The sequence below is a fragment of the Candidatus Poribacteria bacterium genome (assembly GCA_021295715.1).
GTDB lineage: Bacteria > Poribacteria > WGA-4E > WGA-4E > WGA-3G > WGA-3G.
In genome coordinates this window covers 13,640-56,323 of sequence record JAGWBV010000014.1, presented here as the reverse complement: position 1 = coordinate 56,323, position 42,684 = coordinate 13,640, and the positions used below count along the sequence as shown (strand labels likewise).

Sequence of the window (42,684 nt, the reverse complement as noted above, 5' to 3'; positions counted from 1 at the left end):
GACGGCAACCGGCATGCTGTCACTCGATACTTGGAAGTGCTTCAGGGACATGACGTTGACACAACGGATGCCCACCCATGCTTAGAATTGACACAAGCGGAACGGACTGCTGCGCATAATTTTCTTACCAAGGCTGACCTTAAGTCAGAACGACTGTTAATCGGGATCCATCCCGGCGGGAACTGGGAATATAAGTTGTGGGACGGAAAGAACTATGCGGATGTCGCGAGTATTTTAGCAGAAAAACGAAACGCAACGATTTTACTCTTTGCCGGTCCGAACGAACGGCACCTCCAAACGCAGGTTGCAGAAATGATGGAAGTCCCACCGATGCTCGTCAAAACGGGCGATCTTCGGCACCTCGCGGCGTTAATCTCCGCATGCGATGTGTATATTGGAAATGACACGGGACCGATGCATATTGCAGCAGCTGTGGGAACTCCTGTCGTCGCGCTTTTCGGTTCAACGAACCATATGCGGAGCGGTCCCTACGGGGACCCACATACAGTTTTGCAGAGCGGGATAAATTTAGGATGCAATCCTTGCCATCCGGGGCGGCATCCAGGGGGGTGTGACGTTGGTAGTTGTGCAGTGATTGCGGGGATTACAACGGAGCAAGTATTAGCAGCAGTAGAACGTTATATTTCTGTTGCTTGAGATACTGGACCTCTGTGTCAGACATCTGTATCTTCTTGAAGACGTTTAAGCGCAGCTAAAGCCTTAGCGAGTTCTGCTTCAGCGCGTTGTCGTGCCTCCACTTCTTGTTTAACTTGTTGTTCCAGTGGTTGCAACCAAACTGAACGCGTCGGATCATAGAGTCCGAAAACACCCTCACGCTCACCTAATTCCAAACCCAAAACAACCGATGGCATACGACCATTCACAATTTCTATCTCTTGGTATATCCCGTCTACAAGACGGTATCCGAGGAAATAGGGATTGACTTCGTGATACGGATCGTAGATATAATACTCGCGGACACCGAGAACCGACGCATACAGGTCCTTTTTACGTGTTAGATCGTGCCTGTATGTGCTTGGACTCGCGACTTCCAACACAAAATCGGGAGCCTGTCCTTCTTCCCATATTTTATAGGTGCGTCGCCGTTTTTTACTGACCCCGAAGGCGACGAACACATCTGGAGAAACCGATTTCCTTGGGTTGCCTTCTTCCATGCACATCGTTAACATTACGAAAATAGTGTTTGAGCATCTGAATGAAATCTATCATGATGTCTCGATGGTATTCGGTCTCTGCCATAGGTTTCCCGTCCGACTCAGGATAGATGACCGTCGGTGCAGCTTTTACGTTTTCCTGCATCGTCTTACCTCCCGTCCCTATCATAACATCAATTTGTGAGATGATTATATCACAAGAACCATGAGATAGCAAGGGGTTTTGGAACATCCTTAACTACATTTTGATTAAAAATGAGAATTTTGTCGCCATTGCAGACGCAGGCTGTTTAGCACAACAGATACACTGCTAAATGCCATAGCGAACGCCGCAAGCATCGGGTGTAACTCCCGAAACATCATCGGCACGAAAGGTAGTGGATACAGCGCGCCCGCGGCGACAGGAATGAGAAGGACATTGTAGAAGAACGCCCAGAAAAGGTTCTGTTTAATCGTGCGCATCGTCGAGCGGCTGAGTCGAATTGCATCGGCGAGTCCACGCAAATCGCTGTGCATGAGGGTCACGTGTGCTGTTTCCCTGGCAATATCGGTGCCGGTGCCGAGTGAGATTCCGATATCGGCTTGTGCCAATGCGGGGGTATCGTTGATACCGTCGCCTACCATCGCGACAAGTCCACTATTTTCCGACTGTAGCTTTTTAACGGCTGCTGCTTTATCCTCGGGTTTGAGTTCTGCCATGACATCGCTAATCCGGACAGCCTTGGCGATTGCATCAGCCGTAACGCGGTTATCCCCTGTCATCATTGATACCGTACATCCAAGTTCGTAGAGTTCCGAGACTGCAGCCTGCGCTTCGGATTTCAAGGTGTCGGCGACCGCGAGAAGTCCTACAACGTCTCCATTAACGGCAATCCATAGGACTGTTTTTGCCTCGGTCTGTAGACGTTCTGCGTCTTCTTCAAATCTCCTTGTCGGAATGTTGTGTTGTTGAATTAAGGGTAAATTGCCGATGATGACACTATTTTCACCGACCTGTGCGGCGATACCGTGTCCAGTGACGGCTTCAAACTGACTCGGTGTAGCGATATCCAGTCCACGTTCCTTAGCCGCTTGGACAACTGCTTTTCCGATGGGATGTTCACTGCCACGTTCTGCAGCGGCAGAGAGTTGTAGGAGTTCCGATTCGTCTCTATCCGTGAGAATATCCGTAAGTGTGAGTTTCCCCTCTGTCAAGGTGCCTGTTTTATCGAGGACAATTGTGGTTAACTCTCCAGCGCGCTCAAGTGCTTCGCCGTTTCGGAAGAGGATGCCGCGCTGCGCACCAATACCGGTTCCCATCATAACGGCAGTTGGCGTGGCAAGTCCCAACGCACACGGGCAGGCTGTGACGAGGATAGCAACTAAGCGGAGCATTGCCGGGGTGAAACCTGCTCCGATAAGGAACCACCATACGAGAAACGTCACAATGGCGATCCCGCTGACGACAGGCACAAACACATTTGTGACCGCATCGGCAGCGCGTTGGATAGGAGGTTTGCTCTGTTGTGTTGTATGTACCAATTGGACAAGACGGGCAAGTGCCGTTTCCGCCCCGATATGCGTGGCTTCCATTGTGAGCATTCCACTCTGGTTCATCGTCGCTACGGTCACAAGGTCGCCGGGTCCCTTATCTACGGGCAGGCTTTCTCCGGTAAAAACGCTTTCATCGATGGCACTTTTGCCGCTCCGCACCACACCGTCAACAGGAATACTTTCGCCGGGACGCACCAGAAGGACATCTCCTACGCCGACCTGTTCGATAGGGATGTGCTGTTCTTCGCCGTTTTCTAAACGGCACGCTATTTTAGGGGAAAGTTGAGGAAGTTTTTTGAGGGCTGCGTTTATTTTACCTTTGGCACGTGCTTCAAGAAGTTTCCCTAACTTAATCAATGTAATGATAACAGCGGCAGTCTCAAAATAGACGTGAGTCCCGAAGCGCGCTCCCTCGCCCCCTAATGCGATCGTTACAGTGAGGCTATAGAGAAACGCCACAGATGAACCCATAGCGACAAGGACATCCATATTGGCAGATCGGTTGCGTAAGGCTTTAAATCCGCCAATGTAATAGTCCCAAGCAACATAACCCTGCACAGGTAACGCTAAACCAAACATGAGCCAGTTAACCCAGTTTGCTGCTGCCCACGCGCCTAACAGGTTCATATCTCTACCCATGCTGATCAGGAAAAGTGGGAGCGTGAAGATGATCCCGACGATGAATTGCATCTTTTGCCGTCGGAACTCCTCAGCGCGAGCTGCGTCTTCTTCGTCCGCATCAACTACGTCAAAGCCGAGATCTCGGATCTTATCGACGATGGCTTCCTCGCTGAGTGTGGATGCTTCAAAGGTAACCGCGGCATATTCAGTCGCGAGGCTGACCTCTGCGGCAAGGATACCCTCCATTTTTTTTAGATGTCGTGTGATAGTGCTTGCACAGTTTTCGCAGTGCATCCCAGTGATGGGGAGGTTAAGTTGATATTCCATTTTTTTTCGTTGTTAGTTCGGATTTTCTCCGAAAATCCATTCGGTTTTCAGTTATCAGTTAAGAGGTGTGTTTTGCTTGGGTATTTCTGCGTATTGCTTGGGTGTTTCCCTCATTTAACAAACATCTCTTCACCGACAACCGATAACTGATTGCTAATAGCCTTTTTACCAATATTTTAGCACATCGCGGACAAGGGATGCAAGGATTGGATATAATAATGCGAAAATCTCTGGGTTAGCCTAAATGGACAGGTAGACCCGTTTCAAGAGATTCATTGGCAGCGATTGACAAAATAGCGGTTTTAGCGGCATCCGAATACGGGGATCGGATCGCGCTGCCATCGCCTGTGCGGACTGCTTCAATGAAAGTGCTATCCATTTCAATTGTGCAATTGTTTTGAGGATTCCACGTAGTCGTCTCATCAGCAGTAGAGAGCACAAGCGCACTGCGGAGATGGTATTCAAGTGAACCGTCCTCACAGAAAATGTCTAAGCCGGAACGCCGCAACCCATTCGTTGTGAAGCAGGCGGAGAACATAATACCAAAGACACCACTCTCAAATTGTAACGAGACAGCAGAAGCTTCCTCAATATCGTAATCGGTATTCGGGATCATATCGTTGCGTGCGACAGCATAGACGGTTTTGACTTCACCAAAGAGGTATCTCGCCATATCAAATTCGTGCGTCGTCTGCTCCATAAGCTGCCCGCCGGATTTCGCCTTCTCGCGCCACCATCCACCGGGCATGCCACCCATCCAGTAGCCCATAAAGAACCCAACGCGACGAGAAGCAAGAAGTTCCTGCGCCTTGTCGATAATATCAAGATAACGTTCCTGATACCCAGTAGCGGTGATAATCCCTTTATCTTCGACTTCAGCGGCGATTTCTTTTGCTTCGTCGGCATCCATGTGCACCGGTTTCTCTACAAACATCGGCAGTCCGGCAGCAATGACAGCGCGCTCGGGGGCACCATGTGCAAACGGCGGAATCGAAATATAAACGGCATCCAATTCCTCGCTCGCGAGCATCTGATTATAGTCTGCATAGGCTTTACCACCATATTGGGTGACAGCCTGATCCGCTTTGTCGATGACAATATCACAGAAGGCGACGAATTTTGTGCCGCCGATCTCGGTTAATTCACGCAAATGGCGATTCATATTGCCACCCGTGCCGATAAAACCTAACCTAACATCTGACATAACGTCCTCTTTTTCGTTTTTCTTAAGACTTATGCAAAATCCCTTGCTTTGTATTTCGGCAAGAGAAAAACAAAAGTGTGGAAGACAGAGGAATCCACCTTCCATCCTTCCACACTTCAATAATTTAAACCCTATTTTTAATGAAAGGATTTTTTCGTGAGAAAAAATCCGAACTGAAAACTATTAAAAAACTGAATTCTGTGCCGGAGCGAGCATGAGCGATGGCAGGACCCCTATGAGCAATACACCGATCGCCGCGAGAACCAATCCCACAACAAGCGTGCTCGGATACGACGCGAATGGCAACTCCTCTTCCGGTTCACGCATATACATCGTCACAACAACACGGAGATAGTAGAACGCCGATATTGCTGTATTGATGGCACCAATAATGACAAGCCAGATATGTCCTGCTTGGACTGCTGATTTGAAAACATAGAATTTTCCGACGAAACCAGCAGTCGGTGGAAAACCGGCGAGTGATAAAAGCATTATCGTCATAAACATAGCAAGTAACGGTTTACGAAGACCGAGTCCAGCGTAATCGGAAATCATGAGACTCTCGCCGTCCTCTGTTTTCGCCAAGATGACCGCACCGAACGCGCCGATGTTCATTACACAATAAACGAGCAGATAAAGCATCGCACTCGAAATTCCGTCATTATTTGCCGCCGCTAAACCTATGAGTACGTAACCCGCGTGGGCGATACTTGAATACGCGAGCATCCGCTTGATGCTCGTCTGCGCAATCGCAATGACATTTCCGACAGTCATCGTTAACATCGCCAATACAATGACAACGCCACTCCATTCGACTTGTAGGCTTGGGAGTGCTTCCATAAAAATTCTGAGGAATGCTGCGAACCCAGCCGCCTTTGGTCCAGCAGAGATAAACGCGGCTATTGTTGTAGGCGCGCCTTCGTAAACATCCGGTGCCCATTGATGGAACGGAACAATAGCGACCTTAAATCCAAATCCAACAATAAGAAGGAACATGCCTGCTAACAACAGTGGTGATTTATTTGGAGCAGTAATCGCCTCAGCGATCGCAGGGACATTCGTCGTTCCCGCACCCCCGTAAATCAGAGCGATTCCGTAAAGGAAGAACGCGCTGGCAAACGCACCGAGCAATAGGTATTTCATGCCCGCCTCACTTGAAGCAGGATTATCTCGAAAATAGCCTGCCAATACATACAACGATAATGACATCAGTTCTAAGCCGAGGAAGACAATAATCAACTCATTGCCTGCGGCCATCAACATCATACCGAGGGTCGCCAGCAGAATAAGTAGGTAGTAAGGTCCCTGTTTCCTGTCGTCCCTGTCCAAATAACTCATCGAAATCAAAGCGACCAAAATCGTCGAAACGAGGAAAATAATGTTGAAGAAGAGGGAGAAATTATCCACCTTGAACATATCGTTGAACTGGGTGCCAACTGTGCCTGCTTGATGCATCTGGATAGAGACCCATAGCGCGATTCCAGCCCCAACGATCGTCATCCAGCCGAGAATCGATTTTGAAATGGAGTCAAACAGATCAAAAACGAGGACGATGAGCAACGTTAAAGCAATGATCAGCTCCGGCATCAGTAACTGCCAGTTAATCTCTATTGGCATTTAAAACCTCCTTTTGTAGTCTTAAGTGCGTTAGCGCAGGAACACAAGCGTCACAATCACAAAGAGCGGGACTAAAATTACCACCGACCAGAGCATATATCCGAAGAAACTCGGCATGCGGATACCGCTTTGTTCCGCGATTGCCTTCACCATGAAATTGGGTGCATTGCCGATGTATGTATTTGCACCCATAAACACTGCTCCAACAGAAATAGCCGTTAGCAATTTGACGAACTCTAAGTGTTCGGGACCCGTTAATTGTCCAGACAAAATTTCCGGTATTACGGCTTCAGTGAGGTGCAATTTTCCGAGTGCTGTGTTGAAAAAGGTCAGATAAGTCGGGGCATTATCTAAGAAACTTGACAGAATACCCGTTATCCAGAAATAGTGCATCGGTTCTTTTATCGCCCCAATTAACCCACGTAACGCGCCGTTTTCACCGGCTTTTAGAATCGCTAACGCCGGAATAATGGTCATAAAAATGCCAGCGAACACCTTTGCTACCTCTTCAATCGGCTCCCACGAAAACTCGTTCGCCTGACGTAACTCACCACTAAAGGGTGTGAATCTGAGGGATAGCAGCCCCATGACAACAATCAACACGTCGCGTGCAATATTCTGCCAGTATACATGCACACCAAAGATATTGACTTCTCCCCACTTGAAACTGCCGCTCATTAAGACAGCAACGACGATGCCGAGGAGGAAGACGAGATTGAAAAGTCCGTCAACGCCGATGGGTTCGTTAGTCCCGTCGTCTGGCACGACACCGCCTTCCCGTTTAAACATGAATGTGTCTATCACAAAGAAAAGCGCAATTAAGATCACACTAATAAACAGCATGTGTGGAAAGAGAGCTGTCGTCGTCCAGAAGAAAGGGACGTTGTGCAGGAATCCCAAAAACAGCGGCGGATCGCCCAACGGTGTTAAAGAACCACCGATGTTACTCACGAGAAAGATGAAGAAGATAACCAGATGAATCTTGTTCTGCCGATATGCATTTGCTCGGATTAGCGGGCGGATGAGGAGCATTGATGCGCCAGTTGTCCCTACCCATGAGGCGATAGCAGTGCCGATAAGTAGTAAGAGTGTGTTAACTATCGGTGTGCCACGCAATGTCCCACGCACGAGAATCCCACCCGCAACCGTGAACAATCCCCATAACAGAATAATGAAGGGGATATAGTCTATCAGATAGATATGCAGAATGTCGTAAAACGCTTCTCCTTGAAACGCTATGAGATACGGAATAGCGAAGGCTAACGCCCAAACCAATGACATTTTTCCGCCGTGGTGGACCAGAAAATGGGAATCCAACACGAGTGGGAAAATTGCAATAGAGAGGAGTATACCAACGAACGGAATGATACTCCAAATAGGCAATTTCGCACCGTCAACTCCATGACCGTGATGCGCATCGCCGCCATGTGCGTCATCTGCGCCGAAGGCTTCCATTGAAACCGACAGCATAAGTCCCAAAATCACACAAAGAATAAGCCCTGATGCAAGTTTAAACTTCACTTACTTCGTCTCTGCCTCCTTTTCAATCTTTTCATTTTCTGCACGCTGTGTTCCGTGTAGAGCGAGTTCGGTGCCTTGTAGTGTCTGTTCTCCGGCGCGTCCCACAGCAGATTCGGTTTGCACCTGCGTCACGACAAGTCCCACTGATTTTTCCATCTTACTCAGGAAAGGTTTTGGATAAACGCCGATCCAGACGATAAACAGCAGTATCGGCAGCATCACAACGATCTCGCGTGCGTTCAGATCTGGTAAGGCTTCATTTGTCTTATCCAGTGTCCCAAACATCACCCGTTGGAACATCCACAGCATATACACAGCTGCCAGAATGACACCTGCTGTTGCTATCACTACATATGTCTTTGAGAAAGCTCCCTGAACAAAACTGCCGAACAGTATCATATATTCGCCAACGAATCCATTCAGACCCGGTAGCCCGATTGACGATAGCGTCACCACCATAAAAATCGTAGCAAAGATCGGCATACCCTTCGCCAAGCCCCCGAAATCCACAATCATTCTGCTGTGTCGTCGTTCATAAATCATTCCAACCAAAAGGAACAACGCACCCGTGCTCAAGCCATGGTTTATCATTTGTAAGACACTTCCTTGAATAGCGGCGGGATTTTTAGAGAACAACCCCAACACAACAAATCCAAGATGGCTTACGCTGGAATATGCGACCAGTTTTTTCAGGTCCGGTTGAACCATCGCCACCAATGCGCCGTAAATGATGCCAATTACAGCGAGCGGCACAATCAAGGGCGTGAATTCAGTCGCTGCATCGGGAAAAAGTGGCAGACAAAATCGGATGATCCCATAGGTCCCCATTTTCAGTAGCACCCCGGCAAGGATTACACTTCCCACCGTGGGGGCTTCAACGTGGGCATCCGGTAGCCACGTATGGAAGGGAAAGAGCGGAACCTTAATGGCAAATGCAATGAAAAACGCAAGGAACAATAGATTTGAATGTTCAAATGGACCGCTGAGCGTCGTGAGGTCGAAACTATTGTTGTTTTGGAAGTAGAGTGCTAAGATGCCAACCAGCATGAGCGCACTGCCTGCCATTGTATAAAGCACGAACTTCACAGTAGCATAAATTCGACGTTCTCCGCCCCAAATACCGATGAGGAAGTACATCGGAATCAGCATCGACTCCCAAAATACAAAGAAGAGGAACAGATCCAAAGCACAGAAGACACCCAACATCCCGGTCTCAAGAGCGAGGAGCGACATCATAAAACCGCTTAGCCCTTTCTCGATTGAGTTCCATGCCGCAAGGATACACACCGGTGTCAGGAAAGTTGTAAGCAACACTAACCATAGTGAAATGCCATCGATGCCGATGTGGTAACTTGTACCTAAACCGGGAATCCATGCCTGCTGTGTGACGTTTTGGAACGTTGCCGTCGTTGCGTCAAACCCGGTGTATAGTCCTAACGAGACAATAAACGTCAGGAGTCCAATGACAAGTGCAATGCCTTTGACAGCGGACGCACCGAGTCCTCTGAGCAACGCGATCGCTATCACGCCGAGCAGTGGTAAAAAGATGACTATCGAAAGTAACAAGGAAACCTCCTTTAGGGTATCTTAACTTCCGTCGATAGGCACAACCTACCGATCGCGATTTCCTCTCTTAAAGGAATAAATCACCGCCAGAACCAAGGGTAAAGCCAATACCGCATCCTATTTTCTTCTTGCTGCCCCAATTCGCGGCGGCGTTTCGAGAAACTGTCTGCAGGTATTTTATTTTTCCACCAAGTTCTTAACTTACGGTTGAAGGTGGAAATATCTTTATCTGATCTTCCACAGTTGTCCAGAATCCACGCACCCAATTTGACATCATTGTCGATTTGCACAGCAACTTCCTGAAAAGCCTCCGCTGAGATATTGAGAAAGGATAAAATCGCAGTATCTTGTTTGGAATCAGCACCGTATTTATAACGTCCGATTTCTCCAGCGTGGGCAGCTCGTGCTTTATCTGTCAACCTGGCGACCCCACAGATCACGGCAACTTCTTTGTTGAGCATATCCCGTGGTCGAAAAGTTTTCTGTTTCATTTTCTTCCTCCATCAGTGTTCCTCAAAGAAGGAGGGTTCACATTTAAAATACAAACGGGCTACGTAAAAAACAGATAGTATGCGAGGAATAACACTATTCCGAGAACCATTGATACAATATACGCTTGGACAATTCCTGTCTGGAGGCGGCGCAACGTTCCACCAATAAATCGGATAATAGATCCTACACCGTTGACAATCCCATCAATAATGCCGTTATCGACAATTCGCCAGAGCAGATAATGAGAACCGTTTTTAATCGGTTGCACAATGAGCGCGTTGTATACCTCGTCTACATAGTACTTGTTCACAAGAAGTTTGTGTAGCGCATTGGTAGGCGCCTCAGATGGCGTTCTTTCACGATAGCGCGACCAAGCAAACGCAATTCCCGCCAAACCGACCACAGATGAAATCACCATAAATAAGATGACATTACCCGATGCCTCATGGTGCGCCTCTGGAAAAACACTCTTCGTGAAGTGGTGGAACCAACTTTCATGTCCACCCCAACCCAAAAGTAAGCCAATCAAGGCAGAAGGAATCGCCAGAATTGCGAGCGGTACCCACATGACGGGTGGTGACTCGTGCAGATGCGAAGCGACTTCAGGTTCAACACGAGATTCACCATAAAACGTCACAAAGATTAGACGGAACATATAAAACGCCGTCAAGAATGCCGTGACTAAGCCGATGACGTAAATAAGTGGCGAACTCCCCCATGCACTGTGTAAGATTTCATCCTTGCTCCAGAAACCGCTCAGAAACGGAAACCCCGCAATAGCAAGAGCACCGACTAAAAAAGTCCAATGCGTTATCGGCATCTTTGCCTTTAAGCCGCCCATCCTTCGCATATCCAATTCATTCGCCATCGCGTGCATCACACTACCAGCGGTGAGGAACATCAACCCTTTAAAGAAGGCATGTGTCACTAAGTGGAAAACACCAGATGCATAAGCACCAACACCAACACCAAGGAACATATAACCGAGTTGACTCACAGTAGAATAGGCGAGGATACGTTTTATATCGTTCTGGGTAAGTGCGATCGTTGCGGCGAAGAAGGCAGTTAAAACACCGACCCACGCGACCACTTCGCCGGTATGTGCGATATTATAAAGCACAGCCGAGCGTGCTATCATATATACACCCGCTGTCACCATTGTAGCAGCGTGAATCAAAGCACTGACAGGTGTGGGACCTTCCATTGCGTCGGGGAGCCATACATAGAGCGGAATCTGCGCCGATTTACCTATCGCGCCAACGAAGAGTAGCAAAGTAGCAATTACGAGGGTACTGGCACCAAAAACTTTCTGAAAATTATCTGCCTCAGCGGCATCAAATATTGATGCGAAATCGAGGGTTCCGAACGCAGCGAACAGCGTAAACATACCCAGCAAGAACCCGAAGTCGCCAATCCGGTTCACGATGAACGCCTTTTTTCCAGCATCCGTCGCCGTTTGCTTCTCATACCAAAATCCTATGAGAAGATATGAGCAGAGTCCAACACCCTCCCACCCAACGAACATCATCAGATAGTTATTTCCGAGGACCAAGATTAACATTGCAAAGACGAATAGGTTCAGATAGGCAAAATAGCGTGTATATCCTTCATCGCCATGCATGTAGCCAATCGAATAGACGTGGATGAGAAAGCCGACACCCGTAATCACTAACAACATCACTGACGTTAGTGCGTCTACACGGAACCCGATATTGAACGCGAACGACTCGCCTGTAATCCATTCATACAGGGTTTCATCGAACGGGGCAGCACCGCCGTGCAAACTGGCAAAAGCGATAATCGAGCAGACTAAAGAGACAAGCACCGCAAGCGAACCTATCCAGCCGCTGAGTTGCTCGTTACCTTTTAGCCCCTTATTTTCTGCAAGTCCTAATAACCCGTTAATCAGGAACCCAACAAGTGGGGCAACTAACAGGATAACAATTAATTCTATTGTCATTTTTTATCCTTGTATTGGTTCTCAGAATCTTCTTTAACTGATAACCAATTTTGCTTAGCCCTTCAACGAATTAACTTCATCTACATTGATTGTTTGTCGATGTTTGAAAACACTCACAATAATTGCGAGTCCAATCGCCACCTCAGCGGCAGCAACAGTCATGACAAAGAAAACGAACACCTGTCCGGTTGCCTCACCGAGACTACGACTGATTGCCACAAAGGCAAGATTCGCCGCATTCAGCATCAACTCAATACACATAAAGATGATAATAGCGTTCCTGCGGATGAGGACGCCGATGACTCCCGTTGTAAACAAGAGTGCGCTCAATATGAGATAATACTCTAATGACATATAAAAACCTTTTCCCTTAACAGTTGTAGGCATTATAGCCCGATCTATAAATATACCGCCTTTACAGAGCTGAAGAGTGATGGTAGCCTGCAACAACGGCGCAGGCGATTCTTAAGCGAGGATCGTTGTTAAACCAATTGCTTGATTGAACGCTTTGCGAATCATTAAAAATTTAGTTTTCTTCTTGCCCTTCGCGTTTTACCAAAACGATAACGCCAATCAATGCTGCCAACAAGATAAGCGAGGTAACCTCAAACGGTAAAAGGTACTTGCTGAACAAGAGTTCACCAATATCATAAGTGGTTGTCGTTACCGCTGCCGCAGGTTCTGCCGCTGCCACTGCGGTATCGTTGAGTGCATTCATTGCAATATAAATGCCTTCGGCGGCAAGGAGGATGCCCAAAATAACAGCGAATCCCTTCAGTTTCGTTCCAATAGCCCCTTTCGCCGAGAGTGTCCCCAGGTTCAAGAGCATAATCACAAAGAGGAACAGGACCATAATCGCGCCGGCATAGACGATGACTTGCACAGCTGCAACGAAATGTGCACCCAGCAGGACAAAAAGACCTGCTTGTGCGAAAAACGTTACAATAAGCGACAGCGCGCTATAAATCGGATGTCGAAACGAGATGACAGCAATCGCGCCAATCAGCGAGACCGCTCCAAAGAGAATAAATAGAATCTGTTCTGCATTCATAAGCATGCCTCCTATTCTATTGCGTCGAGAGCGGTTGGGGTAAGCTGATTGTCACTATCTTGGATTGCCGGCTTAGGTGTGCTCATGACAAGGAGTCCTGCGACAATGGATACAACAATAAACGCGGAAACCACATTTCCGATACCTACGATCAGACGAGAGTTGGTCGTTATCCATAAAATGCCGGTTACGACGATTGAACTCAAGGCAACAGGCAATAGGAATTTCCAACCCAAGTTCATGAGTTGGTCATAGCGGAATCGAGGAAGCGTCCAACGCACCCAGATAAATACGAACAGGAAAATCGCTGTTTTAACAAAAAAGATGCCGAACGAGATGAGTCCGCTCCATACAGGACCGCCCATATTTTCTAAACCAAAGAAATGCCATCCGCCTAAGAAGAGCGTCACTGTTACGGCAGAACCGACAATCATGTTCATATATTCAGCCATAAAAAACATCGCAAATTTCATGCTACTGTATTCAGTGTGATACCCTGCGACAAGCTCCTGCTCCGCTTCAGCGAGATCAAAAGGCAATCGATTCGTTTCCGCAAACATCGCTGTTGTAAACGCCAGAAATGCAGGGAAATGAATCAGGAAATTCCACTGCCATGGGTACGCGCCTTGCTCGTTTGCGATTTCACGAAGGCTGAGAGAACTCGTTAGCATCAGCAGACCGATGATTGCCAACCCGAGTGTTAGCTCGTAACTAATCATCTGTGCAGAGGAACGTAAACCGCCCAGCAGTGAATATTTGTTATTAGATGCCCATGCCCCGAGGACAACACCGTAGACCCCAAGGGATGTTATCGCCAATACATACAGAATACCGATGTTGATATCTGCAATCTGGAGCGGTATTTCATGTCCGAATACCGTAATAGAACTCCCAAATGGCACAACAGCAACTGTAACAAGCGCTGGGACTAACAGCATTGCGGGTGCCATTACATAAAGCGGTTTATCTACATGATCTGGGATAAGGTCCTCTTTAAACAAGAACTTAAGCCCATCTGCGACAGGTTGGAGCAGTCCTTGTGGTCCAACCCTGTTAGGTCCCAACCGATCCTGCATCCATCCGCTCACCCGCCGTTCCGCCCAGATCATTAACATCACGCCAATAAGCAACATATGGACGACGATGAGAATCTTGACGATTGAACTGATGACTAAAACGAGAGGGAAATTTTCCATTTTTTAAATTATTCCTTGCGGTTAAATAACATGCGTTTCTACGTTGACGGGCGTTCCTCGAATCCGCTCTCTACTACATTACGAGCTACGGATTTTGAGGTTATCTGAAGAACCCTCTGTTGAACCAAACCTCTTAACTAACAACTAACTGCTAATTGCTAATCGCCAATTTAATTCCTGCATCTCCAATTTTTTGATGTGTTGTGTCAGTATAGCCCGGCACATGCTCTGCAATAGCCAATGCAATCTCACCCGCGAAGTGATAGTTCATCTCACCACCGAGCTGCTGGGCAATCTGCTGCGTAATTTCCCAATCCACACGCGCTTCGCCCGGTGGATCAATTGCCTTACGAATCCGCTGCACCCAACCTGTCGAGTTAGTGAAGGTGCCATCTTTCTCGGCGAAAGTTGTTCCGGGTAGCACCACATCAGCTAACTGCGTTGCTTCTGAAGGCAAAACATCTTGCACGATAAGGAAATCAACGCTCTCCAATGCGGTTTTTTCAGCATCTTCGAGAGGACGTTCCGGTCCACCACTCACGAGGTAAACGACTTTTGCACCCGATACCTTTTCCCAAAGCGTATCACCCTCTAAAACGACATTCCCATTCGCAGAACCGAGTATCGTTCGCGCGCCTGCCGTATTTGGGTTCTTGTCGGCTTCAATCGTAAATTGTGGGAACTTGTGTTCTTCACCGGGCAGCTGCCCAAAGAGTCCCAACTGCGTTGTTTTCAGGACATCATGAGCGAACTGCTGTAAAACGTAGTTGTCTTCATTTGTCCCCTGTGCAGAGCCGATAACAACAATATCTTCAGTTTCTATGTCCGACAATTTTTCTGTAATCGTCCCTAAGGCATCTGCCCAATGTGTCGGAGTGAGTTCGTCATCAACCCGTTTAAGTGGGAGTTGGAGCCGGTCATCGCTGTTGACATAGTGGTAACCGAGGCGACCATCGTCACACATCCAATGTTGGTTAATGTCTTCATGGAAGCGTGGCTTGATCCTGTAGACGCCATCGGCTTTATATTCTACGGTGATATTACAGCCGACACTACAACCTGAACAGACACTATTCGCTTTTTCCAAAAACCACGGACGAGACTTGAACAAGAAATCCTTGCTAATCAGCGCACCAACAGGACAAATATCAACGACATTTCCTGCCAATTTGTTATCCAGCAGTTGCAAAGGGATACCTTCATGACTTCTTGGAATATCAATTTCGTCATGCGAGCCGCGGTGGACTAAGCCTAATTCGCCCGTTCCAGATACCTCATCCGCAAATCGAATACATCGGGTGCAGACAACACAGCGTGTTGCGTAGAGCAGTACATCGGGTCCTAAGTCTTTCTTGGGTGGAACATTTTTCACCTCAAGATAACGACTCTTATCGTATCCGTGTCGATGTGAGTAGTCTTGCAGGTCACACTCACCCGCCTGATCACAGACTGGACAATCAAGAGGATGATGGACAAGGAGAAATTCAAGTATATCCGCTCGTGCCTTCTGCACACGCGGGCTATCTGTCCGAACAATAAAGTCATATTTCCCGTCAAGTTTCCTATCCGGTGGTGCTGTTCTTAGCACGGTCGTACATCCCGTTGCGAGCTGCCGATCCGGGACGATTGCACCAGCAGGTGGGAAGAAAACGTGTGGCTCAACGAGACACATTCTGCAATTTGCAGGTCGGCTCAACCCAGGGTGATAACAGTAGTGAGGGACTTCAATACCGTGTTCCCTTGCTGCTTCGACTACATTCGTTCCGTCTTCAACCTCTATCTCAAGGTCATTTAGTTTAACAAATGCCATATTTTAATTTTTCCTTGCGGAGGAATAATGGACGCTCCGACTTTCTCGTGCGTTCCGTAAATCCGCCTGCGTGTTTTTGCTTGGGGTTTTTGCTTGGGCGTTTCTGCGGATTTCTGCGTATTGTTGCAGGCTACTGCTTTGGAACTAACGAAACCCTCTTTACCGACTGCTGACCAGTACCGTTAATTGCTGACTAAGGTTAGTCTTACAGGTCAGCGAACTCTTTCGGAACAAACCGCTGTTGATACGCGTAATTTTCCTCCGGTGGCACGGTTGCTTCAGCAACAGGTAGCGTCACGAGTTTACCTTCTCGGATGGTGGCTTCAAATTCCGGTCGGAACTTACGCATATAACTCACGGCGGGCCAGGAAACCGCGATACCAAAGACACAAATCGTATTCCACGTCATCGTATCCACATTTGCAATGTTATTGGCGACACTTTCCAGTAAATCCAAGTCTTCGTAGATTTCTTCTGTCTCACCGGTATCACCCCATCTACCATTTTCAGCGACACCGAATTTGGGACGTGTCATCGTGTCTTTTCGTCCGTTTCCGTCGGCAATGCGTTGGACAATATCTCGCACCCATGGGGTTCCCCAGCGGCACGGCGTGCACTGTCCACACGATTCATGGGCGTAGAACTTCATGATATTGAGCAGGCAATCGACGATATTCCGAGTCTCGTTCATGACAATGATACCGCCGGAACCGAGCATTGATTTGGCAAGCGTGAGGGAAGTAAAATCAAGTCGCGTGTCCAACTCATAGTGCGTTAAAATCGGTGCGGAGCTACCACCAGGGATAACCGCTTTCACCTCTTCGCCGCGCAATCCACCTGCCACCTCAATGAGTTCCGAACAGGTCAAACCAAGATCGAGTTCATAAACACCGGGTTTGTTAACATCACCACTGATGCAATAGAGTTTCGTGCCCGTGTTGGGATCGGGTGTCGGCGGATCAGAACGCGTATCGGCGTATGTCGGTCCCATTTGGGTGTACCACTCAACACCGTTACCAACGATGAAGGGTAGGTTGCACAGTGTCTCAACATTCTGGACGACCGTTGGTTTCCCAAACACACCTTCAACTGCAGGGAACGGCGGTTTGTTCCGAGGTTGCCCGCGTTTACCCTCAAGCGATTCAATGAGTCCTGTCTCCTCGCCACAGATATAGGCACCGGCACCTGGGTGCGAATAGATGTCAACGTTAAGTCCAGTTCCACGGATGTCTTTACCGAGGTATCCCTTCTCGTAGGCTTCCTTGATAGCGGCATCCAACATCTTTTTCCCGAGTGTGAATTCACCGCGAATGTAGATATAAGTCGTCTCAATGCCCATCGCATAGCAGCAAATCAGGATACCCTCAATTAATAGGTGTGGATTCTTTTCTAAAACGTAGCGGTTACTGAATGTTCCGGGTTCACTTTCGTCAGCGTTGCAACAGAGGTAACACGGTTTTATGTCTTTTGGAACAAAACTCCATTTCAAGCCTGTTGAAAATCCGGCACCACCTCTACCTTTCAACCCGGAATCCATTACCATTTTAGCAATATCGTCTGGTTGATATTCGGCGATTGCCTTTTCAAAACGCGTGTAACCGTCGTATTGTCGAAAGACATCGAACGTGTTTATATCAGGCACATCCAGATGCTCGTAGAGAATTCGTCTCTCTTGAACCATACTTTCTCCTCTACAGATTGTCTAAGATTTCATCAACCTTTTCCGGGGTTAAATTTTTATGTAAATCGTCGTTTACCATAATAACAGGAGCGACATCGCAGGAAGCAAGACATTCCACTTTCATAATCGTGAACTTTCCGTCAGCAGTTGTGCCTTTCGCGAGATTGGTTTCGGAAGCGACATCCGTGTCTAGTTTCGTCTTAAGATGTTCCAAAACGCCCTTACAGTCTCGCAATGCACAAGGAAGGGTGTGACATATCCGAATGACGTACTCTCCTACCGGTTCCTCAAAGAACATCGGATAGAAAGTGACGACATCCTTGACTTTCATCACAGAGACCTCAAGTTGCTCTGCGACATACTTCATGACAGCAGGGGTAATGTACCCTGCCTGTCTTTGCGCGATATGGAGTGTTGGAAGCATCGCCGCTTCTTTAACGGGATACCGCCCTATCAACGCGTCGAATTCACGTTGATTTTCTTCATTAAACGCGAAAGGCGTTTCAATTTGAATGAGTGCATCTGACATCTACGTTTTCCTTTATTGGGCAATCGACATTTAGCGAGAGCGAACTCCGGTTCACGACTTCTGAACTAAAATGGCAAAACATAAAACAAAACGCCGCTAACTGGATCATAGAATACTTAGACTGCCGCTATGAACGCCTCCTGTACTTTGGGAGGTAGTTCAATAAAGATGAAATAGGATTCGGGATATAAATAGTCTTCCAAAGATTCATCAATGACTCGAAGATACCCCTCACAAGCCGCTTCCTCATCAGGCAGAATTTGGTAGAATTTTCGCTTCTCTATGTCTTCACAACCGCTGTTTTTGATGCAAAGCGCGAATTGGGTTTCTAATAGTTTCTTTTTCATTTAAAAATGTTACGATAGTGTAACATTTAGTGCACAAAAGATATTCGCCAGAGAACCCTCTAACTACAAGGGTTTATCGATGTTTTTTTATTTAATTTTCCACTGCAAAAAAAAGTAATTTGGCGAAAAGTGGAACATTCTATGAATGCTTCGTAAATGGTCTCTCTTAACTTAAATTACCAAATATCGTTCGTTTTAGTAGTTGCCGTGAAACTGAATACGGTTACCTTCTGGATCTCGGATGTCGAAAATGGCGCGCCCATCCTCATTTTCAAGTTTTCGTAATCGCTTCCCTTTCGACTTCAGGTGCTGATGAACGGCACTGACGCTCTTAACGTGGAAGACCAGTTTTTGTCGCCCCTCGTTCGGTTTGCTTGCGCTATGGAGGCACAATTTGCAAGCACCTGTATCAAAGCGAAAAAAACGATGTTCTGGGAACGGCTGATCTTCCTCTGGTACTAATCCGACGACATCCCTATAGAATGCGATGACAGACTTCATATCCTTAACAAAAAGCATAATAGATCCGAGATGCATTTCCATTTCATTTTCCTTGAGGTAGTGTGCTGCGCTCTCTTCTTTCAACCCATCCTACTGTTATCTGTCTAATTCCCCAGCAATAACATTCAGACTTCCCAAAACAGCCACAGTATCAGAAACCATTCCGCCCTCTAACATGTGGGGGAGTGCTTGGAAGTGAAAGAAACTCGGTGGACGAATACGGATGCGGTAAGCGGTTCCGCTGCCATCACTGACAATATAAAATCCGAGTTCCCCGTTCGGTGACTCGGTTGCACAATAATGCTCACCCGTTGGCGTCTCTACGCCGTGTCCGTCCATAACAACCTTAAAGTGGTGGATTAATCCCTCAATATGCCCATACGCATCGGACTTATTCGGCATCGTAATCTTGTTATCTTCGAGGTTGACGGGTCCGTCAGGCATATTATCCAAGACTTGGGTAATGACACCACAACTCTGAATCATCTCTTCCATCCGGACAAGGTAGCGGTCGTAGGCATCGCCGTTGGTTCCAACTGGCACATCAAATGTGACTTCATCGTAACTGGAGTACGGTTCAGCCTTGCGTATGTCATGCGCTACACCGGTGGCTCGGAGGCAGGGACCCGTTAACCCGTAGCTAATAGCATCATCAGCTGAAATGGACCCGACACCTTTCGTGCGATCCATCCAGATACGGTTTCGTGTGAGGAGCGTATGTGTCTCCTTCAACGCCTTCGGGAAGTTACTGACGAATTGACGTATATCTTCTTCACACCCAGCGTAGAGGTCGCGAAGCACACCGCCAATACGCGTGTAACTGGTCGTCAACCGTGCGCCAGTCGTCTTTTCAAAGATGCTATACAACTTTTCACGTTCGCGGAAACTATAGAGGAATACAGAGAATGCTCCTAAGTCCAACGCAGCAGTTCCCAACCATAATAAGTGATCTGCGACGCGTGAAAGCTCCGCCATCAAAATACGGATGTATTGACACCGTTTTGGAACTTCAATATCGAGCAACTGCTCAACAGCAAGTACATATCCGAAATTGTTAGACAACGGTGACAGATAGTTCATCCGGTCGGTTACAACAATGTACTGGTTGTAATCCAAATGTTCACCGAGTTTCTCAAATCCGGTATGCAGGTAGCCGGCATGTGGTGTCGCCTTCAAGACGGATTCACCGTCAAGCTCCAACACGATACGGAGGGTGCCGTGTGTTGCCGGATGTTGCGGACCGAAATTGAGAACCATCCTCTCACCTGTGGCGCGTTCCAGCCCACCTTGCATAAAATACTGTTCCTAAAAAACTACATTTTTCCGTGTATATCTATGGAAAGCAATAGGTTTTTAGAGGGATCCTACCCCCTTTTACGAACACCGTCGTGTTCTAATCCTGTGTGTAATCAGTGTTGCCTGACCACGATAGCCAGAAATCACACACGAACTGCATACCACAAGGAAACGCGTGGTATGGTGGAACCCACAAAGTCAGCCTCGAAAGACTGACGCTTTATCACTACCGAGTGTCCTCACACTGTCAGGGTTCGTCTCACTCGTATATGAACCCTTCCAGCCGAACCGACGTGGTTTTTGTCAGGTGTGCTTGGTTTTTACACAACACGACTGAATACGGCAGAGAGGACTTGAACCTCTCAAAACGCCTCCGAATGCCGTAACATAGAAATACCAAAGAAAGCACAGAAAAAGCCCTATTTAGAAACGACTCCTTTTTTATCAGCAGTCAGGTCGGATTTTTTTCAAAAAATCCTTTCAGCAATCAGCAAAGAGGTGTTTTTGCTTGAGTGTTTCCCTCGTTAAACAATAACATCTTCTGCCGATGGCTGATGGCTGATCGCTATTTTGTCTTACGCATTCTGTTTATCAAAATTAAAGCGTTCGCGCTCGCCACGTCCGCGGAGTGGATAATCCTTTCGCAGCGGGTGTCCTTCAAAATCGTCCGGCATCAAGATCCGGTGAAGGTCAGGATGTCCCTCAAAATTGATACCGAACATATCATAAGTTTCACGCTCCAACCAGTTCGCACCTTTCCACAATGGAGCAACAGATGGAATATTCAGGTCATTTTCATGGACAGGCACCTTTACTCGGAGGCGGCACTGTCCCTGATAGGAATAGAGCTGATAGACGACCATAAACCTCGCATAGTCAAACTGCATCAATTCGGATTCCATCTGAGAATTGTCGACTGCGGTAACATCAACGAGAAAGGAATAAGCGAGTTCAGCGTCAGTTTTCAGATACTCCAAAACAGCGTAAGCCTGTTCTTTCCGGACAACAACGACGGCAGTACCACGCATTTCGTCTTGCGCCAAAAGGGCATCTGCGTAGTGTTCCTCTAATTTTTCAAGGACGAGAGGTTTCGATTGTTCTTCGACTTCTTGCTCTTCATTCATAAACAACCTCGACTCCTTTAGGTGAGGCACCACTGGTGATTTTCTGCTGCACCTGTAGCACCGCATCAATGAGATCTTCGGGGCGTGGCGGACATCCGGGTATGTAGACATCTACAGGAATGAACTGATCAACGCCTTGGATGAGAGTATAGGTGTCAAACACACCGCCGCAGGAAGCGCATGCCCCCATAGAAATCACCCATTTCGGATCTGGCATCTGGTCATAGATACGTTTTAGCACAGGCATCATCTTGATGGAAATCCTGCCGGAAACGATGAGCAGATCAGATTGGCGGGGTGAAAAACGGATTGCTTCAGAACCGAATCGGGAGAGATCGAATTTGGAAGCCAAGGTCGCCATCATCTCAATTGCACAGCACGCTGTCCCGAACGGCATGGGCCATAACGAATTCTTGCGTCCCCAGTTAACAACCTTATCAATAGTCGTTGTGATGATATTCCCATCCGTCTGATCGGCACCTTGTCCAACAAAATCTAATCCCATGTTAAGCCTCCTTTCTTCCAAGCATAGATATAGCCAAGAAGAAGAATACCAATAAACACCAGCATTTCAACTAAAATAAATAAACCACTCGTTTCAGAGAATTTCTTGAAGACCACAGCCCACGGGTAGAGAAACACCACCTCGATATCGAAGATGATAAAGAGCATCGCGATGAGATCGAAACGAATCGTAAATCGTTGTCTCGCATCGCCGATTGGTTGGACACCAGATTCGTAAACGGAGAGTTTAACGCGATTCGGGCGTTTGGGTCCAAGAATATGGGTTAGGGCGAGATTAATACCCGCAAAGAGGACTGCGAAGAGTCCCAGTAGTAAGATTGGAAGATAATCTATTAACATTGTTTCTAATCTATTTGGTTTCCCTCACACATCTAAAATTTTGGCTTGAGAACTTTGCCAAAGTGAAAGGTTAATGCCGACTCAGACACACAATTTTCTAATATGATTAATAGTTTCTCATATTTCAAAAACATTGTCAAGTTTTTTTAGAAAAAAATGAAAATTGACGTATTTCCCTCAATCTGCTATTATATCTTCATGCCGAAATTCAATCTCAAACCCAATCATAAAGCAATCCGAGACTATTATACCACGCTGCAGCATTACAAACAACACACGATCACACACGAAGGGGCGGTTAGCTCGCCTTTTGATACGCTACTGCAAGCCTGCGCGCAGCAGGTAAACGCCACACTTGTTCCGCAATATTCCATGCACACGGTAGCGGGAAACCGCATCGTCATTGACGGTGTAATCCTCGACGAATACGGACTCCCCTTTGCCTACTGGGAAGCGAAAGATATAGAGGATAACCTCATCACACCAGAATCGGAAAATCAAGTCATTTGTGTTAGCCCTCCAGGGACAAAGTTATCCTTTCATGCCTTGATGATTGATGTAATTCCAGATCTCCATATTACAGGCGATTCTCAATGCTTCCCGTTCTACACCTACGACGAGGACGGCACGAACCGACAAGAGAACATCACCGATTGGGCATTGGCAGAATTCCGAACCCACTATGGCGACGACACCCTCACCAAGTGGGACATCTTCCACTATAATTACGGTCTCTTGCATCACCCCGCCTATCGCGAGAAATACGAGATGAACCTGAAGCGCGATTTGCCACATATCCCGTTCGCTGAAGACTTTTGGGGATTTGCCACCGCAGGCGAGGCGTTGGCAGACATCCACGTTAACTATGAATCCGTTCCGAAATATGATGAGTTGAAATATATTGAAACGCCGGGGATGCGGGTCGATTGGCGGGTCGAGAAAATGAAATTGTCGAAAGACAAGACGCAGTTGCAATACAACGATTTTTTGACGCTGGACGCCATCCCCGCGGAGGTACATGATTATCGGTTAGGCACGCGTTCGGCGTTGGAGTGGGTCGTGGACCAGTATCGCGTCAAGACGGACAAACGGACTGGGATCGTGAACGACCCGAATCGTGAAACCGAGCCGCGGTATATTGTGGATTTGATTGGGCGGGTTATTGATGTGAGTCTGCGGACGGTGGAGATTGTTGGGAATTTGCCGGAGCTTTGAGCCAGAAATGCGCAATGAATTGCGCGACTACGAACCACATCGGTTACAAGGATTATCGCGTCTCTAAATCCTCTAATCTTTTCATAATTTTGGACTTCAGTTCTTCGTCTTCCATCTTTTCCGCCAAATTTAATGCTGTCTGAAAATCTCGCTTGGCATCATCTGTGAGCCCTAACTTCGTCTTGGCATTCCCTCGGTTGTAGTAGGCATTTACAGGGTTTGGATTGAGACGGATAGCCGCATCATAGTCAAGGATAGCGGCTTTAGGATGCCCTAACTTAGATTTCGAGATCCCTCGATTGTTATAGGCATTTACATCGTTTGGATTGAGACGGATAGCGGCATCATAGTCGGAAATAGCCTCAAAGTAGTGTCCAATCTCGTCCTTCGCAATCCCTCGGTTGTTATAGGCATTTGCATTGTTTGGATTGAGACGGATAGATGCATTGTAGTCCGAAATAGCGGCTTCAGGATGCCCTAACTTAGATTTCGAGACCCCTCGATTGTAGTAGGCATTTGCAGCGTCAGGGTCGAGACGGATAGTAGCGTCATAATCCGAAATAGCCTCAAAGTAGTGTCCAATCTCGTCCTTGGCATTCCCTCGCTTAAAATAGGCATCAGCAAGGTTAGGGTTTAGGTCGAGTGCTTTATCATACGCCGAAATAGCAGCTTCATAATCTTTCTGATCGAGCAGCACATTACCTTTATTAAGGTAGCTCTCGGCAGGTTCGACATTGCCATTTGCATTGTTAATGCTTTCCATTAGACTTTCTCGCTTGTGGCATGAGAATCGGACTTTAAGTACTCTTCCAACTCTTTTCCTTCGGGGAACTTTGAGGGCACTGTTGGGGAGGGAGCAGTTTTGTCCTCACTTATCGGTGCGGGATTCGTAGCAGCAGCCGTGCTCTGATTAGGTTGAACAACTTGAGTAGAAGTGGTCTTATCGTCCTTGTTCCTTTTCCTCTTTTCATAAACAGAAAGCAACAAGGGACCGAAAATCCCTGCAAGGATTACATACTGCCAGCGAGTGTTATTTTTTGTGTCTCGCTCAATTCCTGCGATTCTTATTTGCATATCGACCACAGTTGTATTCAAGGCAGTTACACTCCCTTCGAGTTTCGTAATAGTTTCAGTCAAAGTTTTCATATTCCTGTTCAATTCTTCTACATTTTCGGCGAGTTTCGACACATCTATATCTTTGGTAACCGTTATAACGCCCGAATCCGATGGAGCTTGCCCATACGCAGCAGAGACAACAGAAAGAACACACAGAATTCCGATGAGTATAGCTCGCCTATTTCGCATGGTAAATCTCCGTTTTCGGTTAGTTAATAGGTTAGATTATTTTAGCATATTTTTCAAATAAAGAAAAAGCAAAATACAAACGACTGCTAAATCCGCAAAATCTGCGTTATCCGCGCTAATCTACTTCTCTGTTAAGACAGATCGTGGGACGTGCTCCAGCATTGGCACGGGATCCTGATGGCTAAAACCGCTTCAAGTTTCCCCACGTTGCCGCGAGTTTTCCTTGGGGCGTTACGGCTAACCGCCCCTTATTCGGAATAGTGTCGCCGGTGATAGTGATGTTATCAAAGCGCGCCGTATAGTTCGCTAGCCCAAAACCGATACCACCTGTCAGAAAATTAGCTTCCTGATCTCTAGCTTCCAATATCCGCTTACCATTAATCCAGAAGGTAAAGGTTGTACCATGAACGCTCAATTTCAGATGTGACCATGTTTCCAATGTTAACAACGGAGCGGCTTCGCTGTTGAGAACCACATATCTATTATCGTGAAAGTCACCGCTGAAACAGATAGCCTTTGATTCTGGATCTGGAAACTCCATGTCACCGATCATACATGTTATGATCCATGTCTTTTTCTTTCGTACCGCAATCGCTATGCTTCCTGGACCATGTTTTTTTATAGGTTTGACATCAAATTCGACGATGTAATCTTTCCATGCCTTATCCCCTATCGTAAGTAAACTCACCAAGGATGCCTGACTTATCCCCTGAAGTTGGCCATCAAGGACCTCCCAAGCAGCTTGAGCAGCATCAAGATTCACCATGGTAAGAGCCTGCCAATCTTGTAAATCTTTGTCATCAAATGTTTCCAAAAATGTTCCTGCCAAGACAGAAAAGGGAAGCAGAAAAAGTAGGACTATAATGGATGTGAGTTGCATCTCCAGTCTCCTTTATAGCAAAATCCACAATATACTGATACGTCCTATCGTATCACAAACTAATAGTTCATGCTACATTGTAATTTCAGGACGATGGACTCACGGTGATAGACGTTTCATCTCCCATGTTCCATCAGGCAGTAGCGTATAACAGAGCCGATCATGGAGGCGGTTTGGACACCCTTGCCAAAATTCAAACAGATTCGGCACGAGTCGGTATCCACCCCAATGCGCCGGACGCCGAATGGTATCCTGTGAATATGTCTGTTCTGCTTGCTGATACCCCTCCGTGAGATTTTCTCGCCCCGTAATTACAAGGCTTTGGCGTTCCGTCCACACGGCGAGTTGACTGCTGAGAGGTCGGGAGGCAAAGTAAGCATCTGATTCTTCAGCATTCATTTTTTCGACAGTGCCGCTGCTGCGGACCTGCCGATCAAGTTCACGCCAATAGAATACCAACGCAGCGTTCGGATTCTCCGCAAGTTCCTTTCCCTTTTGGCTCTCATAATCGGTGTAGAAACAGAAGCCTCTTGCATCAAAGCCTCTGAGAACCACCATTCGAGCAGATGGAATACCTTGTGGCGTTGCCGTTGCTAAGGTCATGGCATCTGGCAGATCGAGTTTGGCGGCAATCGCATCTGAGAACCATTTTTCAAATTGTTCAAACGGATCAGGAGAAGCATTCTCTTCAAGCAGGTGTCCATCATCTGCTCTATATTCTCTGCGTAGTTTATCAGTGTTCGTTTTTTTCATTATTTTTTCCAGAAATTCGGTGAAAAGAGGATAAGGACGGTATAAAGTTCTAAACGTCCGAGTAACATACAGAAGGATAGAACATATTTTCCAGCTGTATGAATATGCGCGTAGTTATCAGTTGGTCCCACACTGCCGAGACCAGGACCGATGTTTCCCATCGTAGCGATTGTCGCGCCAGCGGCACTCACAAGGTCAAGCCCCAAAGTTGCCATAATACACGTTACAATCGCAAAAATCCCGATAAAAAAGAAAAAGAAACCGAGAACATTTGTCATCACTTCGGGAGGGACGACTCGATCGTTAACGCGAATAGGCAGCACAGCGTGTGGGAAGAGGAGGCGTTTAATTTCGGCACCACTCTGTTTGATAAGGAGTAGGAATCGAACCTGCTTTATACCGCCACCAGTGGAACCGGCGCATCCGCCGTAGAACATAAGTGTTACAAGGATAAATTGGGACAGGGCGGGCCACTGTTCAAAGTCAGCAGTCCCATAGCCAGTAGTCGTGATGATAGACATGACCTGAAATGTAGAATAGCGTAGCGATGTCCACATGGAATCATACGGGATTTCCCCATCGACCTGAAATCTAATGGTATTCCATGAGATTAAGGTGATACTCACTGCGATAACGATACAATAGAATTTGAATTCTGTATCTTGGAAATAGGCTTTGACATCACCACGTAGGGCGCGGTAATGAAGAGCGAAATTAGTTCCGGCAAGAAACATAAAGACGCTGATAACCATATCGATATAAACACTATTGTAGTATCCAATGCTTTGGTTTTTCGTTGAAAATCCGCCTGTTGCCATCGTTCCAAAGGTATGGCAGAGGGCGTCAAAAAGCGACATTCCGCCGAGCATGAGTAGCACTGTTTCTAAAAGAGAGAGCAGGAGATAAACGCCCCAGAGAAGTTTAGCGGTTTGTGCAATACGGGGCGTGAGTCGATCGGTCTGCGGTCCCGGAGCCTCAGCGCGAAAAAGCTGCATACCCCCGATGCCGAGCATTGGAAGAATCGCGACGGCAAGCACAACAATTCCCATCCCACCGAGCCAGTGGGAAAGACTCCGCCAGAAAAGCACGGCGTGTGAAAGATGTTCAATTTCGGTGAGGACAGTTGCACCTGTAGTCGAGAATCCCGCCATAGATTCAAAATAACAGAAGGAAAACTCTACCCACGATGAGCGACCATCAACGTGAAACACATCCGCAAATATGTAGGGCAGTGAGCCGAACAGGGCAACTGTCACCCATCCCAAAGCAACGACTGCGAAACCTTCACGGATGCCGAGTTCTTCCTGTCGTGCGCGAATACTAAAACGGAGAGCCAAACCAACAATTAAGGTGAATATTGTCGAGATGACGAATGCCATCAAATTGCTCTCGGTTTCACCCGCATGGACCTGATAATAGATAGCCACTCCCAAAGGAAGCAGCATCGTTCCCGCGAGACAAATTAGCAGATTCCCAAGCGTATAGGCGATTAATTTAAGACTCATTTTAATAGTTATCGGTTATCAGTTGTGGGTTGGGAGGGCTTGATGTAACAATTTGCGGTTTATTGGAATACTCCGAACTGGGATAGATTTCACAAGAGCATCTCTTTACCGATAACTGACCGCTGACGACTGACAACCATTTAGTCTCTCCGCTCCTCGAACAGATCTTCAACAATCGGAATCGCACCGGGCATACTAAAGACAATAACGCGGTCTGCAGGTTGGATAACAGATTGACCGGTCGGGATAATGAGTTTTTCCCGTCGAATAACGGCACCGATAAATGCATTTTCCGGAAATTTTGTACTGAAAGAGGAGAGTTCCTTGTGGACAATCTTCGCGTTGACGCCAGCAACAATTTCAATGACTTCGGCATCTATACCGTGAAGCGAGGCAACAGAAATTATATTGCCACGACGGATGAGCCGCAGGATATTGCTAACAACTGTGAGATGTCGACTGACGGCACCATCAAGTCTTGGAATCCGTGCCAACAAGGGAAGATAACTTGGTCGTTGAACGAGCGCGAGGACACGCTGAGCACCGTTCTCTTTGGCAGTCATACATGCCATAATATCGTTTTCATCGTCCCCTGTAACGGAGACGAATCCGTTAACGCCCTCTATACCTGCCTCTTCAAGGAGTCTGAATTGAAGATAATCGCCTTGCAAAACGGTGGTGCGCTTTAGCATTTGGGATGCAAGTCGCGCTTGTGTTTGATCGGCTTCAATGAGTTTGACGTTGGTATCGTTTTCTTCAAGCGCACGGGCGAGTCCAATACCGATGGGACTCGCACCCACAATGATAACACGGTCCAGCTGCTGGTTAAATGTAATACCGCTAATGCGTAATAATTGCTCAACTGCCAACGCACTGCCGATAACAAAGACCTCGTCGCCTTGTCGCAAAGCATCAGCTCCCCTTGGAATGATAATGTGTCTGCTGCCGTTACTGATCGGGTTACCGTTATTGGGGTTTCCACGACGACTAATAGCAGCAAAACGAATATCAGCAAGCAGACCACTTGCATCCAGCTCTGCGAGCGGTTTTCCTATTAACGGGTTTGACTGTTTGGTCCGAAAGGAAACAAGCTGGACTCTTCCTTCTTCAAATTCAACAATCTCCCGTGCCTCAGGGATCTGCAAGAGTCGGACAAATTCAGCAACACAGCGCTGCTCTGGATTCACCAGAAGATCAATACCGAAATCTTTAGGCGTGAGTCCACTCTCCGTGGAGAAGTAGTCAGGATTTGAGACCCGCGCGATCTTTGTGTGGACACCGGATCTGCCGGCTATCTGACAAGCGAGTATATTAATCTCATCACTATTCGTAACGGCAATGATGAGATCCGCTTCGTCAATCCCAGCGGTTTTCAGGAGACGCGGGGATGCCCCGGATCCGTGCAGCGTTTGCAAGTCCAATTGTTCATTCACTCGGTCGCAGGCAGCCTCGGACTCATCAATGAGAACAACATCGTTAGCTTGGACAGTGAGAAGTTTGGCAATATGGAATCCAACCTCTCCTGCGCCTATAATTATCGCTTTCATTTTTTCATTTTACCTTGTGGAGGAACAAAGGACGTTTCAACTATCGAATGCGTCCCTTAAATCCGCTCTCCATTACATTGTGAGCTACGGGTCTTGATGCTATCTTAAGAAGTAAACTGTGTGAGACTAAGACCTCTTTACTGACTGCTAACCGCTAATCGCTAACTGCCAATTGTACCTTGCGGAGGAACAATGGACGTTTCAACTTTTTGGTACATAAATCCGATACTGGTTTAGTTTGCGTTTTAATATTCGTCAAGTGGTGGGCAGGCGCACATAAGATTCCTATCTCCGTAAACCTCATTGATACGTGCGACTGCTGGCCAGAATTTAGCCTCGCGGACCCAAGGTTTCGGAAACGCAGCGCTCTCACGGGAATAGGAGTGCCGCCACTCAGATTGTGTAACCATCTCTACAGTGTGCGGAGCGTTCTTCAACACATTGTCTACCCGATCAGCGACACCCGCCTCAATCTCCGCTATCTCTTCACGTATTGAGATGAGAGCGTCACAGAACCGTTCTAATTCCGCTCTCGATTCGCTTTCCGTCGGTTCAATCATCATCGTTCCCAGGACGGGCCAAGAGACAGTCGGTGCGTGGAATCCATAATCCATCAGTCGCTTTGCGACATCCGTCACATCTATATCAGCACTCTTCTTGAAGGTACGCAAATCAATGATACACTCATGAGCAACTAAGCCGTTCTTTCCAGTATAAAGGACAGGATAATGCGGGGCAAGCCGTTTGGCAATATAGTTAGCGTTCAAAATTGCAACTTCTGTCGCGGCTGTAAGTCCTTGCGTTCCCATCATCGCAATATATGCCCAAGAGATCGGCAAAATTCCCGGACTTCCCCACGGCGCAGCAGACACGGCACCAATTCCAGCATCACCACCGACAGAGACAAGTGGATGTGTCGGTAGAAAATCTGTCAGATGCGCTTTAACTCCAATGGGTCCCATCCCCGGTCCGCCGCCACCGTGTGGGATACAGAAAGTTTTGTGGAGGTTCAAATGGCATACATCCGCGCCAATATCTGCTGGCTGTCCGATGCCAACAAGGGCATTCAGATTCGCGCCGTCCATATAGATTTGTCCACCGGATTGATGGACAATATCGCAAATTTCTCGAATTTTCTCTTCAAAAACCCCGTGTGTTGAAGGATATGTAATCATGGCAGCAGCGAGATTTTCACGATGCTTGTCAGCTTTTAATTGGAGATCTTCGAGATCAATATTTCCATCCGTATCGCACGTGACAACGACAACTTGCATACCTGCCATCACTGCACTCGCGGGATTTGTGCCGTGAGCAGATGTTGGTATGAGACAGACATTCCGATGTGACGCTCCGTGACTCTGGTGGTATTTTCGTATGACTAACAGTCCAGCATATTCCCCTTGTGAACCCGCGTTCGGTTGCAATGAGATACCACTATAGCCGGTTATTTCAGCTAACCACGTCTCCAATTGTGAAAATAGTGTCTGATACCCCTCTGCTTGTTCTTGTGGTGCGAACGGGTGGAGTTCGCCAAATTCATTCCATGTTACCGGTACCATCTCTGCTGTTGCGTTGAGTTTCATCGTACAAGAACCGAGCGGTATCATAGCATTCACGAGGGAAAGATCTTTGGTTTGAAGCTTGTGGATATAGCGAAGCATCTCGGTTTCGGAATGGTAACTATTGAAAACAGGATGCGTAAGGTAGGAACTCTTCCGTTGCAAATCTATTGGAAGGACAGGCACAAGACCTGCCCCTACAGGAACGCTTTCCAAACTCGTCCGCGCACCAAATACCCGCAGGATTTCTTCGACATCAGCAGATGTTGTCGTTTCGTCTAAAGAGATACCGATATGTGTTGAATCAATTGCCCGCAGATTGATTTGTTTTGCACGTGCAGATTCGAGTAACGCCTCAACTGTTCCTGACGGAACACCAACGCAGAGGGTATCAAAACAGGGTGATTTCCCTGTTGCAAACCCAAGTTTGTCAAGTCCTGCCCGTAATGTGCAAGTGAGGGAGTGGACGCGTTCAGCGATCTGCTTAAGTCCTGTGGGTCCATGATAAACTGCATACATCCCCGCCATCACAGCGAGCAGAACCTGTGCGGTGCAAATGTTACTCGTCGCTTTTTCGCGTCGGATATGCTGCTCCCGCGTTTGGAGTGCCAAGCGGATAGCCGGTTTGCCGGTCGCATCTTGAGAAACACCCGCAATCCGTCCGGGGATACTCCGTTTAAGCTCTTCATGTGTGGAAAGAAAGGCTGCGTGGGGACCGCCATATCCGAGCGGCACACCAAACCGTTGTGCGCTACCGATAGCGATGTCAGCACCAAACTCACTGGGAGGACGTAAGAGCGTTAGTGCCAACAGGTCCGTCGCAGTAACGAATAAACCGCCAGCGGCATGCACTTGTTCAGCAAACTCACTGTAATCGTAGATAGCACCATCTGTGGCGGGATATTGCACGATAGCGCCTAAGATCGGTGTGTCAAAATTGACATCACGATGGTCCCCGATTTGTAATTCAATGCCGAGGGGTTCAGCGCGGGTTTGTAGAACAGCGATTGTTTGTGGATGACAGGTTTCTGACACAAAAAAGTTTCGACTGATCTTTTTCGGTGCATTTGCCACGCACATTCCCATCGCCTCAGCCGCGGCAGTTGCTTCGTCCAGAAGAGAAGCATTCGCGACCGGTAAACCGGTTAAATCAATCACCATTGTTTGGAAGTTAAGCAGTGCCTCCAAACGTCCCTGTGAAATCTCGGCTTGATAGGGTGTGTATTGGGTATACCAACCCGGGTTTTCCAGAATATTTCGCTGGATGACTGGTGGAACAAAGCAATTATAGTACCCCATTCCAATAAAAGAGCGAAAGACCTGGTTTTGAGAAGCGAGTTTCTTTAGTGCAACAAGCACCTCCGACTCTGAAAACCCAGAGACATCTCCATCTAAACTGAAAGAGGAAGATAAACGAACGTCCGCCGGCACAACATCTTCGATGAAATCAGTCATTGAAGAATAACCGAGCGTTGACAACATCAATTCAATATCTTCTGAACGAGGACCGATGTGTCGATCTGTGAAAGATCTTCCGTTTTTCTGTTTTTTATCCATGTTCCGCCTCAATATGTGCCTGATAACTATCAGCATCAAGAAGCGCGTCAAGTTCGCTGGCGTCAGTCATCCTGATTTTGAGAAACCATCCTTCATCATAAGGGGATTCATTGACCTGTTCTGGCGCATCAAGGAGGGATTCGTTTACCTCAATAACTTCCCCACTGACAGGGGCATAGAGGTCAAATGCGGCTTTGACAGATTCTATCACGCCAAATTCCGTTTTCTGTGTGAGTTCAGTGCCAGCTTCAGGCAATTCAACATAGACGATATCCTGAATTTCCGATTGCGCATAATCGCTGATACCGATAGTAGCAATGTCGTCCTGCTGTCTAACCCACTCATGGCTTTCCATATATCTTAAATTTTGTGGAATCATATTATGTTCTCTATTGTATGTTTATAAAAAAATTACGTTCCCATTGAAACAAAAGGCACCTCCACAATCTTAGCGGGGTGCAGTTTACCACGAATTTCCACATCAATTTTTTCATTTTCAGATCCAGCTCGCAATTCGATAGCGGCGAAACCGATACTACATTTGAGACTCGGCGAAGGAGCACCGCTGGTCACGCAACCTATGCGTTCATCGCCTTGATAAATAGTATAGCCAGCACGCGCCACAGCACGATCAAGCATTTGAAATCCAATGAGTTGTTTCGTGATGCCCTTCCTTTTCTGTGCAAGGAGTGCACTCTTGCCGATACATTGTCGGTTCTTAAGTCTCACGAATCGACCCAGTCCAACCTCAAACGGATTCGTGTTGTCGTTCATATCCATGCCGTAGAGACGAAGTCCGGCTTCAAGACGCAATGTGTCGCGCGCACCAAGCCCAACGGGTTGACCGCCTACCGCGATGACCACAGGATACAGAGCATCCCACAAGCGCTCGGCGTCCGCTGCAGGAACATATAACTCAAAGCCAACTTCCCCTGTATAACCTGTCCGTGAAATGACGGTAGGGATGCCCGCAACTTCACCGAGCACAAACCGAAAATACGGAATCTCGGAGACATCTCGTTCAGGAACGAAAGAATTCAGAAGGTCTATTGCCTGTGGACCTTGTAGCGCAATGAGAGCCGTATCCTGAGATATGTCTTTTACTTCTGTGCCTGTATCATTATAGGTCTCCACCCACGCCAGATCTTTTTCAATATTGGCGGCGTTGACCACAAGCATATAACAGTTATCAGCATGTCGGTAAACGAGTAAATCGTCAACGATTCCACCTGTTTCATTGCAGAATAGGGTGTACAACACACGCCCGTTGCTTAAACGACTCACATCGTTTGTGCTGAGTTTCTGCACCAATTCGTTCGCGCCTTGTCCAGAAACTTCAATCTCTCCCATATGCGAGAGGTCAAACAAACCGACGATGCTCCGGACAGCCAAATGTTCCTTAACAATGCTGCTATACTGGAGAGGCATCTCCCAAGAGCCGAATTCAGTGAATTTCGCATTGAGACCTTTGTGAACCTCATAAAGGGGCGTTCGTTTCATTTTTTTTAAAGTCCATAGATACGAGCGAGATTTCCACCGAAAATCTGTGCTTCAGCATCATCGCCGAGTTCCAAACGCTTCAGGGCGTTGATAACCTGAATGGGACGGTACTCAGGCAAATTAGAACCGAAGACTATCTGTTCAGGTCCAAGCGCATCAACTGCGTCTTTTACTTCCGTTGGAACAACCGCGTCTGGATCCGTTCCCCACCGCCGATGAAAGCGTAAGATAGTCGTCCCCAACGATATATTTTTGTTCGCTTTTGCGACAGTGATGGCAGAATCTAAATCGTCCGGAAATCCCATGTGATCCATGATAACTGGGGTTTCTGGCACCCAACTTGCCACAGTTCCGATCCGGTTGGGATGGCAATTGTTGGGTCCGGAATGAATTGAGACAATAAGTCCGTAATCACGGGCAGCTTCAACGATAGGACGCACCATTTCATCATCCACGTTGTAGTTGTGAACTGCAGGCATCAGTTTGATGCCGCGCATTCCCCATGCCTCGGCTGCCAACTTAACCTGCTCAACGGGTTCTGGTTCCGTTGGATGCACGAGTGCACAGCCGAGTGCACGCGAATTACCGCGGATTGCCTCGGCAAGTTCACTATTTTGGGGAAGGGGTTGGGTATTCGGCATTATAACCGCAACATCCATGTCGGCTTCATCTTCTAATGCCAACAGTGATGCTAAATTCAGGTTTCCATCTTCATCACGAAATGAATCGTTGAGATACGCTTCAAAATCTCCTCGCATGAGAAACTCCTATTTTTAATTTTCCTTGCGGAGAAACGACGTGAGTTAAAACTTTAGGGAATTAAAGGTTCGTTCACAAGGATCGGTCCAGTTGTGCCAACTTCAAGAGGCAGAGCCTTCTCCATCACAGAATCTTGGTAAGCAGTATAGGCAGATTCTGCCACTGAAGCGTCGGGAAAACGGATGATAAAAACGATCTGTGCCTCCATCCAATTTTTTAAATCTGGATTATCCTGATAACGAGCAGATACGCCGACGGCTGTATCACTCAGTTCTGGCACATTGACGGGCAACGTGTTGTAAATTTGACGCAGTGCCCAATTCGATCGGAATAACTTGACGCTTCCACTCATCTTATTGCTTGGAAGTAAAGTAAGCATTGGTGATTCTGAAGCAGGTTCTTTAATCCGTGAGGCGATATTTTTGGCGAGTAGAATCATCGCTTCACGAATACCCGTCGCGAATTCGTAGCCTTCGATCTGAATAAAATATTTCCCTTTTGAGAACCGGAGATACCCGCCCGAAAGGATCGCCTTGCTGCCCACCCATTCAAATTTTACTTGCGGATAGATGTGAAAGTTATAAATCCCAAATGCATTTTCAGGTGTGTCCATATCGAAAATTTCGAGCAAAATCAAAGGCTTTGAACCGAATCGAGGCGTTTGGTACTCCACCTCCGCCTGCCGCTGGAAACCGTAAGCGTAGAACAAATCCGGTTCCGCGGCTCTATACCGATAAAGGGTTTTGCCTTCGTTGGTTGATGGTGCGCGCGACTGTACCCAATCCAATATTTCACCATCGCTCGGTAAGAGAAGTTCAGGCGAAGTATCTGTTTTCCCAACGTCTCGCACCTTTCGCGATTCTGTCGGCTGTATCGATGTGCTCCGAATGTTTTCAAAAACCTCCTGCATCGCCTGTTCCGCTCTCTTCAAGGTCGTGCTGTGCCAGACCCCGTAAATATACGCACCCTCCTGTTGAACAGCCGTCCAATTTCCGTGCTCTTCACCGCACGAGATCAGCACCAAACTGCAAAAAAAAGCCAAGCAAAGTGAAAAACGATGAAGTCTTTGAGAAGGGAATTCTGTTTTATGTTTCATGGGACGAGGACTCCAGCACTCAGCTCTGCTACTACCACTGCTCAGCCAACTGATTGTAAAGGTCCTCAATCAACTCTTCTACAATAAGCCTTCTGGCTTCTTCACCGGATTCCATCGGTTCAGCCCGATTTGGGACAATATAGAAATCGTGAACTTGGAGGTAGTTATCACTTTCGTCAATAATTTGACCCCGGATCCTATCTATAAATTGATACTCTATCTGAAGCGTCATCCGCACGAGTTCGACCTCGCCGTTAGGTCCGAATCCGTGCTCCTTTACATTGTAATCCTGTATCCGCATCGTAAATTCGGCATCGTTTCCGTCTCGCCATTTACGGTTGAAGCGTTGGGTGAGTTTCTCATGGATGACTTCATCATTAGGGCGCTGTGAGGCGTTATCATAAGCAAAATCAGCATCCAGGATTTCAATAGGTGTAATACGAATGGTTGAAATGTGTTCCAGATACTCTGATTTGGAAACATAACCGCACCCAGAAATCAAAATTAACAAAATCGGTAATCCTACTAAGATGAACAACGTTTTAGACATTTTTCTCTCCCGAATTTTGTCGGAAAACGCGATCCGACGGGTGTCCTAAAGTTAGTTTCGTGCCTCCGAATCGCCCAATTTTTGTCTGTTCCGTTTAAAACATTAGCCCCTTTATTAAGACAGGTCGCTGAAAATTTACTGGGGCAGCTCTCGGTCGTGGTGCTGTCTGTTTTCCACCATAAAACACAGATTTGACAGTATCAACAACGTACCGTTTATAAGTCGGCGACAATAGCACAACAAAGACAAGAACAAGGAGTATTAGAACAACGGCTAAAAGATAGGTGAGCCATCTCTGATCGAGTAAATCGCCTTTATCAAAAGCGTGTTTCGTTAGATTCCGTCGTGATCTCATCGGTTTATCCTCATTTCGGTGGTGTGTTTTACTTCGTCTATACGGGCGGCTGTATCGTTTTTGCCTAAAGATCAGATCGCTTTATAATGTTCATATTATAGCATAAGTGCGGGGAACATGCAAAATATTTAATCCGATTTGACTACAAGATCAATTACCGAAAGCCAATGGTATTGGGGCTTAAATATAAAAATAGGGTAAAGGAACTGCCCTTCACCCTACTTCGATTTCTATGTGAGTTGGTTGTTACAATGCGTTTTGTACTACCGAGAACGCCCTTTGGGAATGCGCGGTGAGCGTTGATTCCGGAAATCGCGAGAATTGTCACGTTGATCATAGCGATTCCCGCGCCGTTCGCGTGAGTCATTAGAACGTCTGTCACGGTAATCACGATTATCACGATTATCACGATTATCACGATTATCACGGTTATCACGATTATCACGGTAGTTAGAGCGCCCACCGGAGTCTCGGGATTCTCTGGAAGCATTCCAATCGGATCCGACCTCGCCGCGATCGTCATCTGATCCAATATTCAGTTCCGCAACAGGGACACCACCTGCGGCAACAAGTGTCAGATCTACGCGATCCTGGTCGTCAATCGTGAGAATGCGAACGGTAACCTCGTCACCAACCTGCATAACATCCTCTGCGCGACGGACATATCCGTCTCCCATCTGTGAAATATGAACAAGTCCATCTTTACCGGGCAGGATTTCAACAAACGCTCCAAAGGGTGCCGTGCGGACCACCTTACCGGTGTATTCCTTGCCAATCTCAGGCATAGCGGTGATTGCCCGAATCTTCTCTTCTGCACGTTTCACATCTTCTGCGCTTGTCGCAGCAACTTCGACAGTCCCATCATCTTCGATATTGATGGTCGTGTTTGTTTCTTCTTGGATGCCCTGCACAGTTTTACCACGCGGACCAATGAGATCTTTGATCTTCTGCTGCGCAATTTGGAGAGAATAAATGCGAGGGGCGTAGGGGGACAACTCCGCACGCGGTTCAGCTATGACAGCATTCATCTGTTCGATGACTGAAAGACGCGCCTCTCTTGCCTGATGAATTGCCCGACGCATCAACTCAGGCGTAACACCCTCAATCTTGATGTCCATCTGTATAGCCGTGACACCTTCACTGGTTCCGGCTACTTTGAAGTCCATATCGCCGAGAAAGTCTTCAGTTCCGAGCATATCGGTAAGGATGGCTTCCTGTTCACCTTCCTTGATAAGACCGACACCGATCCCCGCAACGGGTCTTTTAAGTGGGACACCTGCATCTAACAGTGCGAGTGTTGCACCGCAGACAGTTGCCATTGAAGATGAGGCGTTAGATTCCAAAATCTCAGAGACGATTCGAATGGTATAATGAAAATCTTCTTTATCCGGGATGACCGGTTCCAGTGCCTTTTGCGCGAGTGCCCCGTGTCCGATTTCGCGGCGCCCGGGTCCCATCATGCGTTTGACTTCCCCCGTACTGAAGGGTGGGAAGTTATAATGTAAAAAGAAGGAGCGTCTTACTTCGCCATCAAGACCGCGTTGTACATCTTCATCACCGGATGTACCGAGTGTTGTTACACAGAGTGCCTGTGTTTGCCCTCTGCTAAACAAAGCGGAGCCGTGAGTGTGTGGAAGTAATGCCACTTCTCCTGAAATCGGGCGAATGTCGGTTACACCTCGACCATCAACACGTTTCCCCTGCGTAAGAATCGCTTCACGCATCTCTTCTTTTTCGATTTCACTTAAGATGGTGATGGTATCTTTTGTTGCATTCGGATCGACTTCCTCTGGTGTATCCTCAAGAATTTCTGAGAGTACTTCTGTCTGCACCTGTTCGAGGTAATCCTCACGCGACTTCTTGTCTGACATCCCGATCGATTCCCGAATACGGGTCGTCGCGAGATCTCGAACACGACTACTCAGGTCAGACTTGACACTTTTAGAGGCATAGTCGCGTTTTGTGTTACTACAACCCGCAGCTAACCCCTCTTGAAGTTTGATGATTTCTTGTATCTGCGTGTGGGCGGTGATAATTGTTTCAATGACTTCATCTTCAGGGATTTCATGTCCACCACCTTCGACAGACATAACGGCATCCGCTTTGCCACTGACGAACAATTCTATACTTGAGGCGTGCAACTCTTCGTAAGTCGGGTTGATGATTACCCGGTCTTCAACTTTTCCGACGGTGACAGCAGCAACGGGTCCATTAAAGGGGATATCGGAAATCGACAATGCCGCAGAGGTTCCGATAAGAGCAGGAACATCTGCTGGATGAATACCATCCGATGAAAACACGTTACATAAAACTTGTACTTCAGCTTTAAAGTCCTTTGGAAAGAGAGGGCGAATGCAGTGGTCAATTAAACGAGCGACCAACTGTTCTGATGTTCCTGGACGTGGTTCGCGCCTACCGTAAACTGTCGGTATCCTTCCAGTGGCGTATGCCCTTTCACGGTAATCTACGGTTAAAGGAAAGAAATCGAGGTCATGTTCAGCATCATCGGCTACCACCGTGACTAAAACAACCGTTCCACCGTATTGCACCCAAACGGCACCATCTGCCTGTTTCGCAACTTTTCCGGTTTCAATTGATAACTTTTCGCTCCCAAGTTGCATTTCAACTTTCATTCTATATACTACTCCTGTATTTCCTATTTATTTCGTCGTGTCACCAAGTATAGACTGTAAAAAGCGGTTAAGAACAGCCGTCACCGGAAAAGTCTCGTCGATTTGCAAGCAATGTGTCTAATCTTTAAACATCATACAATACCGCTCTGACAATTCCTACGACATGTATCGCAAGATAAGACTGGTGTGGGCCCGCTTGGCACCGAGACGACAAACTCGCTCGGTACCCGTATAAAATCTAACTCCTCCTCGATCCGATAGTGTCACGAATTCCAAGCTCATTAATTAAACGGTAATAGCGTGTTGCGTCTTTCTTGTAAAGATACCGTAACAAGCGGCGCTGCTTGCCAACCAATCGGAAAAGCCCATGGCGCGAGTGATAGTCTTTTCGGTGGGTCTGAAAATGCGTAGTCAACTGTTTAATACGCGCATTCAAAATTGCCACTTGAGTCTCCGGGGAACCAGTGTCTTGTTGATGGGTCTGGTACTTTTGGATTAATTCCTTCTTCTCTGCTGCATCAATTGCCAATTACGTCACCTCCTTTGGGTGGAACAACTCACTTTTGTTATAGCAAGTTTACGAAACTTGCTAAATCCAAGGCGAGATATCTCGTAAAGGTAATACGACGAGACATCCGGGCTTGATAAAACATTATCTATGGATGAAAACTAAGTCGCATTCGGGAGATCGTTCCCTTCTCTACCTATATTTGATACATATATAATATCACAAATCAACGCAAAATTCAAATTAAACTCATCATCCTTTGGTGACACCTACGTTTAAAGAGCATCACCTACGAGGAAGTCGGCGACGCGAGAATTTCCGTCGCTGCTGCGATGTCGCGGTGTATCTGTTGAATCAGAAATTCTGGACGTGCGAATTTCTTTTCACTTCTAATCTTCTCCACGAAGAATATTTCTACGCATTTACCGTAGATAATTTCATCAAAATTGAAGAAGTGTCCCTCCACCTGAATATTTACACCGTTAAACGTAGGACGCATGCCGATATTCAATACCCCGTCCAACCACCGTTCCTCTAACTTTGCCCGGATAGCATAAACACCATTAGGCGGATAGACTTGATTCTGGGTCTCTATATTCGCAGTAGGAAACCCAATTTCCCTGCCACGTCCCTCACCATGAACGACAGTGCCGATCAAGGAATAGGGGCGTCCCAATAACTCGGAACTCTGCTGAAGATCACCTTGTGCGAGTGCTTCTCGGATCCGAGTGCTATGGACGGGAGCTCCATCGACTTCTGTCGGAGGCACGATAGAAACATCAAATGCATATTCCTTGCTAAGTTCCACCAATCGTTCTGCATTGCCGCCCCGATTTTTTCCAAATTGGCACGCATATCCAACAACGATGTGTTTTGCTCGACATTTATCTAAAAGCACGCGCGCTACAAAGGATTCAGGAGACATTGATGCAATCTGGGCATCAAAACTGAGCATGACGATCTCATCAACACCAAATTGGTGAAGTATTTCGACACGCTTGGAGAGGGGGGTCAGGATAGCGGGGCACCGCTCTGGAGCCAGGAAGGCAAGTGGGTGTGGGTAGAAACCAACCAATACACTCGTAAGGTTATCATGCGCAGCGCGTTTAAGAAGGGCATTAATAACGGCTTGGTGTCCAAGATGGATTCCATCAAACACACCGAAAGTGACAGCCGTCTCTCTGTCAAATTCAACTATATCCGTCAGATTATAAGATGTGATTGCGACCTGTGAATCGCTCCCACTACCGGCATTTTCCACGTTGCTCAATCCTTCTGGCAATCACCATATCTCAGATGATTTGGATCAATGTAGCGTTGTGAAGCTTGAACAAGGGTGGCAATGGCTAATGGGTAGGGCATGGCAATCCGGCATCCTGCGGCGCGGGCGTGTCCGCCACCTTGAAACTCTGCGGCAAGTTGACTCACATCAACGTATTCCTGGCTTCGCAGGCTCACTTTTGTACTTCGATTCGTCATCTCAGACACACAGAGTGCCACCTCAACACCCGCAATGGCTTGGATCTGATTCACAACACCCTCCACCGCATCAGCAGCCGTTCCAGTTTTGCGAAACATTGCTTGTGTTGCATACACCGATGCTATCTTTCCATCATCTGTTATTTGCAACGTACTGAGGACCTCACTCAACAGGTGCATTTTAGCAACAGGGACCTGTTCATAGACATTCCGATAGACTTCATCCGGAGTGAAGCCGCCAATCCCAATTAATTCTGCGGCAATTTGATGGGTCTCGGCTGTGGTATTACTATGTCGAAAACAGCCGGTATCAAACATCAACCCTGTGTAGAGACAAAGCGCACACGCTTCGCATATCGGGAGTTGATGGTGTTTAATGAGTTTGTAAACGATCTCTGAAGTGGAAGAAGCTGTAGGGACAATGAGGTTAATGTCGCCGAATGCCTCTGCAGTGGCGTGATGGTCAATGTTAATGAGGTTGTGTATAGGATACAAGGATCGGGAAAGTCCCTTTCCAATTCGCTCCAGGGTACTTGCGTCTAACACAATCAACACTTCAGGACGATATGTTCCAACGGAATGCGTGTTCTCAATGCTATCCCAAAACGGGAGGAATCGGTAGTTAGGTGGGACGACATCCGAGTTAAATATCTTTACGGATTTACCCAATTTTCTAAGGAAAAGGTAAAGTCCCAATTCGGAACCGATTGCATCACCATCGGGATTAATGTGCGTTGAAAGCGCGAAGGTATGGTATTGGTCAAATAAGGTAAGGAGTGCTTGGTATTCGTGTGTATTATCCATCTGTAGGGTGTTCATGAAGCATCGCTGCGTTTCTTATCTAACTTCGGTGTCAAAACCCAATCCTTTAGGTTTGGGATGTTTAGGAAAATCGGGGGTTTCGTTGGGTTTCCTTCGGTCGGTTCTCCAACGAAACCGTTACCATCTGCCACTTCGTTGCAGATGCCTGATTTTCCTACGACACCGCCCTCTTGGAAAGGACCAAAACGTTCATTTTTTCCTTGACATTCAGTCTAAAATGTGGTTTAATAGGAGTGTATTCGGCAT

At 47.2% G+C, this 42,684-nt stretch carries 41 protein-coding genes; 2 read left to right on the top strand and 39 right to left on the bottom strand.

Going from position 1 to position 42,684, the window contains the following annotated elements; genetic code table 11:
* On the top strand, nucleotides 1-657 hold a 657-nt coding region (locus J4G07_06305), incomplete at its 5' end, for a glycosyltransferase family 9 protein (GenBank protein MCE2413600.1).
* Between the two features lie 17 nt (nucleotides 658-674).
* Here the strand turns inward: J4G07_06305 and J4G07_06300 are convergent.
* The 21 genes from J4G07_06300 to J4G07_06200 form a co-directional block, all read right to left on the bottom strand.
* Entirely contained in the window at nucleotides 675-1,175 is a 501-nt protein-coding gene (locus J4G07_06300; protein MCE2413599.1) for a Uma2 family endonuclease, read from the bottom strand.
* On the bottom strand, nucleotides 1,111-1,320 hold the full coding sequence (locus J4G07_06295; protein ID MCE2413598.1) for a hypothetical protein: 210 nt from the start codon (nucleotides 1,318-1,320) through the stop codon (nucleotides 1,111-1,113). Before J4G07_06295 ends, J4G07_06300 begins: the two co-directional genes overlap by 65 nt.
* Before the next feature lie 104 nt (nucleotides 1,321-1,424).
* The gene (locus J4G07_06290; protein ID MCE2413597.1) at nucleotides 1,425-3,656 is read right to left on the bottom strand and encodes a copper-translocating P-type ATPase; all 2,232 of its coding nucleotides are present in this window, start codon (nucleotides 3,654-3,656) and stop codon (nucleotides 1,425-1,427) included.
* 235 nt (nucleotides 3,657-3,891) lie between these two features.
* A complete protein-coding gene (locus J4G07_06285) occupies nucleotides 3,892-4,860 on the bottom strand; it encodes a Gfo/Idh/MocA family oxidoreductase (protein MCE2413596.1) in 969 nt (322 codons plus the stop codon).
* 183 nt (nucleotides 4,861-5,043) lie between these two features.
* A complete protein-coding gene (locus tag J4G07_06280) occupies nucleotides 5,044-6,477 on the bottom strand; it encodes an NADH-quinone oxidoreductase subunit N (protein ID MCE2413595.1) in 1,434 nt (477 codons plus the stop codon).
* 30 nt (nucleotides 6,478-6,507) lie between these two features.
* Entirely contained in the window at nucleotides 6,508-7,947 is a 1,440-nt protein-coding gene (locus tag J4G07_06275) for a sodium:proton antiporter (GenBank protein MCE2413594.1), read from the bottom strand.
* Nucleotides 7,948-7,998: 51 nt separating this feature from the next.
* A complete protein-coding gene (locus J4G07_06270; GenBank protein MCE2413593.1) occupies nucleotides 7,999-9,564 on the bottom strand; it encodes an NADH-quinone oxidoreductase subunit M in 1,566 nt (521 codons plus the stop codon).
* An 80-nt stretch (nucleotides 9,565-9,644) separates the two neighbouring features.
* The gene (locus J4G07_06265) at nucleotides 9,645-10,055 is read right to left on the bottom strand and encodes a DUF5069 domain-containing protein (protein ID MCE2413592.1); all 411 of its coding nucleotides are present in this window, start codon (nucleotides 10,053-10,055) and stop codon (nucleotides 9,645-9,647) included.
* A gap of 59 nt (nucleotides 10,056-10,114) precedes the next feature.
* Nucleotides 10,115-12,016: an NADH-quinone oxidoreductase subunit L gene (gene nuoL / locus J4G07_06260; protein ID MCE2413591.1), complete on the bottom strand. Its 1,902-nt coding sequence runs from the start codon at nucleotides 12,014-12,016 to the stop codon at nucleotides 10,115-10,117.
* A gap of 54 nt (nucleotides 12,017-12,070) precedes the next feature.
* The gene (nuoK, locus tag J4G07_06255; protein MCE2413590.1) at nucleotides 12,071-12,370 is read right to left on the bottom strand and encodes an NADH-quinone oxidoreductase subunit NuoK; all 300 of its coding nucleotides are present in this window, start codon (nucleotides 12,368-12,370) and stop codon (nucleotides 12,071-12,073) included.
* 172 nt (nucleotides 12,371-12,542) lie between these two features.
* Entirely contained in the window at nucleotides 12,543-13,067 is a 525-nt protein-coding gene (locus J4G07_06250; GenBank protein ID MCE2413589.1) for an NADH-quinone oxidoreductase subunit J, read from the bottom strand.
* 11 nt (nucleotides 13,068-13,078) lie between these two features.
* A complete protein-coding gene (gene nuoH, locus J4G07_06245; GenBank protein MCE2413588.1) occupies nucleotides 13,079-14,263 on the bottom strand; it encodes an NADH-quinone oxidoreductase subunit NuoH in 1,185 nt (394 codons plus the stop codon).
* 151 nt (nucleotides 14,264-14,414) lie between these two features.
* Complete coding sequence (locus J4G07_06240) at nucleotides 14,415-16,073, bottom strand: molybdopterin-dependent oxidoreductase (protein MCE2413587.1); 1,659 nt, start codon at nucleotides 16,071-16,073, stop codon at nucleotides 14,415-14,417.
* 205 nt (nucleotides 16,074-16,278) lie between these two features.
* On the bottom strand, nucleotides 16,279-17,754 hold the full coding sequence (gene nuoF, locus J4G07_06235; GenBank protein ID MCE2413586.1) for an NADH-quinone oxidoreductase subunit NuoF: 1,476 nt from the start codon (nucleotides 17,752-17,754) through the stop codon (nucleotides 16,279-16,281).
* 10 nt (nucleotides 17,755-17,764) lie between these two features.
* Complete coding sequence (locus J4G07_06230) at nucleotides 17,765-18,283, bottom strand: NAD(P)H-dependent oxidoreductase subunit E (protein ID MCE2413585.1); 519 nt, start codon at nucleotides 18,281-18,283, stop codon at nucleotides 17,765-17,767.
* A 116-nt stretch (nucleotides 18,284-18,399) separates the two neighbouring features.
* Entirely contained in the window at nucleotides 18,400-18,630 is a 231-nt protein-coding gene (locus J4G07_06225) for a hypothetical protein (protein MCE2413584.1), read from the bottom strand.
* Between the two features lie 195 nt (nucleotides 18,631-18,825).
* Nucleotides 18,826-19,173, bottom strand: coding sequence for a VOC family protein (locus J4G07_06220; protein ID MCE2413583.1), 348 nt, complete (start codon nucleotides 19,171-19,173; stop codon nucleotides 18,826-18,828).
* A 54-nt stretch (nucleotides 19,174-19,227) separates the two neighbouring features.
* A complete protein-coding gene (gene nuoD, locus J4G07_06215) occupies nucleotides 19,228-20,424 on the bottom strand; it encodes an NADH dehydrogenase (quinone) subunit D (protein MCE2413582.1) in 1,197 nt (398 codons plus the stop codon).
* A 578-nt stretch (nucleotides 20,425-21,002) separates the two neighbouring features.
* Entirely contained in the window at nucleotides 21,003-21,551 is a 549-nt protein-coding gene (locus tag J4G07_06210; GenBank protein ID MCE2413581.1) for an NADH-quinone oxidoreductase subunit C, read from the bottom strand.
* Nucleotides 21,544-22,056, bottom strand: coding sequence for an NADH-quinone oxidoreductase subunit B (locus J4G07_06205; GenBank protein MCE2413580.1), 513 nt, complete (start codon nucleotides 22,054-22,056; stop codon nucleotides 21,544-21,546). The genes J4G07_06210 and J4G07_06205 overlap by 8 nt, the downstream gene beginning before the upstream one ends.
* On the bottom strand, nucleotides 22,047-22,415 hold the full coding sequence (locus tag J4G07_06200) for an NADH-quinone oxidoreductase subunit A (GenBank protein MCE2413579.1): 369 nt from the start codon (nucleotides 22,413-22,415) through the stop codon (nucleotides 22,047-22,049). Before J4G07_06200 ends, J4G07_06205 begins: the two co-directional genes overlap by 10 nt.
* A 156-nt stretch (nucleotides 22,416-22,571) precedes the next feature.
* Between J4G07_06200 and J4G07_06195 the strand changes: the two genes are divergently transcribed.
* Entirely contained in the window at nucleotides 22,572-23,630 is a 1,059-nt protein-coding gene (locus tag J4G07_06195) for a hypothetical protein (protein MCE2413578.1), read from the top strand.
* Between the two features lie 52 nt (nucleotides 23,631-23,682).
* On the opposite strand, the gene J4G07_06190 is transcribed toward J4G07_06195, so the two are convergent.
* The 18 genes from J4G07_06190 to J4G07_06105 form a co-directional block, all read right to left on the bottom strand.
* Nucleotides 23,683-24,393, bottom strand: coding sequence for a tetratricopeptide repeat protein (locus tag J4G07_06190; GenBank protein ID MCE2413577.1), 711 nt, complete (start codon nucleotides 24,391-24,393; stop codon nucleotides 23,683-23,685).
* Nucleotides 24,393-24,935 (bottom strand): hypothetical protein, encoded by a 543-nt coding sequence (locus J4G07_06185; GenBank protein ID MCE2413576.1) that lies wholly within the window; start codon nucleotides 24,933-24,935, stop codon nucleotides 24,393-24,395. Before J4G07_06185 ends, J4G07_06190 begins: the two co-directional genes overlap by 1 nt.
* 181 nt (nucleotides 24,936-25,116) lie before the next feature.
* Complete coding sequence (locus J4G07_06180) at nucleotides 25,117-25,815, bottom strand: DUF1080 domain-containing protein (GenBank protein ID MCE2413575.1); 699 nt, start codon at nucleotides 25,813-25,815, stop codon at nucleotides 25,117-25,119.
* A 99-nt stretch (nucleotides 25,816-25,914) separates the two neighbouring features.
* On the bottom strand, nucleotides 25,915-26,568 hold the full coding sequence (gene pdxH / locus J4G07_06175; GenBank protein ID MCE2413574.1) for a pyridoxamine 5'-phosphate oxidase: 654 nt from the start codon (nucleotides 26,566-26,568) through the stop codon (nucleotides 25,915-25,917).
* The gene (locus J4G07_06170) at nucleotides 26,568-28,073 is read right to left on the bottom strand and encodes a TrkH family potassium uptake protein (GenBank protein ID MCE2413573.1); all 1,506 of its coding nucleotides are present in this window, start codon (nucleotides 28,071-28,073) and stop codon (nucleotides 26,568-26,570) included. Before J4G07_06170 ends, pdxH begins: the two co-directional genes overlap by 1 nt.
* A 140-nt stretch (nucleotides 28,074-28,213) precedes the next feature.
* Entirely contained in the window at nucleotides 28,214-29,620 is a 1,407-nt protein-coding gene (gene trkA / locus J4G07_06165; GenBank protein ID MCE2413572.1) for a Trk system potassium transporter TrkA, read from the bottom strand.
* Nucleotides 29,621-29,865: 245 nt separating this feature from the next.
* The gene (gene gcvP, locus J4G07_06160; GenBank protein ID MCE2413571.1) at nucleotides 29,866-32,736 is read right to left on the bottom strand and encodes an aminomethyl-transferring glycine dehydrogenase; all 2,871 of its coding nucleotides are present in this window, start codon (nucleotides 32,734-32,736) and stop codon (nucleotides 29,866-29,868) included.
* Nucleotides 32,729-33,115, bottom strand: a complete 387-nt coding sequence (gene gcvH, locus J4G07_06155; protein ID MCE2413570.1) for a glycine cleavage system protein GcvH — start codon at nucleotides 33,113-33,115, stop codon at nucleotides 32,729-32,731. The genes gcvP and gcvH overlap by 8 nt, the downstream gene beginning before the upstream one ends.
* Before the next feature lie 32 nt (nucleotides 33,116-33,147).
* Entirely contained in the window at nucleotides 33,148-34,236 is a 1,089-nt protein-coding gene (gene gcvT, locus J4G07_06150) for a glycine cleavage system aminomethyltransferase GcvT (GenBank protein MCE2413569.1), read from the bottom strand.
* Nucleotides 34,237-34,241: 5 nt separating this feature from the next.
* Nucleotides 34,242-34,994 carry an amidohydrolase gene (locus tag J4G07_06145; protein MCE2413568.1) on the bottom strand — a complete coding sequence of 251 codons (753 nt, stop codon included), beginning with the start codon at nucleotides 34,992-34,994 and terminating at the stop codon, nucleotides 34,242-34,244.
* Between the two features lie 53 nt (nucleotides 34,995-35,047).
* Nucleotides 35,048-36,091: a hypothetical protein gene (locus J4G07_06140; protein MCE2413567.1), complete on the bottom strand. Its 1,044-nt coding sequence runs from the start codon at nucleotides 36,089-36,091 to the stop codon at nucleotides 35,048-35,050.
* A 31-nt stretch (nucleotides 36,092-36,122) separates the two neighbouring features.
* Nucleotides 36,123-36,641, bottom strand: a complete 519-nt coding sequence (locus tag J4G07_06135; GenBank protein ID MCE2413566.1) for a hypothetical protein — start codon at nucleotides 36,639-36,641, stop codon at nucleotides 36,123-36,125.
* A gap of 94 nt (nucleotides 36,642-36,735) precedes the next feature.
* The gene (locus J4G07_06130) at nucleotides 36,736-36,996 is read right to left on the bottom strand and encodes a hypothetical protein (protein ID MCE2413565.1); all 261 of its coding nucleotides are present in this window, start codon (nucleotides 36,994-36,996) and stop codon (nucleotides 36,736-36,738) included.
* A 263-nt stretch (nucleotides 36,997-37,259) separates the two neighbouring features.
* Entirely contained in the window at nucleotides 37,260-39,629 is a 2,370-nt protein-coding gene (gene pnp, locus J4G07_06125) for a polyribonucleotide nucleotidyltransferase (protein MCE2413564.1), read from the bottom strand.
* A 238-nt stretch (nucleotides 39,630-39,867) separates the two neighbouring features.
* On the bottom strand, nucleotides 39,868-40,158 hold the full coding sequence (rpsO, locus tag J4G07_06120) for a 30S ribosomal protein S15 (protein ID MCE2413563.1): 291 nt from the start codon (nucleotides 40,156-40,158) through the stop codon (nucleotides 39,868-39,870).
* A gap of 268 nt (nucleotides 40,159-40,426) precedes the next feature.
* Entirely contained in the window at nucleotides 40,427-41,419 is a 993-nt protein-coding gene (locus tag J4G07_06115; protein MCE2413562.1) for a bifunctional riboflavin kinase/FAD synthetase, read from the bottom strand.
* On the bottom strand, nucleotides 41,404-42,420 hold the full coding sequence (locus J4G07_06110) for a bifunctional oligoribonuclease/PAP phosphatase NrnA (protein MCE2413561.1): 1,017 nt from the start codon (nucleotides 42,418-42,420) through the stop codon (nucleotides 41,404-41,406). Before J4G07_06110 ends, J4G07_06115 begins: the two co-directional genes overlap by 16 nt.
* A gap of 11 nt (nucleotides 42,421-42,431) precedes the next feature.
* Nucleotides 42,432-42,569 (bottom strand): hypothetical protein, encoded by a 138-nt coding sequence (locus tag J4G07_06105; GenBank protein ID MCE2413560.1) that lies wholly within the window; start codon nucleotides 42,567-42,569, stop codon nucleotides 42,432-42,434.
* Nucleotides 42,570-42,684 lie beyond the last annotated feature (115 nt).

Coding starts and splice junctions, on each gene's coding strand:
- J4G07_06300 (MCE2413599.1), bottom strand. CDS start 1,175: ATGGAAGAAGGCAACCCAAGGAAATCGGTTTCTCCAGATGTGTTCGTC.
- J4G07_06295 (MCE2413598.1), bottom strand. CDS start 1,320: ATGCAGGAAAACGTAAAAGCTGCACCGACGGTCATCTATCCTGAGTCG.
- J4G07_06290 (MCE2413597.1), bottom strand. CDS start 3,656: ATGGAATATCAACTTAACCTCCCCATCACTGGGATGCACTGCGAAAAC.
- J4G07_06285 (MCE2413596.1), bottom strand. CDS start 4,860: ATGTCAGATGTTAGGTTAGGTTTTATCGGCACGGGTGGCAATATGAAT.
- J4G07_06280 (MCE2413595.1), bottom strand. CDS start 6,477: ATGCCAATAGAGATTAACTGGCAGTTACTGATGCCGGAGCTGATCATT.
- J4G07_06275 (MCE2413594.1), bottom strand. CDS start 7,947: ATGCTGTCGGTTTCAATGGAAGCCTTCGGCGCAGATGACGCACATGGC.
- J4G07_06265 (MCE2413592.1), bottom strand. CDS start 10,055: ATGAAACAGAAAACTTTTCGACCACGGGATATGCTCAACAAAGAAGTT.
- nuoL (MCE2413591.1), bottom strand. CDS start 12,016: ATGACAATAGAATTAATTGTTATCCTGTTAGTTGCCCCACTTGTTGGG.
- nuoK (MCE2413590.1), bottom strand. CDS start 12,370: ATGTCATTAGAGTATTATCTCATATTGAGCGCACTCTTGTTTACAACG.
- J4G07_06250 (MCE2413589.1), bottom strand. CDS start 13,067: ATGAATGCAGAACAGATTCTATTTATTCTCTTTGGAGCGGTCTCGCTG.
- nuoH (MCE2413588.1), bottom strand. CDS start 14,263: ATGGAAAATTTCCCTCTCGTTTTAGTCATCAGTTCAATCGTCAAGATT.
- J4G07_06240 (MCE2413587.1), bottom strand. CDS start 16,073: ATGGCATTTGTTAAACTAAATGACCTTGAGATAGAGGTTGAAGACGGA.
- nuoF (MCE2413586.1), bottom strand. CDS start 17,754: ATGGTTCAAGAGAGACGAATTCTCTACGAGCATCTGGATGTGCCTGAT.
- J4G07_06230 (MCE2413585.1), bottom strand. CDS start 18,283: ATGTCAGATGCACTCATTCAAATTGAAACGCCTTTCGCGTTTAATGAA.
- J4G07_06225 (MCE2413584.1), bottom strand. CDS start 18,630: ATGAAAAAGAAACTATTAGAAACCCAATTCGCGCTTTGCATCAAAAAC.
- J4G07_06220 (MCE2413583.1), bottom strand. CDS start 19,173: ATGGAAATGCATCTCGGATCTATTATGCTTTTTGTTAAGGATATGAAG.
- nuoD (MCE2413582.1), bottom strand. CDS start 20,424: ATGCAAGGTGGGCTGGAACGCGCCACAGGTGAGAGGATGGTTCTCAAT.
- J4G07_06210 (MCE2413581.1), bottom strand. CDS start 21,551: ATGAATGAAGAGCAAGAAGTCGAAGAACAATCGAAACCTCTCGTCCTT.
- J4G07_06205 (MCE2413580.1), bottom strand. CDS start 22,056: ATGGGATTAGATTTTGTTGGACAAGGTGCCGATCAGACGGATGGGAAT.
- J4G07_06200 (MCE2413579.1), bottom strand. CDS start 22,415: ATGTTAATAGATTATCTTCCAATCTTACTACTGGGACTCTTCGCAGTC.
- J4G07_06195 (MCE2413578.1), top strand. CDS start 22,572: ATGAAAATTGACGTATTTCCCTCAATCTGCTATTATATCTTCATGCCG.
- J4G07_06190 (MCE2413577.1), bottom strand. CDS start 24,393: ATGGAAAGCATTAACAATGCAAATGGCAATGTCGAACCTGCCGAGAGC.
- J4G07_06185 (MCE2413576.1), bottom strand. CDS start 24,935: ATGCGAAATAGGCGAGCTATACTCATCGGAATTCTGTGTGTTCTTTCT.
- J4G07_06180 (MCE2413575.1), bottom strand. CDS start 25,815: ATGCAACTCACATCCATTATAGTCCTACTTTTTCTGCTTCCCTTTTCT.
- pdxH (MCE2413574.1), bottom strand. CDS start 26,568: ATGAAAAAAACGAACACTGATAAACTACGCAGAGAATATAGAGCAGAT.
- J4G07_06170 (MCE2413573.1), bottom strand. CDS start 28,073: ATGAGTCTTAAATTAATCGCCTATACGCTTGGGAATCTGCTAATTTGT.
- trkA (MCE2413572.1), bottom strand. CDS start 29,620: ATGAAAGCGATAATTATAGGCGCAGGAGAGGTTGGATTCCATATTGCC.
- gcvP (MCE2413571.1), bottom strand. CDS start 32,736: ATGGATAAAAAACAGAAAAACGGAAGATCTTTCACAGATCGACACATC.
- gcvH (MCE2413570.1), bottom strand. CDS start 33,115: ATGATTCCACAAAATTTAAGATATATGGAAAGCCATGAGTGGGTTAGA.
- gcvT (MCE2413569.1), bottom strand. CDS start 34,236: ATGAAACGAACGCCCCTTTATGAGGTTCACAAAGGTCTCAATGCGAAA.
- J4G07_06145 (MCE2413568.1), bottom strand. CDS start 34,994: ATGCGAGGAGATTTTGAAGCGTATCTCAACGATTCATTTCGTGATGAA.
- J4G07_06140 (MCE2413567.1), bottom strand. CDS start 36,091: ATGAAACATAAAACAGAATTCCCTTCTCAAAGACTTCATCGTTTTTCA.
- J4G07_06135 (MCE2413566.1), bottom strand. CDS start 36,641: ATGTCTAAAACGTTGTTCATCTTAGTAGGATTACCGATTTTGTTAATT.
- J4G07_06130 (MCE2413565.1), bottom strand. CDS start 36,996: ATGAGATCACGACGGAATCTAACGAAACACGCTTTTGATAAAGGCGAT.
- pnp (MCE2413564.1), bottom strand. CDS start 39,629: ATGAAAGTTGAAATGCAACTTGGGAGCGAAAAGTTATCAATTGAAACC.
- J4G07_06110 (MCE2413561.1), bottom strand. CDS start 42,420: ATGGATAATACACACGAATACCAAGCACTCCTTACCTTATTTGACCAA.